This window comes from Stenotrophomonas sp. KH_052 (genome assembly GCF_057838755.1).
Window position 1 is genome coordinate 4,827,501 of the sequence record NZ_CM174475.1, and the last position, 56,326, is coordinate 4,883,826.

Genomic DNA, 56,326 nt, shown 5'->3' on the forward strand with positions numbered 1-56,326 from the left:
TGCTTGATCAAACGTCTGCAAGATGGACAATCATCCTTCCTGCAGGCGCCTTCACAAGATACCTGCGCATACTTTCAAAGATCCGGGGAAGTGGCCTCAGCGCCATTCCCGTGTGCTGCGAAGTTTCCTTCGTAGCGAGCCGCCCATTATAGCCGGCTTTTCCGCTTCGTCAACACCTTTTTCAAGGCCGTCTCACCGGGGTGGACGTTGTTGCCGATGCTGCTTCGTCGTTGGACCCGAGGGTCTTTCGTCGTTGCGAGCCGCCTATTATGCCGGACTTTTCGAGTCCGTCAACACCTTCGTTCGATCATCTCGTTCGGCGGTGGTGGCGTTGCTGTCTGCGTGCCGTTTCCGAAGAAGCGGTGCGCTGCAGCAAGGGAGCGAATTCTAGAGATCCTGCGGATTTCGTCAAGCATTTTTTTGCAGGGTGATGACAGAACCAACGCAACATCACGCATGACATACGCTCGAAGATCACTGTGGCGTTGACCGCGCGTTGCGCAGTCAACGCCACAAGGGCTATCAATGCACGGATGCACAGTGGAGAGACGGCAATGAACATGCAGGTGCGGCAAGCGTGGTGGCGCGACCTTTCAGTACCGGCCCTCGTTGCCGGCTTCATTACTGTGCTGGTCGGCTTCGCCAGTTCGGCCGTCATCGTGTTCCAGGCTGCACAAGCCGTCGGTGCCAACCAGGCACAGATCGCCTCATGGATGTGGGCACTGGGACTGGGCATGGGTGTCACCTGCATCGGGCTGTCGCTGCGCTATCGCGTGCCGGTGGTGACCGCGTGGTCAACCCCGGGCGCGGCGATGCTGGTGGTCGGTGCAGGCGGTGCCTCGCTCGCTGAAGCCACAGGTGCATTCCTGCTCGCTGCGGTGCTTGGCATGCTGGCAGGCTTCTCCGGCATCTTCGCCCGCCTGATGCAGCGGGTGCCGATGGCGCTGGCCGCCGGCATGCTGGCCGGGGTGCTGCTGCGCTTCGGCCTGGACGTGTTCGTGGCCATGAACACCCAACTGGTGCTGGCACTCGCAATGTTCGCCACCTGGCTGGCCGGGCGCCGCCTGTTCCCACGCTATGCAGTGATCGCCACCCTGGCGGTCGGTATCGCTGTGGCGGCCAGCCGCGGTCTGCTGCACGCACAACAGGTACAACTGCAACTGGCAGTACCTCAGTGGATCACGCCGTCACTATCGTGGACGGCCGTGGCAGGCATCGCCCTGCCCCTGTTCGTGGTCACCATGGCCTCGCAGAACATTCCCGGCGTCGCGGTGATGCGCGCATCCGGCTACGAAGCACCGGTGTCGCCACTGATCGGCTGGATCGGTGTGGTCAACACGCTGCTGGCTCCCTTCGGCGCCTATGCGCTCAACCTCGCCGCAATCACCGCCGCGATCTGCATGGGCCGCGATGCCCATGAAGATCCGGCGCGACGCTATACCGCGGCCATGGCGGCGGGCGCCTTCTACATCGTGATCGGACTGTTCGGTGCCACCGTGGCGGCACTGTTCGCCGCGTTCCCGAAGGAACTGGTGGCCTGCGTGGCCGGTATCGCGCTGTTCGGCACCATCGGCAACAGCCTGGCCAGCGCGCTGGCGGTGGAACGTGACCGCGAGGCGGCACTGGTTACCTTCCTGGTCACCGCCTCCGGGGTCAGCCTGGCCGGCATCGGCTCGGCGTTCTGGGGGCTGGTGGCCGGAGCCCTGTGCCTGCTGGTACTGCGGCCACGCCAAGCCGGCTGATCCGGCCTACCCCGCCAACGCAGCGCCGACCGTACTCAGCACCACCGCGATGACGATGGCGATCAGTGTGGCTACCACGCTGGTGCCGCCGCGTGCAGTCAGCTCGCTGCGCAGCCGTGTGTCATCACCGCCGGTCACGGTACGGGCCTGGGCGATCAGGCGCTGGCAGTGTGCCAGGTACCAGCTGTTGCCAAAGATGCCGGTGGTGATGCTGAGCGCGAAGGTGATGACCAGCGACAGGCCATCCGGCACATCCAGCAAGGTCTCGACCACGCTGATCAGCAGCAGCAGGCCAGCCCACATCGCCGCCAGGCGGTACATCCTGCGGTACATCATCCACACCAGGCCGAGCAGGAAGGCCGGCCAGTGCCAGGTGCCAGTGCCCGTGGCGATGCCTTGATCCAGCCGCCAGCGCTGGCGATAGATCGGGAAGTTGCCTCCCACCACGCTGGCGTACAGCGCCAATTCGCCCTCCAGCCCAGCCGCCGCTGCCGTATCCGGTGCAGTGGCCGGCGCACGATACGGATCGGAGGGATCGCCGACGCTCGGCGCGATGCCCTCAACGACAGGGGCCGCGTCGATATCCGGGGCCGGAACCACTTCGATGGGCGTTGAAACCTGATCCAGCTCGGCCAATGGACGCCACGACGGCATCCCTTCGCACCACAGCAGCGTGCGTGCCGTTACCGTCCCGTCCTGCTGCAGCTTGCGAAGACCGGCCAGGTCGACCGGCCCACTGCTCTGCCTGCCATTGGCATACCACCACTGTGCTTCCTGCATGTTCTCCATCCTTCCTGCGTACATCATCAAACTGGAACTGCTGCCACCACCTATAGCGGGGCACTGGCCAGGGTCTGTGCCAACCGGTGGCGCTCCCCCGGTGCGAGGGTGATCTGCTCGGGGCCGGCATTGGCCACCTCCAGGCAGACATAATCGTGCCAGCCGTCGCCAACGTCCGCCATCTTCGCCGCCGCGTCCGCACCCGGGTTCCATGCCACCAGGGTCTGGCTGCCTTCGCTGCGGATCTCGATCCGCCGCTGCAGTACGGGATCACGCAGCGCGTAATGGCCGCCAGCACCGGTATAGATGCGATCGCTGCGGCCGGGATCACGCGGATCGCGCAATGACCACGGTCCCTGCTGCAGGCGCGCCTGCGCGTAATCCTCGTACTTGTCGAGATACTGCAGTCCATCGAGGCCATCGACCTCGACGCGACCGGCATCGCCAACACGGAAATAGCTGTGCAGGGCCTGGGTGAAAGTGACCGGGGCGCTGCCGATGTTCTCACTGGTCAACTGCTGATGCAGCTGGTGGCCGATACGCAGCTGCATCTGCAGACGCAGGCCGAGGTCTGCAGGCAATGGCGGCGCCAGCTGCAGCTCCAGCTCTCCCGTGTCGTTCTGGCGCACCTGCTGCAGTTCCCAGCGCACGGTACGCACCAACCCGTGTGCGGGAACATCAGTGTCCTGGCCCTGGCGTCCGAACCACGGCCAGCACACCGGCACACCTCCGCGGATCGGCGTGGGCAGTTCGGCGCGCGTGGGCGACAGCCACAACAGGTCGTGCTGCCCTTCCGGAATGAACGACAGCAGCTGTCCACCGAACACGCTGATGACCGCCGTGGCATTGGCGGTTCGCACCTGCCAGGCCTCCAGCCCGTGATACAGGCCGCTGCTGATGTCCGGATTCGACTGCATGCGATGACGCTCCTTGAAGACCGCGGCGATGATGTCGCGGTCAGCGTGCCTGGGGCAAGGCCTTCTGCACGCCGGGCGCTGCCGCTGCGGCCTCTTCCTGCAGCGTGCGCAGGATGCGCTGCCCAGCACGCCCATCGGCATTGGTCCAGCCGAGGCGCTGCTGCTCGGACTGGATCGCGCGACGCGTGGCCGTACCGATCATGCCATCGGCGCTGCCGATATCGTGGCCGCGGGCCAGCAGCAGGGTCTGCAGTTGGCGGCGCTCATCGCGGCCCAGGCCCGGGTCGTCGGTCGGCCAGGCGGTGGCCAACCCGTTGCCGCCACGCAATTGGTCAGCCAGCGTCGCGATCGCCAGCGCATAGCTTTCGGCGGCGTTGTAGCTGTAGATCGCGTCGTAGTTGCGGAACACCAGCAATGCCGGGCCCTTGTTGCCGGCCGGCAGCAGCAGGGCGGCGCGCGCGTCGGCCGGGAGGTTGGCCGGTGCCAGCGCGCTGCCATCCAGCGCGGTCACGCCCTGCGCGCGCCAGTCGGCCAGCGCGCGGCGTTGGGTACGACCGGCCTGGCTGGCGTTGAAGCCGGCCGGGATACGGACCTCCATGCCCCATGGCTCGCCACTGCGCCAGCCGGCACGCTTGAGGTAGTTGGCGGTGGACGCCAGCGCGTCGGGAATGCTGCCGACCAGATCACGACGACCGTCGCCGTCACCGTCGACCGCGATGCGTGCATAGGTGCTGGGCATGAACTGGGTATGGCCGAACGCGCCGGCCCAGGAACCAGTCAGCCCCTGCGCCTGCAGGTCACCCCGGTCGATCAGCTTGAGCAGGGCCAGCAGTTCGCCACGGAAGAAGGCCTGGCGACGGCCGGCGCAGGACAGCGTGGCCAGGGACTGCAGCAGCGGGCGCTTGCCGAACACGCGGCCATAGTCGCTCTCCACGCCCCATACGGCGACGATGGTGGTCGGATCGACGCCGTACTGTGCGGACACGCGATCGAGCAGGTCACGATGCTGCTGCAGCATCGCGCGCCCATCATCAACGCGCTGGCGATCGACCAGGGCTGCCAGGTAATCCCAGATCGGCGTGGTGAATTCCGGCTGCGCATCGAGCAGGCCGAGCACGCTGGGGTCCGGGGTGAGATCGGCGGTGATTTCGTTGAAGCGGTCGGCACTGATGCCCTGGCTGGCGACCGCGGCCTGCAGGCCCGCCAGGCAGCGGCTGAAGGCCGGATCGAGGCCGGGATCGGGTGCCGTCGGCTGCGCCGGCGTCGAGGCGAGGGCGGCGGCCAGGCCGAGCGTGATCAGAATGGGCATGGCGTCCTCCGTGTTGCCGGTGCAGGGCCATCTTAGGGGTAGCGGTGCTGCAGAACCTGAAGGGGTACCGGCTGGCCGGCCACCCTAGATGGCACGCAGCAGGCGCAGGCCGTAGGCGGGACTGTCGGCATTCCAGCGCTGCGTGGCCTGCAGGCCCGCCTGCTGCAGCAGCGCCTCGAAGCTGTCGTCGGTGTACTTGTGGCTGTACTCCACACGGATCGGTTCGTCGGCGGCGAAGTGGAAGGCGCGGCCGTCCAGATGCACATCCTGCGCCCAGCGGCTGACCAGATCGGTTTCGATGCGCAACCGCGCGGTGCTGTAGCAGGCACGGTGGTGGAAGCCGTCGAGGTCGAAGTCGCTGCCGATCTCGCGATTGAGCCGGGCCAGCAGGTTGAGAGTGAACGCGGCGGTGACGCCCTGCGCGTCGTTGTAGGCCGCTTCGATCAGAGCCGGGTCCTTGTGCAGATCGATGCCGACCAGGGCCAGGCCGTCGCGGCCCATCGTCTGGCGCATCGCCCGCAGCAGTGCGACCGCGTCTTCGCCTTCAAAGTTGCCCAGCGTGGAACCGGGGAAGAACAGCAGCCGTCGCGCGGGTTCGCGCTCGGGCATGGGAACGGCGACGGGGCGGGTGAAGTCGGCACAGACCGGCAGCATCTCCACCTCCGGCAACGCCGGCGCCAGATGATCGATGCTGGACAGCAGCGCGGCCCGCGAGATTTCAATCGGCGTATAGGCCACCGGGTCGTGAAGTGCGGCCAGCAGCAGCGCGGTCTTGCGTCCGCTGCCGCTGCCCAGCTCCACCACATGCAGGCGTGGGCCGACGGTTCGGGCGACGTCCGGCAGCACACGCTTCAGCAGGGCCAGCTCGGTGCGCGTGGGGTAATACTCGGGGGTCTGCGTGATCTGCTCGAACAGGCGCGAGCCACGCGCATCGTAGAAGTACTTGGACGGCAGCTGGCGCGGCGTACGTGAGAGTCCGGCCACTACGTCGGAGAGGATCTGCTGCCGCCCGGGGGTGAGATCGGTCAATGCCTGCAGCGCGTCATGCACGGTGCTCATGTGAGGTCCCTGGCCAGGCGCAGCCCGGAGAACTGCCAGCGCGCCGGCGGCATGAAGAAGTTTCGGTAGCTGGCGCGCACATGTCCGCGCGGCGTGGCGCAGCTGCCGCCGCGCAGCACCCACTGCCCGCACATGAACTTGCCGTTGTACTCACCCAGGTTGCCGGCGAACGGGCGGAAACCGGGATAAGCGCCGTAGGCCGATTGGGTCCATTCCCAGACATCGCCGAACAGCTGGCGCAGTCCACTGCCCTGCCCCGCCAACGGGTGCAGGTGGTCATCCTCGGCGAAGTGGCCGCTGACCGGTTGCGACGTCGCAGCCGCTTCCCATTCGAACTCGCTGGGCAGGCGTGCACCGGCCCAGCGGGCGCAGGCGTCAGCCTCGTAGTAGCTGAGATGGCAGACCGGCGCGTGCGGATCCAGCGCACGCCAACCGCCGAGGGTGTACTCGCGCTGCAGGTCGTCATCCCAGTACAGCGGGTGCTGCCAGCCCTCGGCTTCGCGCAGCGCCCAGCCTTCGCTGAGCCACCAGCGCGGCTCCCGGTAACCACCGGCCTCGATGAAGGCGTGGTACTCGGCATTGCTGACGGGACGCTCGGCCAGTGCGTGCGCGGGGAGCACCACGCGGTGCGCTGGCGATTCGTTGTCATAGGCGAACGCGGCCTGCTGCGGCCATGCCGCGGCGCCGACGGTGACGATGCGCTCGGGTGATTCGATCCAGCCCTGAGCGCTGGCGTTGCCTGCGACGGGTTGCAGGTCTTCGCGATATGGCGGCTGCAGCGGATTGCACCAGAACGCATGCTTGATGTCGGTGAGCAGCAGTTCCTGGTGCTGCTGCTCGTGCTGCAGGCCCAGCTGCAGATGCTGCAGTGCCTGTTCATCGAGATCGCCCGCCGCCAACCGCGATTGCACCTGCGCATCGACCTGCTTGCGGTAGTCGCGCACCTGCTGCAGCGAGGGCCGCGACAGCAACCCGCGCTGTGGCCGCGCATGCGCCGGGCCGATGCTCTTGTAGTAGCTGTTGAACAGGTAGTCCCAGGCCGGGTCATGCGCTGGCGCGGTGCCGAAACCCGCCAGCACGAAGCGTTCGAAGAACCAGGTGGTGTGGGCCAGGTGCCATTTGCTCGGGCTGGCGTCAGCCATGCTCTGCAGCATGGCGTCCTCGGCACTGAGCGGCGCGGCCAGCTGCAGGCTGCGCGTCCGTACATGGGCGAACTGGCGGGCGAGATCGTGCTGCGGGGCAGCGACGGCGGCGGGTACGCTGTCCATGTGGGTAGCATCGGCGCTGGACGGTGAGTGCGACGTCATGGTTCGGCGTCACTTCGTTCACATGGATGAGCCTGCCGCATTCAAGAAGCCGCCACGAACGCCGCTAACGGCAATGCTGCGGCCGCGTCGTCACCGCGCTGGAATTCCTGCTTGCCCCTGCATCCGCTCCGCCAGCCTGCGCATTACCTGTTCGTGCTGCCCGCCATGCTGGTTGCCGTGGTGCTGTGCACCGCATTGGATACCGCAGACGTGGCCAGCCCGGCGCAGCGCATCCTGCCCTGGCTGCTGGCCTGCCTCGGCGCGGGGCTGGCCCTGCTCTACCACCAGATACGTTCGCTCTGCCTGCTGCTGGTGGTGGCGGTCATGTTCGCGCTGCTGCACCAGGATGTCGGCGGCTACCTGCGCAGCGGCCATGTCGGCGCGCTGACACCGCTGCGCTTCCATGCCATCTCGGCGTGGCTGCCATTGCTGTTCACCGGCCTGTCGTTGTGGCCGGAGCGCGGGCGCCGACGCCAGGACCTGCTGCTGCGCGGCGTGGTATGCAGCGTGGCGCTGCTGATCTTCCTGCTGCTGGCCACGCAGCAGCCGCGCGGCATGCACGATCTGCTGTCGAACCGTCACTGGGCGTGGATCCCGGCCGACTGGAACGCGCTGGCGCAGCTACCGGCGCTGCTGTTCCTGCTGGCGACCGCCGCGCTGGGCTGGCAGGCCTGGCGGCACCCGCGCCCGTTGCACACGGCAATGCTGCTGGCGCTGCTGTGCCTGTGGTGGATGCTGCCACGGATGTTCCTGCAGCCGGTGCTGCTGCCGGCGCTGAGCTGCGCCGCCCTGCTGCTGGTGCTGGGTGCGATGCTGCAGGAGTCCTTCCACATGGCCTTCCGCGATGAGCTGACCGGCCTGCCGGGGCGCCGCGCGTTCAACGAGACCCTGCAGCGGGCACGCGGCACCTACAGCATCGCGATGGTGGACGTGGACCACTTCAAGTCATTCAACGATACCCATGGCCACGACACCGGCGACGACGTGCTGCGACTGGTGGCCTCGCGGCTGGCGCGGGTGGGTGATGGCGGTCGCGCGTTCCGATACGGCGGCGAGGAATTCGCGGTGGTGTTCCTGGACCGTCCGGCGACGGCCTGCGTCGATGCAGTCGAAGCCCTGCGGCAGAGCATCGAGGACACCCGTATGCAGCTGCGCGACCGCAGCACCCGCAGCCGCGACGACGAGGCCGGTCGACAGCAACGCGGACGCGGTGGCAGCGGCCAGGTCGTGCAGGTGACGGTGAGCATCGGCCTGGCCGACAGTCGTGTGGACCAGCGGCCGACGGCGGTGGTCAAGGCCGCCGACCAGGCGCTGTACGCGGCCAAGGACGGGGGCCGCAACCAGGTGCATGCGCAGGCCGGCCAGCGCGTGCTGGCCATGCGTGGCGGCTGAGGCTCAGACCGCGTCGAGGTAGTACCAGCGGCCTTCGATGCGCTGGAAGCGGCTGTGTTCGGTCATCTTCACCGCGCTGCCGCCGCCGATGCGGTAGCGCGCGGTGAAGCGGACGTCGGCGCTGTCGGCACCGGTAATGGTGTGCTCGTGCACGGTCAGGCCCAGCCAATGCGTGCGCTGGCCCGGCGCATCGTCCAGCGTCAGCTCGGCCGGACGCGTGTCCGGGTGCCAGGTCTGGCGCAGGTAGTCGGCCAAACCGCGCACGTAGGCGCTGTAACGCGAACGCATCAGGCGCTCGGCATCAGGCGCCGCGTCGCCAGCATGGAAACGGCCGCAGCAGGCGGCGTAGTCGGCGGGCAGGCCGCAGGGACAGGGATCGGCGGGTTTTCGGCTCATGCCGGCATTGTCGCCGGGTTGCACGGATTGATCCACGCGCGGCACGGGTCAGCTGATGCAGGACAGGCGTATGCTGTCGCGCCCCCCACCTTGATTGATCGCCGTGCTGGAACTGGTTCCCCCTGAGTTGTGGTGGCTGGTGGTGATCGCCTTCATCGCCGGCCTTGTGGATGCCGCCGTCGGTGGCGGTGGCCTGGTGCAGCTGCCCGGCCTGTTCACGGTGCTGCCGCAGCAGACGCCGGCGATGCTGTTCGGTACCAACAAGTTCAGCTCGATGTTCGGCACGGGTGCAGCGGCCTGGCGCTATGCACGCAATGTGCGCTTCCCGTGGAAGCCGGTGCTGTTCGCGGCTGGCACGGCCTTCATCTTCTCCTTCGCCGGGGCCACCGCGGTGAGCCTGCTGCCCAAGGATGCGGTGCGCCCGCTGGTACTGGTGCTGCTGATCGCGATGCTGGCTTACACGCTATGGAAGAAGGATTTCGGTGCACTGCACCGGCCGCAGGAGATCGGCCGCCGCGAGCTGGCCATCGCACTGGCCATTGGTGCGGCGATCGGCTTCTACGATGGCTTCTTCGGGCCGGGTACGGGCAGCTTCCTGATCTTCCTGTTCGTGCGCTTCTTCGGACTGGATTTCCTGCGCGCATCGGCCGCGTCGAAGGTGGTGAACCTGGCGACCAATGTGGCGGCGATCTCGTTCTTCGTGCCGACCGGCAACATCCTGTGGCTGTTCGCGCTGCCGATGGCGGCGGCCAACATCATCGGTTCGGTGGTGGGCACGCGGTTGGCGCTGAAGGGCGGTACGCCGTTCATCCGCAAGCTGTTCGTGGGGCTGGTGGTGGTGCTGATCGCGCGGATGGCGTGGGATACGTTGCGCGGAGCGTGAGTGCGGTTGCCGGCCAGCGGCCGGCACTACCGGGTCATGAACCCCGCCCATGGGTAGTGCCGGCCGCTGGCCGGCATTCCCATTCAATCGGCCGGGTCAGGCCTCCGCTTCTTCCGGTTCGTTGGCCTGCTGGCGGCTGCGCTCGGGCAGCTTCAGGCGCTTGCCTTCTTCGTCGTACTCGATCAGCAGCACGCCGGAGTCGTGGCGGCCGCTGATTTCGACGAAGCAGGCGCCACCGATGAACGGTTCCAGCGTCATCACCGACTTCAGCGGGGTGGCCACCACCATCTGGAAGCCGAAGTTGTCGAAGATGTTCATCGCCAGCGCGGTGAACTCGTTGTCGGCCTTGTCGAAGGCTTCGTCGAGCACGACCGCGGCATAGCTGGGCAGCTGGCTGTCGGCGCCGCCGAGCTGGTAGCGCAGGGCCGCCGCCAGGCAGGTGGTGGCCAGCTTCTGGCGCTGGCCACCGGACTTGCCGGCGCCGCTGCGGTAGATCTCGACCTGCTGGCGCGTCTCCGCATCCAGCTCGACGCCGATGAACTCCACGTGCATGCGCACGTCCAGCACCAGCTCGCGCCAGCGTTTGTCTTCGCCTTCCTGTGAACCCAGGCGGTTGACCAGCTGGCGCAGCACAGTGAACTGCGATTCGGCCAGCTCGCGCTGCTCGGTCTGCTGCTGCGACAACACTTCGCGCAGCTGCAGGTGGAACTCGCCGACTTCCGGCAGGCGGCGGTCGCTCAGTTCGATGGTCAGCAGCGTGCCGCGGTTGAACGGCACCTGTTCGAGGCTGGCGTTCACTTCGTCCAGGCGCTGGCCGATCGACTTGCGGGCCTCGGCGCTGTGGCGCTGCAGCGCCAGCAGGTTGTTCTTGCTCTGGTTCTGCAGCAGGTCGAAGAAACGCTCTTCGTGCTGCGGCAGGCCATCGCGCTCCAGGCGTTCGAGGCGTGCGAGGAAGTCCTCGGCCGAGGCCACCGACACGGTGAAGTCGCCCGATTCCTCCGGCCACTGCTGGATGAAGCGGCGGAAGCAGCCGATCAGCTGGTTCTCGATGCGGTTGAGGTCCTGCTGCGAAGACGACAGCTGCTCGTTCAGCGTGTTGCTGACCTGGCGCATGTGCGCTTCCAGCGTTTCCAGGCTGAGCGGGCCCTGCTCCTGCAGGCGCTCGGCAAGTCCAGCCTCGTGCTCCTGGGCCAGGCTCGGCAGCACCAGTGCACGGCTCTGCTGGCGTGCACGGTCCAGGCGATCTCGTTCCTTGACCAGCTGCCCACGTTCGACGCGGACGTCTTCGTAGGTACGGCGCGCCTGCTCGATGTCGGCACGCACGGCGTCGATCTGCTTGGCCAGCTTGGCGAGATCGGCGTTGCCTTCGCGCAGGTCGCGCAGGGTGGCCTCGATATCGCTCAGGCGCTGCTGTGGGGCGGCGATGTCGATCTCGTTCCAGCTGATGCTGACCAGCTCATGGCAGGCCAGGCGACGTTCGTTGTCGCGGTCACGCTGGCCGCGCAGGCGCGCGATATCGGTCTCGCAGCTGGCGATACGCTTGGCCAGTTCCTGTGCTTCGCGCTCGAAGGCGCCCACCTTGTCGTGGTTGTTGAAGCCGAGGATCCAGCGACGGCGGTCGCCCACCGCACTGCGGTCGTCCTTCTCGAAGCGGTCGCCCGGATGCTTGACCTGGCCTTCGCGGGTGATGCCGCGGTCGACGTTGCGCAGCTGCTTGGCATCCACGCACTCGTAGTCGAAGCGCTTGCCGAGCTCGCGGCGCAGCCAGCTTTCGAAGACGTGCTCGCGCAGCTCCAGCTTGTGCAGCAGCGATTTCGCCGACGGCTCACGCGCGAACGCATCGTCGTTGCGGCGCACACGGTAATAGGTGAAGCGCATGCCCAGGTGGGTACGGTTCACCCACTCGGCGACGTCGTTGTAGTGCTTGTCATCGACCAGCAGTGACAGCGCGAAGCCGCCCAGCACGCGCTCGATGGCGCCCTGCCAGCCCTGCTCTTCCGAGCGGACCTGGATCAGCTCGCCGACGAACGGCAGCGCCGCTTCAGCGATGCCGGTTTCCTCGGCCAGGCGCGCGCGCAGCTTCTGCATCGGCGCCGGGATGTTGGAGGGCGTGCGCTGCATCGCTTCGAGTTCGCTGCGCACTTCACCGAAGCGGCGCTCGTCATCGCGCTTGCCGCCGAGGCGATCGCTGATCGCATCGTCCAGTGCTGCCGAGGCACGCTGGCGGTCCTGCAGTTCATTCTGCGCACGCTCGACCAGCTCGGCGAAGCCATGGGCATCGTCGGGAAGTTCGGCCTGCAGCTGCTGTGCGGCCTCCTGGGCCTGGTCACGCTTGGCCTTGCGGCGGTCGCGCTCGGCTTCGGCGCGGCCCTGTTCGCGTTCCAGTTCCTCGATGCGCTCACCGCCCTGCTGGCGGCGCTGCAGTTCCAGTTCGGCCAGACGCTCGGTGTGGTTGTCCAGCGCGGCACGGCGCTGGGCTTCTTCGCCGAGCAGGCCACGGTCACGCACATCCATCTCGCGCAGGCGCGCTTCGATCAGCGCCTGGCGGCGGCTTTCGCGGAAGCTGTCGACGCCAAGCTTCAGTGCTTCGTCGTCGCCGCGCTGACGGTGCATTTCCTTCAGGTCGTTGTAGTAGGCGCGTGCCGGCAGCAGGGTTTCCACCTGGCGGCGGGCGGTGACCACGGCCTGGTGCGCGCCATCAAGCTCGGCGAAGTCGCTGACCAGGCGCTCGGCAGCGTCGAAGGTCTTCGGCGTGTCGAGCATGAAGTCGCGCAGGAAGACGTTGAGGTCACCCAGGTTCTTCGCCGACTGCGTCTTGTGCAGCAGGCGCAGTGCCATCTCGTTGTCGATGCCGAGCAGGTCGCGGAAGCGCTCGGCGTAGCCGGAGAACGTGTCGAAGTGGTGCAGGTCGGACAGCTTCTGCTTGAGCTTGCGCAGGTCCAGGTCGAAGCCGCCGAGATCCTTGGCGATGTCGAACGGACGCTCGGCGATCATGTAGTGCTTGCGCACGTCACCGGCCGAGGTGCCGTTTCCGGAGATCCACAGCAGGCGCACCAGGCTGACCACGCGGCCGTCGCCAGCGCGGTATTCCAGCACCAGTGCAGTCCAGGTCGCACCCTTGCGCAGGTACTGCGTAGCGATTTCACCGGTGCCGCTGTCCTGCTGGTCGGCCCACGCGCCACGCACATAGGACACCAGGTTGCGGTCGCGCCCACTGCGCTCGGCTTCACGCGCGGCGGCGTTGAAGTCGACGATGGCCGGTGGCGTCAGCAGCGCGGACATGGCATCGAGCAGGGTCGACTTTCCCGAGCCGGAACGGCCGACGAACAGGAAGCCGCGCTCGGCGATCGGCACTTCGGTCAGGCCATTGAAGGTGCCCCAGTTGTGCACCTGCAGGCGGCGCATGCGGAACTGCTGCAGGCGCGGGTCCGGCAGGCCTTCGTTGAACAGGGCGGGAGTGTGCTTGGAGATAGCCATGCGATGTTAGGGTCTCTCAGGCCTCGGCGGCCGGGGTTTCGCGCAGCTGGCGGTACACCGCCGAAAGCTGGGACACGTCTTCGGCGGAGAACAGCAGCTTCAGCGCCGGCGAGACTTCGTGGCGGTCTTCCTGGCCGCTGAGGCGGGTCAGGATGTGGTTGTCCTTCATCTTCTGCACCGCCGAGGCGACGCGGCGGTTGAAGCCGGCGCGGTCGGTGGACAGGTTCTTTTCGTAGATGGCCAGCGCTTCGGCCATCTCGGCGTCGGCCACCACTGCGCGGTTGCCGCGCGCATCGGCCTCGGCCAGCTGCTGGCGCAGGTACAGCAGCAGCACCGAATCGATGAAGGTCAGCGGTGAGGTACGCAGCAGCACCGGCGCATCAACGTCTTCGGTATCGGCCTGGCGTGTGAAGGCCACACCGCTGTCACGGTCGAGCACCAGTTCCAGGAACAGGTCGGCCAGCGACGAACGGATGGCCGCCTCGCTGCGGATCAGCGCCGGCCACAGCTTGGCGTGGCGCAGCTGGTCGATGCTGGGGCCGATCAGCAGCTGGCACAGCGCGCGGCGCGCATCCAGCGGCAGGCGTCCGGTATCGCCCAGGTAGTACACGTCGTTGCCACGGCGGGGCTGTGCCACGGCCGCCACCGGCTCGGCTTCGTAGGCGTCTTCCGCCACGTCGGCCTGCGCTGCGTCGATGGGATCTTCATGCCAGCTCATGGCGTCTCTCCTGGGTGAACCAAACCAGCGGGATGCGGGCGCGACGGATCTGGCCGTCGCCACCACGCCATTCGGCAAGCTCCTGCTCGCCGGCGATCACGTTGCCGAAGCGCGTGCCCAGCGACAGATAGCCGATGACGCTGCCAAGACCCTGCGGCGCCTCGCGCTGCGACAGGGCCTGGGCGATGCTGAGCCGCGGCTGTGCATCGAGCAGGTCGTGCAGGTCGCGGCGCAGGGTGCGGAAGTCGATTTCGGATGAAGCGACCAGATCGCCAACGCTTTCCAGGCTGATCGCGGCCGCGTCGTTGTATTCGACGTTGCCATCGACCTGGGCACTGCGCGGATCATGCAGCTTCCACTGCGACCACGAACGCAGGCGGCTGGTGGTCAGCTGCAGGTCGCGGCCGATGCCACGCTGTGCGGGGAACTCGTCGCGCAGCGCCAGCGCTTCGGACTGCGCCTGTTTCAGCAACTGGTTGAGACGGCGCTGTTCCAGGTAGCCACGGCTCTGCACGAAGCCGCGCAGGCTGCGCGCAAAGTTCTGCAGCACGTCGTGCACCTGGCCACCACGCTCGAGCATGGTGCTGGTGAAGCCACGCAGGAAGTTGCGTTCGTTGCGGTCAAGGCGGCGCGCAAAGCCACGCGCCAGCACCGCTTCCAGCGCGGCATCGAGCTGGGCGCTCTGCTCGGCGTCGTTGAGCAGGCGCCAGAAGGCCTGGAAGCTGCGCCCGGCATCACTCTCGCCGATCACGTCCACGCCTTCGAACAGCTGCGACAGCACGTCGCCGCGCTCGCCCTCGTCGTCGATGATGCGTTCGCGGAAATCGCGGTTGAGCTGTTCGAAGTCGTCGCGCACGCGGCGGAAGTCCTCGGTCAGCTCGTCGGCGAGGCCGATGATCTGGCGCGCACGTTCCAGCGCGCGCTTGCCGTCCAGCGCGATCACACGGCCGGCACCGACACGGGCGATCTCAGCGTCGATGCGGTCACGCTCGTCGCGCAGCGCGGACAGGCGCGCGTCCGGATCGGATTCGGTCTGTGCGGCCAGCTGCGAGAGCTGTTCGATGACCAGCGCCAGGCGGCTTTCGGTGGCGGCCACGCGGGCCTGCTCAAGGCCGTCGGCGAAGCGGATGGCCTGCAGCGCCGCGGTCGACAGTTCGTACTGCTCCTGGTCGGCGCCTTCGGGCAAACGGCGTTCCAGCCAACCCTGGGCCAGCCAGTGCGCGATGTAGGCCTGCGCGGTGCGCGGCAGGTCGCGCGACAGTTCGTCGCCGTTGAGCTGGTCCAGCGCACGTTGCAGGCGCTCGTTGAGCACCGACGACGACAGCGTGCGCTCGCCGTCCATCAGCAGCCCTTGCAGCAGGCCAATGATTTCCGGGGCATGGTCGGCGGCGAGCAGCTTCCACTGGGGCTGTTCGCGCAGATGGCGGTAACGGGAGATGCGTTCGCGGTGCTTCATGCAGCGAAAGGAGTCATGAGGGCTGGCGGGGACGAGCCGCCACGCACGGCCGCCGCAAGGGCAGCCGTGGGCATGCCGGCCACGCAGGGTCGGCGCTGTGCAGGCAAGCGGCTCAGCGCTTGCCGCCCACTTCGATGAAACGCAGGAACTCGGCGCGGGTACGCGCGTCGTCGCGGAAGCTGCCCAGCATCTTGGAGGTAACCATGCTGACGCCGCGCTTGTGGATGCCGCGGGTGGTCATGCATTCGTGGGCGCCTTCGACGACCACGCCGACACCGATCGGCTGCAGCACATCCTGGATGCACTGGGCGATCTGCGCGGTCATCTTCTCCTGCACCTGGAAACGGCGGGCGTAGGCTTCGACGACGCGGGCCAGCTTGCTGATGCCCACCACCTTGCCGGCCGGCAGGTAGCCGACATGCACGCGGCCGATGATCGGCGCCATGTGGTGCTCGCAGTGGCTTTCGTACTCGATGTCGCGCAGGACGATCAGTTCGTCGTAGCCGGCCACTTCCTCGAAGGTCCGCTCCATGTAGGCGCGCGGGTCGTCGCGGTAACCGCTGAACCAGTCGCCATAGGCTTCGGCGACACGGCGGGGGGTATCCAGCAGGCCTTCACGGGACGGGTCCTCACCGGCCCAGCGCAGCAGGGTGCGCACGGCATCCTCGGCCTGGTCCTGGGTCACGTCGCCCTGCGGGGCGGCCTTTTCGTTGTTCTTGCTCATTGCGTACAGCGTCCCGAACGGGGGGCGAGCATCGTACCCGACCGGGGGGTGGGTCGTCCTGTTGGGACGGTTCATCGGGGGGTCTTTGGGGCGCCTTGTCTGGTACTGGGCTGGAGGGGGAGAGGGGGCTGCGCAGGACACGCCGTGAACCCATCCATGGGGCTCGATGGCGCCATCCATGGCGCCAACGGTCCTGCGCAGCCCCCTCTCCCCCTCCTGGACAGTTTCCTGCGGGCGCGACGAGGCCACCCGAAAGCGGGGGCAAAAGCTGGGGGTCATGGCTTCGGGGGCACTGCGCGCCGCTGCCTTGGTAGGTGCGGACCGTTGGTCCGCACTGCTTCGGCTCCCGCCCTTGCCTTTAAAGAGCCAACCCACCGCGCCCGCCGGGTGATGGGAGGGCAGCGGGGGCCGGGCGGGGCAGGACCGTCCGCGGCATGGATGCCGCGGCCGAGCCTTATCTGATCGGAATCTGGCAGCGTAGGCGTCGAGAGCCGGCGTGGGCCGCCGTGCGAGCCTAGATCTCGACGATCCGTAACCAGGATCGCGACGATCGCCATGTAGCTTGGCGCCCACGCCGGAATCTCCCTTGATCCGCCCGAACAGTTGCTGGAGCGACCACTCGAAGCGATAAGACTGGGCAAGCGGGGGAGCTCTCGACCCTTCCAGACTATACGGAGTCAGGTGATGAACGGGATCGGGATTGATGTCAGCAAGCGTCAGCTGGATATCGGTACGACGGACGGAGAAACCCTGCAGGTCGGCAACAACCGCTCCGGGTTTTCTGAACTGGATGTTTGGCTGAAGAAGCGTCCGACCAGCCAGATCGTGCTTGAAGCCACAGGTGGCTATGAGCAGCCTGTGCTGGATTTCCTGCACAAGGCCGGTCATCCGGTGGTCCGTGCCAATGCCTTGCGCGCCCGGAAACTGGCTCAGGGTCTGGGTCAGATTGCCAAAACCGACCGTTTGGATGCCTACGCGTTGGCGCAGATGGCCGCCCTGGTGAAGCTGCCTCCCTATCAGCCGCTGCAGTCTTGGCAGCAGAAGATGCGGGAGTTCGTTCGGGCACGTCGGCAGGCGATGGACGCCCTGACCATCGCGCGGCAGCAGCAGGAAATGGTGCTTGATCGTGAACTGCGCCGACTACTGCAAGGCAACATCACCCGCCTACAAACGTTGGTTGAGCGTCTGGGCAAGCAGATCGTCGAGCAGGTTGGTCAGCAGCCTCAACTGAAGATGCTGAAGTCGATGAAGGGCGTAGGGCCTGTGCTGCAGGCAGTTCTAGCCAGCTATCTGCCAGAGCTTGGCAGGATCACTGGCAAGCGCATCGCCAGCCTGGTCGGGGTAGCCCCGATGTCCCACGACAGCGGCACGATGAGAGGAAAACGAAGCATCCACGGTGGAAGAGCCGAAATCCGGCAAGTGCTCTACATGGCGGCAATGTCGGCCATGCGGCATGAACCTCGGCTGCGCGATTTTTACCAGTCGCTACGAGCCCGCGGCAAGGAAGGCAAGGTGGCCATCGTGGCAGTGATGCGGAAGATGCTGGTCATCCTCAACGCCCGTGTGCGCGACGCTGAAAGCGGGCTAGTCCCCGCCTGAGGCGAGCCAGGGCGAAAGACCAAAGGCTGCCGGCCAGCGGCCGGCACTACCGTGCCCGTTTACCTGACGGGCCTGAGACTCTCCAGCAACACAGTTGCTACAGGGACGTACTTGCGGCGTGTCCTGCACCGTCCGGCCCCCGCAGCCCCACCCGACACCAGGCAGGCGCAGCGCTTTCCTCAACACACCCGCCCATTCAGAAAAATCTATTGATAGGAATGAAATTAGTAGTATCCTATCTATCTCTTATGGACCGACCCCTCGACGAGCGCACCGTGCTGCAGATGCAGCTCAGCTCCGGCCTGCTTTACGCAGGGCGGCAGTGGCAGCGCCTGGCCGACAGCCGGCTCGGCAGCTACGGCATCTCCACCGCCTGCACCATGCCGCTGCTGATGATCGGCCGCTCCGGTGGCGGCATCCGCCAGGTGGCGCTGGCCCAGCAGCTGGGCATGGAGGGTCCTTCCCTGGTCCGCCTGCTGGACAAGCTGTGCGCCAGCGACCTGGTCCGCCGCGAGAGCGACGCCAGCGACCGCCGCGCCAACCTGCTGTGGCTGACCGACGCGGGACACGCGCTGGTCAGCGAGCTGGAAGACCAGTTGATCGGCCTGCGCCAGGACGTGTTCGGCGAGCTGTCCATCGATGAACTGCATGCCGTGCTGAAGGCATGGCGCCTGCTGGCCGAGGCCGCCGACCGCATCACGTAAGACCGCTGCCCCCGAATACCGCCGCTGCCGTGCACACGCCAGCGGCTTTTACCCGTTGCTGCTGTTTCGTTGTTCCTCCCCTCCCCCACCTCGCCCCCGCCCCTACCGATGCCCGGTGAATTCAGTCTCCACGGAGTGTTCGTCCCGACCCTGCTCGGGTTGATGTTGTTGGCCTATCTGGTCAACAGCGGCCTGCACGCGCTGCTGCAGCGTGCCGGCGCCTATCGCCATGTATGGCACCCGGCGCTGTTCAACCTGGCCCTGTACGGGATCGTGCTTGGCCTGCTGTTCCACCTCCTGCGTTGGATGCAATCGTGAACAAGATCGTGAAGAAGACCCTGCCGGTGCTGCTCACCAGCGCAGCCGTGATCGTCGCCCTGCTGGTGCTGCGCCAGCTGTGGGTCTATTACATGGATGAGCCGTGGACCCGCGATGCCCATGTCGGCGCCGACGTGGTGCAGGTGGCGCCGGACGTGTCCGGGCTGGTGGAAACGGTGCAGGTGGCCGACAACCAAGCGGTGAAGAAGGGTCACCTGCTGTTCGTGGTCGACCGAGCCCGTTACCGCATCGCGCTGGAGCAGGCCAAGGCCAGCCTGGGCGAGCGCCAGGCCTCGGTGGCACAGCTGCGCCGCGAGATCGGCCGTGACCGCAGCCTGCAGGACCTGGTCGCCGCCGAGGACGCCGAAGTGCGCCGCGCCAAGCTGCAGGCCGCACAGGCTGCACTGGCCACCGCACAGGCCGCGGTCGACCTGGCCGAGCTCAACCTGGGCCGCACCGAGGTGCGCGCACCGGCCGATGGCCGGGTCAACGACCGCACCATGCGCGTGGGTGACTACGTGGTGGCCGGCAAGCCAGTGCTGGCGCTGCTGGATACCGGCTCGTTCCGCATCGATGGCTACTTCGAGGAAACCCGACTGCGTGGCGTCGCGCCGGGGCAGCGCGTGGACATCCGCCTGATGGGTGAATCGACCCCGCTGCGCGGCCATGTCGAGAGCATCGCCGCCGGCATCGAGGACCGCTACCGCAGCAATGGCAGCACCCTGCTGCCGAACGTGACCCCGGCCTTCGACTGGGTGCGCCTGGCCCAGCGCATCCCGGTGCGCATCGCCATCGACGAGGTGCCCAAGGGCGTCGAACTGATCGCCGGCCGCACCGCCACGGTGACCGTGGACACCGGCCGCCACCCGCACAACGACAAGGCCGGCACCGCGCCGACACAGGCGGGCCTGTGAACGCCGCCCTGCCCCGTCTCGGCCTGATCGTCGCGCTGGCCAGCCTGGCCGCGTGCAGGACCGTCGGCCCCGACTACGCATTGCCGGAAGGTTCGGCGTTCAAGCGTCCGCAGGCCAATGCCGCCTTCATCGATACGCAGAACCCGCAGATTGCCGCCAACCAGGCGCTGCCCGACCGCTGGTGGTCGCTGTACAACGACCCGGTGCTGGATGGCCTGATCACCCAGGCGCTGCGTGACAACGTGGAACTGAAGGCCGCCGATGCGCACCTGCGCCGTGCCGCGGCGGTATACGAACAGGCGCTGGACGCCGGTGGCTTCGAGTATGAGGCCGAGGCCGGGATCAGCCGCGCACAGCTGTCGGCCGAATCGTTCCTGCAGGGGCACGAGCTGCCGGTGATCAACCTGGCCGATGGCAAGTTCGCGGTCAGTTACCAGTTCGATCTGTTCGGCAAGCTCAAGCGCGGCGCCGAAGCGGCCCGTGCCGACGAGCAGTCGGTCGCTGCGGCACGCGATCTGGCCCAGGTCAGCGTGGTCGCGCAGGTGGCCGACAGCTATCTGGAAATCTGCCACGCCAACCACGAACTGCACGTGGCCGAGCATTCCCTGCAGCTGCAGCAGCGCAGCCGCAGCGTTACCGAGCGCCTGATCGCGGCCGGCCGCGGCACGCCGCCGGAACTGGCCCGCGCCAATGCCCAGGTGGCGCTGCTGGAAGCTGCACTCCCGCCGCTGCAGGCGCAGCGCTCGGCCGCCGCCTATTCGCTGGCCGCGCTGCTGGGGCAGACCCCGGGCCAGCTGCCGGCCGGTGTGATCGACTGTGCACATGCCCCCAGCCTGGCGCAGCCGCTGCCGGTCGGTGATGGCCGTGCACTGCTGCAGCGTCGCCCGGACGTGCGCCAGGCCGAGCGCAAGCTGGCCTCGGCCACGGCGCGGATTGGTGTCGCCACCGCCGAGCTGTACCCGGACATCCGCCTGGGTGCCTCGCTCGGTGCCGCCGGCCTGCTGGAAGACTTCGGCACGCCGATGACCCAGCAGTGGTCGATCGGCCCGCTGATCTCGTGGACGCTGCCGTCCTCGGGCACCCACGCGCGCATCCACGCCGCCGAAGCCGGTGCTGATGCCGCGCTGGCCGAGTTTGACCACACCGTGCTGCAGGCGCTGCGCGAGACCCAGACCGCGCTGGACCGCTATGCGCAGGACCTGCGCCGGCTGCAGTCGCTGCGCATCGCGCAGGAGCAGGCCGCACTGGCCGCCGAGCAGAACCGTCGGCTGTACCAGGGCGGCCGCACGCCGTACCTGTCCAGCCTGGATGCCGACCGCAGCCTGGCCACCAGCGATGCCACCCTGGCCGCCGCCGAAGCGCAGGTCTCGCGCGACCAGATCCACCTGTTCCTGGTGCTGGGTGGTGGCTGGCAGGCCAGCGCCGCCGCGCCCAACGCCTCGACAGCAGCGAAGTAAGCCATGAACGCGCTGACCGACCGCCAGGCCTGGCTGTTCTCGATCAAGACCTACCTGGCCGCGGTGGCCGCGCTGTACATCGCCATGGCCGGCAACCTGTCGCGCCCGTACTGGGCGATGGGCACGGTGTACATCGTCAGCCAGCCGCTGCTGGGCCCAACCCGGGCCAAGGGCGTATACCGCATCGTCGGCACCCTGGTGGCCGGCCTGGCCACCCTGCTGGTGCTGCCGGCGCTGGTGGAAACGCCGCTGGTGCTCAGCGCGGCGATGTCGATCTGGCTGGCCGGCTGCCTGTTCATGGCCCTGCTCAACCGCGGCCCGCGCGGCTACGCGTTCCTGCTGGCCGGTTACACGACGGCCTTCATCGGCTTCCCGGCGGTGACCTCGCCGGAAACCATCTTCGACACGGTGGTGGCACGCAGCGAGGAGATCATCCTTGGCACGGTGGTGGCGGTGCTGTTCGCGTCGCTGCTGTTCCCGGCCTCGGTACGTCCGATGCTGCGCGCGCGCATCGGCAACTGGATGGAGGACGCCGCGCAGTGGTGCCGGCAGATCCTTGAACGTGGCCGCGCGCATGCGCCGCGCAACCGGCTGGCCGCCGACCTGGTGCAGTTCGAGGCGCTGATCGAGTTCCTGCGCCGTGATGATCCACGCCATGCCGGTTCGGCGGTGTCGATGGAGCGCCTGCGCGAGCGCATGCTGCTGCTGTTGCCGGTGCTGTCCTCGATTGCCGACCGCCTGAGCGCGTTGCGCAGCGATGGCCAGGCCCTGCCGGAAGGGCTGCCGGCACTGGTCGATGACATCCACGACTGGCTGGACGGGCCGACCAACGCCAGCGAGTACGCCCGCCTGCGCGCGCGCATCAGCGCACTGAAGCCGCAGGTGGACCGCGACCTGCAGCACCTGCAGCTGGCCAGCCTGCTGCTGCGCCTGGAGGAACTGGTGGACCTGTGGCAGGACTGCCGCACGTTGCAGCATGCAATCGACCACGGCACCGCGCCGCTGGACCGCGCGCACTACCGCATCCGCACCGAACGCGTGGCCGCCGACAAGCACGTCGACTACGGCATGGCGCTGTTCTCCGCGCTCAGCGCCGGCGTGGCGCTGATGAGCTACTGCGTGCTGTGGATCGCTCTGGGCTGGGAAGGTGGTGGCAACGGCGCGATGATGGCGGCGGTGACCGCCGCGTTCTTCGCCGCACAGGACGACCCGGCACCGAGCATGGTGTCGTTCCTGGTGTGGGCGATGGTCGCCTCGGTGGTGGCCGGTGTGTACCTGTTCGGCGTGTTCCCGGCGGTGCACGACTTCGGCCTGCTGGCGCTGGTGCTGGCGGTGGCGTTCCTGCCGCTGGGGCTGATGCTGCACCATCCGAAGAGCGCGCTGTTCGCACTGCCGCTGACGGTGAACCTGGCCGCGCTGCTGAGCCTGCAGAACACCTACAGCGCCAACATCCAGACCTTCCTCAACTCGTCCATCGCGATGTTCATCGGCATTGGCTTTGCGGTGGTGATGACCCGCCTGTTCCGTTCGGTGGGTGCCGAGTGGACCGCACGCCGCCTGGTGCGGCAGGGCTGGACCACGCTGGCCGAGGCCGCCGAAGGCCGTGGCCAGCAGGACCGCCAGCGCTTCGCCGCACGCATGCTCGACCTGCTGGGCCTGCTCGCACCGCGCCTGGCGGCGACGCCAGAGGGCAGCGACATCGCCTCGGTGGACATGCTCAACGAAGCGCGCATCGGCCTGAACATCCTGCAGCTGCGTCGCGCACGGCTGGAACTACCCGAGCGCAGCCGCGAAGCGGTCGAGCACATCCTGGAAGAGATCGCCGTGCATTACCGCCGTCAGATCGCCGCGCGCAAACCGATTGTGGCGGCCGAGGCGCTGCGGGAGCGGTTGGATACCTCGCTGGGCCGGGTCGGCAGCGTGGCTGCCTGCAAGGCCCGCGATGAAGCCCTGATGGGCCTGATCGGCCTGCGCTTCGCGCTGTTCCCTGAGGCCAAGGCATTGGCGCCGGGGCTGGCGGATGTCGGCGCGCCGTCCATGTAATGCGATCCGCCGGGCATGGCCCGGCGCTACCATCGTCATCCGGTAGCGCCGGGCCATGCCCGGCGTCCTTACGCCACGGCAACAGGACGGTTCAATGAGTTACGACATGATGGTGTTCGAGGCCAGTGCGGCCCCGCGCGAGGCTGCGGCTTTCATCGCCTGGTTCGAAAAGCAGACGCAGTGGAACGAGCGCCACGAGTACGACGACCCGGCGGTCAGCAGCCCGGCACTGCAGGCGTGGTTCGCGGAGATGGCACAGGAATTTCCGCCAATGAACGGGCCGCTGAGCAACGACGAGGACGACCGTGCCGAGGTGACCGAGTACAGCATCGGTAGTCAGGTGATCTACGGCGCGTTCGCCTATTCGGTGGCCGAACGTGCGCATGGCCGCGTGCAGGACCTGGCCGAGAAGCACGGCGTGGGCTTCTTCGACGTGAGTGCCGACGAAGCGGCGATCGTGTTCCCGGATGGCCTGGTATTGATCGCGGAGTAACTGGGGTCGGAGCCCGTTCCCGTTGGGGACGGGATCCGACCCCGCGTCAGAACAGCTGGCCCTGCACGGTGGGCTGTTCGATGCGCGCCGGTGCTTCAGCCACCTCTTCCGCACCCAGCCGCCAGGCCAGACCACCCAATCGGCTGGCGTGGCGCTTCAATGCGGCCTGCAGCACATCCGCGCTGCCGGCCACATGCAGCACCTGGCGGGCGCGGGTCAGGCCGGTATAGACCAGTTCGCGCGACAGCACGCGGCTGTCCTGGCGCGGCAGCTGCAACCACACTTCATCGAACTCCGAGCCCTGTGCCTTGTGCACGGTCATTGCGAAGGCGCTTTCATGCGCGGGCAGTGCGGCCGGGTGGAAGGCGCGCGGCTGGTCGACGCTGTCGCCGGGGAACCAGGCCACCATCGCGCCGCTGCCATCGCGCAGGCAGATACCGATATCGCCGTTGAACAGGCGATGACGGTAGCTGTTCTCGGTGACCAGCAGCAGGCGACCCTGGAAGTAGCCGGGGGTGTTGCCGGCCAGCAGCTGTTCGATGCGGCTGTTGAGCCCGCGCGCGCCCTGCGGGCCTTCGCGCAACGCGGTCAGCACGCGCAGGCGCCCGGCCTGCTGCAGGGCAAACACTGGATCGGCCGCGTCGGCCAGTGCACGCCAGTGGCCCAGCAGGTGCTCGCGCTGGCCGCGCAACGGGTCGGCTTCGCCTTCGTGGAAGTGCACGCCCGCCAGTTCACCGCTGCGCAGCAGCTGCAAGGCGGCACTGCTGTCGCCTTCGCGCACGGCATGCGCCAGCGGTGCCAGGTCCAGTGCATCGCTCTGCCGGTAACCGCGCTGCAGCTGCACGCGGCGGCCGGCGAAGGCGCGTGGTGCGGCCTGTGGCTGCAAGGTGGCCGGCGCCAGCAGGCCGTGCAGCGCTTGGGCGTCATCGGCGCGGGTGCCGATGCCATCACCGCTGGCACGCAGGATCGCGCTGAGCACGTCGCCGGCCTCGACCGAGGGCAACTGATCGGGATCGCCGAGCAGGATCAACCGGGTGCCGCTGGCGATCGCGTCGACCAGCTTGGCCATCATCGGCAGATCGATCATCGAGGCTTCGTCGACCACGACCACATCCACCGGCAGCGGATTGTCGGCGTGGTGGCGGAAGCGCGGTGAATCGGGAATCACGCCGAGCAGGCGATGCAGGGTGGTGCCGGTACTGGGCAGCGCCGCGCACAGCGCCGGGTCCAGTCCTTGTTCCTGCAGGCGTTGCACAGCCACACGCAGGCTCTCGGCCATGCGCTCGGCGGCGCGCCCGGTAGGCGCGGCCAACGCCACCTCGGGCAGCGGCTGGCCGGCGTGCCGGGCCTGTGCGGCCAGCAGCAGCAACAGGCGCGCGATGGTGGTGGTTTTGCCGGTGCCGGGGCCGCCGGTGACCAGCGCCAGCGGATGGCGCAGGGTCACGCCGGCGGCGCGTGCCTGATGATCTTCGCCGCCCAGTGCCTGCGGGAACAGCTGCGCGAACAAAGGCGCCAACGCTGCCATGTCCGGCGCCGGCAGCGGATGCCGGCCGATGCGCTGCAGCCCAGCCGCCAGCTGACGCTCGTACTCGCGATAGCGGCGCAGGTAGAGCAGGCCGTTCTCCAACACCAGCGGCGCATCCTCGGCGATGGCGTCGGCCTGCTCCGGCGTCGCGACCCACGGCGATGCGCACAGCTGCTCCAGCCAGTCCTGCGCGGCAGGCCACTCGGGTACGCCTTCCAGCAACCGCTGCGGTTGCGCCGGATCGAACGCAGCATGGCCTTGCGATATCGCCAGCGACGCAAGCGCAGCCGCCAGCGCCACGCTCTCGGGCGTGTCGTCGCGCAGCCGCTGCAGGCTGGTCGCCAGTGCATGGTCGAGGGTGCGCAGCAGGCCCTTCTGGTGCAGTTCCTTCAGCAGGCTCATGCACTGGCTCCACGGGCACGCGCAGCCAGTTCGGCCTGGGCCTGTTCGCCACCGGCGAACAACGCATCCAGGGCATCCACCAGCGCCAACGGGAAGCGGTCCACATGCACACCGTTGCCGGCGGCATCCAGGCCGCGGCAGAACAGATAGCGGATGCCGCCCATGTCGCGCTCGTAGTCGTAGGCCGCACCCAGGCGGAAACGCAGCCAGCGATGCAGGGCCACGGTGTAGATCAGCGCCTGCAGGTCGTACTCGCTGTGGCGCATGGCAATGGCCAGCAGGTCCGGGCTGTAACCAGGCAGCCGGTTGGACTTGTAGTCGAGCACGTACCAGCGCCCGTCGCGCACATAGGTCAGGTCGATCATGCCGGTCATCAGCCCTTCCAACCGGCGGCGCTGGCCGAAGCCGCGTCGCGTGCTGGAAACACCGTGCACATGCAGCACCTGCAGCAGCGCCGGCACCGTGGTCGGCTCGATGGCGAAATGGAAGTCGATTTCCGCGCGACGCTCGCCTTCACCCAGGCTGTGCAGCGCACCGCCTTCGGGCAGCGGCACGGTCAACGTGTGCCCGACCAGCGGCACCAGCACCGCCACGCCATCGTCCAGGTCGGCATCGGCATAGCCTTCGTCGTGCAGCGCCTTGCGCAGCACCTCGGCTTGGCCCTCTGGGGCTTGCAGGCCCGGCTGCCAGTCACCCCAGGCAGCGAAGTCGACGTTCTCCATCGCTTCGTGCAGCACGTTGCCGAAGCGACTGCCCATGAAGCGCGGGTCGACCGGTGTGCTGTCCTCGGCCGCCGCAGCGGGTTCCGGCAGCGCCGGTTCCAGCGGCAGTTCCGGGCCGGCCGGTTCGTCGGCGGCGGGCGCCGGCAGCTCGGTGGCGGCGGCCTCGATATCACCCCCAGCGCCCGCATCGGCATGCGCCAGCTGGGTGAAGCTGTACACCCACCAGTCGTGCGGCACGCGCCGGGTCAGGGCACGCACCGCCGGAAGGTCGCCTTCCACTTCGGCCGCCAGCTGCGGCAGCGCGGCCGCTGCCTCACCGTCATCGATGTGCACATCGGCGTGCGCGCGCAGCGCCTGCAGGTCACCCAGCAGCGGCGCCAGCCGCGTCTTGCCGAGCCCGGCCAGATCACCCACGGCGATCCACAGCGCATGCTCGGCACGGGTCAGTCCCACATACAGCAGGCGCGCATCCTCGGCCCGCTGCTCGCGCTCACGTTGGCTGCTGGCCGCTTCCCAGGCCTCGTCCTTGTCCAGCTTCCAATGCAGCTGGCGCTGGCCGCCCACATGCACCGTGCAGTGCGAGGCGGTGTTCGGTGCGCCGCCGTCGATGCCGACAAAGGGCAGGAACACCAGCGGATACTCCAGGCCCTTGCTCTTGTGGAGGGTGATGATCTGCACGCGGCGCGCATCCGATTCCAGGCGCAGCAGCTGCTGCTCGTCATCCTGATCGGCGCTGGCCATCTGCCCCTGCAGCCAATCCAGCAGGCCGTGCATGCCCAGCGCCTGCGCCGAGGCTTCCTGCAGCAGTTCGCCCAGCTGCAGGTAATTGGTCAGGCGGCGCTCGCCATCGATCAGCGCCAGCAGGCGTTCGCCCTGTGCGGCACAGACGTCGGCGATCACTGCGAACGGTCCGCCGCGCTGCCAGCGCTCACGCCAGTGCAGCAGTTGTGCCTGGAACTCGCGTTGCAGGTCGCCCTCGCGTTCCATCGCCGCTATCGCACTGGCCCGCTGGCCAAGCAGCACGGTGGCCAGCACCGCACGCAGGCGGCCTTCGTCGGCCGGTTGCAGCAGTGCCAGCAGCAGCGCGCGGAGATCACGCGCTTCAGGGGTGGAAAACAGGCTCTGCTTGCCGGCCGCCACGGCAGGGATGCCGACCGCTGCCAGCGCGCGCTGCACCAGCGTGGCCTCGCGATGCGAGCGCACCAGCACCGCGATATCACCGGGTTGAACCGGGCGTCCACGCAACACGGCATTGCCCGCACGCGCCTCGACCAGGATCTGGTGAATCGCAGCCACGCAGGCCTGGGTCGCGGCATCACGCGAGGCGTCCGCACTCATCGCCTTGTCACCGCCACTGCGCAGCACGCGCAGGGTGAGTGCCGTGGCGGCATGGCCATCACGCTGGTAGTCCTCGTCGATGCGCACGCCACCGGGGCGCACCGGCTCGAACTGGATGTCGCGTTCGAGGAAGGCGTCTTCGCCACCGTTGTCGTACAGCGCCTGCAGCGCGCGCAGCACCGCCGGGCGTGAGCGGAAGTTCTGGTCCAGCACCGGCGCCTGCTGCGCCACCTGCTTGGCCTTCAGGTAGGTGTGGATATCACCGCCGCGGAAGCCGTAGATCGCCTGCTTGGGGTCGCCGATCAGGAACAGCGCCGGCGCCAGGCCGAGTTCACGCACCTCCGGCGAATCGCCGAACACGGTGTGGAAGATGCCCCACTGGCGATCGTCGGTGTCCTGGAACTCATCGACCAGCGCGATGCGGTACTGCGCACGCAGTTGTTTCACCAGCGTCAACCGTTGCGGGCCTTCCAGTGCCAACGCCACGCCATCGATCAGGTCGTCGTAGGTCTGTACCCGGCGCGTGCGCTTCAGCGCCTGCAGGCGCTGCGTGGCTTCGGCGCGAAGCGCGTGCAGGAAATTCAATGCAGTGGCACGCAACCAGGCATCGCGTTCGGCCAGCAGCGCTACATAGCGCGCCAACGGTTCCTGCAATAGCGACGACGGCGTGCGGTCGAGGAATTTCTTGTTGGTCTTGTCGGCCAGCCCATCCGGCAGCAGCGCCGGCAGGCGCTCGCTGGCCAGCAGCTCGCGCGGGTCGCCGCGCTCAGCCCAGGCCAGCAGCTGTCGGCCCAGCGGGTGCAGCCAGCCCAGCTTGTAGGACACGCCGTTGATCCACTTGTTGTCGACGGCATCGCAGAGGTCGATGAAGAACTGCTCGCCATGTTCGCGCACGCTTGCGGACAGTGCCTCGGCCGCGCTCTGCAGCGCCGGGTGTGGATCAGCCAGCGTCACCGGCTGTGGCAACGGGTGCAGTGGCGGCGTGCCCAGCAGCGCGCGCAGATCGGCCGCCAGCGCGTCCGGGTTGGACCACAGCCAGGTCAGCGGCTCCAGCGTGGCCGGGTCATTGGCATGCACGCGCCACAGATCAGCGGCCAGCTCCTCCAGCAGTTCACGATCGCTGGCCAGCAGTTCCGGCGGATCAAAGGTGTGGCCGCTTTCCAGCGCATGCTCGCGCAGCACGCGGGTGCAGAAGCCGTGGATGGTGAAGATGGATGCCAGGTCGATTTCGTCGGCAGCCACCTGCAGGCGGCGCTTCAATGCAGAGGCGCTCTCGGAGCCGCCCTGCAGATGACGCTGCAGCACGTCGCGGGTCAATCTCGCGTCGGGTGCTTCACCCTCGGCCGGTTCCAGATCGACCAGGCGCGCGGCCAGCGCCAGGCGCTCACGGATGCGCTTGCGCAGTTCCTGGGTGGCCGCATCGGTGAAGGTCACCGCCAGGATCTGGCCGATGCGAAGGCCCTGCTCCACCACAAGGCGGGTGAACAACGTGGCCAGGGTGAAGGTCTTGCCGGTGCCTGCGCTGGCTTCGATGAGGCGGATGCCGTCCAGCGGCAGGGCCAGGTAGGGATCGCCCGCCATGCGCTGGGTTTCCTTGTCTGCGATGGCGGTGTTCATGCGTTGCCCTCCTGGCGTGCTTCGGTGCCGAGAGTGCGGCCTTCGCGCACCGCGCTGAAGACCACCTGGCTGTTGCGCAGCAGCTCGGCATAGCTGGCATCGGTGGCGAACGGGTCGGCACCGCGCAGCAGCAGCTGCCAGGCGTCGCTGCTGGATTCGCCCCAACTGCGGTCGCTGCCATGCCACTGCTTCCAGCCTTCGCTGCGCTGTTTTTCTGCCGGTGCGTTGTACAGCACCCAGCCGGTATACGGGGCAAAGCGCAGCGGCTCACGCAGGCCGCGCTGGCGCAATTGCAGCAGCGCACGCAGCGCGGCGCGTGCAGCGGGGGCGCTCAGTGCTGGCAGCACATGCGGGCCGGGACCGGCGTCACCGCCATCGTGGAACTGCACCAGCGGCAACGCATCGCCGGCGGCGTTGGCCAGCAGCCAGTCCAGGCCCTGGCGGATCACTGCATTGCCATTGAGCGTGCCGGCCCGCAGGCGCACCAGCCCTTCGGGATGCCGATCAGCCACGCGGCCGTGCAGGCGCACGCCGTCGATGTCCACTTCGTAGCGACGGCTTTCCAGCGGTTCGCCCTGCATCCAGCCCAGCAGCGCACTGGCATACGGGCGCGTCTTCAACTGCTCCACCTCGAACTGGCGCTCGCCCAATGGACCCGACGGCAGCAGTCCACGCGCGCGCAGTCGCGGATACAGCGGCTCGGAATCGCCGCTGAGCGTGGCGCGCACCACGGCCGCCTGCACGCTGCGCTTTTCCGGGCCGCGCGATGACAGCACCAGCGGTTCCAGGTCATCGACCTCCTCGACATCGTCGGCCAGGCGCAGGCCCAGCGACTGCGCGAGGAACTGCCCGGCCGGGTCGCACAGGAAACGGCGCAGGGTATCGAGCGCGACCTCGTCTTCCACTGCATCGTCGAGCGGCGGCGGCAACGGTGCGTCGAACCACGGCTGCAGGCCGCCGCGCTGGCCGGTGAGGCGGCCGGCAGCCGGATGCCACTGGCGGCGATAGCTGAAGCGACGCGGGTCGCCATCACCGAATGCGGCGGGCGAGAACGGCTGCAAGGCATGGCGCACGGTGAAGTCGCGGACCGCCGCAGGCGGATCGAGGTGATACGCAGCGGCGGCATCGATCAGTTCACTGACCAGCACCGACGGCTCGCGCACGCTGCCATCGCGCGGATCGGCGCCGAGATAGCTGAGATAGAACACCTCCTGCGCGGCGGCGAACAGCTGCAGGAACAGGAAACGGTCGTCCTCGCGGGTGGAGCGGTCGCCCGGTCGGCGGCGCGGCGTGTCCAGTTCGGCGGTGAGCTGGTTGAGACCGGCCGCCGGGTCACGGCGCGGGAAATCGCCATCATTGAGGCCCAGCACGCAGATCACCCGGAATGGCAGCAGGCGCATCGGCACCATGCGGCCGAAACTGATGCCACCGGTCAGCAGCGGTGCGCGCGTATCGGCCTCGGACAGTGCACCGGCAAAATGCGAACGCACCACCTCCGGCGGCACGCCGTCTTCGAAACCGGCCTTGGCGGCATCGTCGGCAAACTGGTTCAGCAGCTTGCGCAGGCGCTCCAGCGCGCGCTGGCTGTTGGGCGAACTCGGCGCGGTCGGCAGCAGCGCATCGAGCAGCGACAGCAGGCGCTGCCGCCACTGCGCCGGGGTCAGCAGCTCACCGAGGCGACGCTGATAGACCGCCAGCACGCGCAACAGGCGCAGCAGCCGGTCCAGCGCGTCCAGCGCGCCGCCTTCCAGTTCGATCCACGGTGCGACACCCGCCAGGTCGGCCTCGCTGCCGGTGGCATGGCCGAGCACCAGGCGATCCAGTGCGAACTGCCAGGTGTAGGCGTCGTCGGCCGGCGCCTGGTGCTGGTGGCGGTGCTTCGCATCCAGGCCCCAGCGTGCACCGGCCTGCTGCAGCCAGCCATGCAGGCGGTCGAAGTCCACCGCTTCCAGCCCGGCCGCTTCGGCCAGCGGCGCGCTGGCCAGCAGGTCCAGCACTTCATTCAGGCCAAAGCGCGAGACCGGCAGGCCCAGCAGGTGCACGAACACATCAGCCAGCGGTTCACCGGCCAGCGGGCTGCTGTCGGCCAGCGCATAGGGGATGTGCTCCTCCTCGCCACCACGGCCGCCGAACACCGCTTCCAGGTACGGCACGTAGGGATCGATGTCCGGCGCCAGCACCGCGATCTCGCGCGCCTGCAGCGGCGGGTCGAAGCGCGGGTCCTGCAGCAGGCTGCGCAGCTGGTCGTGCAGCACCTGCAGTTCGCGCAGGCGGGTGTGGCAGGCGTGCACCTGCAGGCTGGGGTCGTCGCTGCGCAGGCCGTCGCGCAGCTCGCCCGAGGGCAGCGCGCGGCGGTGGAACAGATCGCGTTGCAGGCGATGCAGCAGGCTGTCGGACAGGCCGCCTTCGTCCAGGGTCGGCCGGGTGTCCTCCTCCGGATCGGAATAGGCCGCAATCTCGCCGGCCGGGTGCACCACCTCGTAGCTGCCCAGCACCGCCATGAAGTCGCGGCCCGCCGCGCCCCAGGCTTCCAGCAGGCGGTTCTCGCCGGCCGCTTCACCGAAGGGATCGGGCGCGCCGCTGCGCAGGCGCTCGGCCAGTGTCTGTAGGTCACCCCAGTACGACTGCACCGGGGTGGGCATATAGAAATGCAGCTCGCCCACCCGCGCCTGGGTGGCCATCACCCGCAGCACGTCGGGCGAGATGTTGAGCGTCGCGAACGCAGACATGCGCGGCGGCAAGCCCTTCGGCAAGGGTTGGCCGGCCCCTTCGAAACGGTCCAGGTATTCCTGGATGCGGCGCGCGCGATAGTCGTGGCCGTGGGTGATGGTGCGCCACAGGATCGCCTGCGGGTCGGCCGGATCGGCACCGGCGGCCCAGCGCAGCAGCCAGTCACGGCGCCAGGCCTGGTACTTCTCGAACACCGAGGCCAGCTCGCCGGCCAGCGCCCACGGCTTCAACGCGTCGCCACCGGCAAGATAGGACTGCAGCGCGCGCATCGGTGGCTGCGCCAGCAGTGCCGGGTCACGCAGTGCCTGGTACAGCTTCCAGTGCAGGCCGGCTGCATCCAGGTCGTCCTGCTCGCCGCTGATGTTGGCCTTCAGCGCGCGGGCCACGAATTCGCCCGGGGTGAGGAATTCGAGGTTGGCGGCAACGCCGAATTCCGCGGCCAGTGTCGCTTGCAGCCAGCGCCGCATCGCCACCTGCGGGATCAGCACCACCTCCGGCGCCAGCAGCGGCTGGCCAGGAACGGGCGCACGCACATTGCGCGCCAGCAGCGCGGCCAGCACGTCCAGGGAGTTGGAATGGTAGAGGCGGAAATCGCTGCCCGGGTCACTCATCGTGCACAGTGTGCAGCACGGCACGCAGTATTCAATGATCCGGGCCATCGCCGGTACGGATTGTTCCGGGACCCCTGCCGATTGTCCCGGCCTGCGCGAGGCCTTGCCGTGCAACAATACTGGACCGTCCAGTCTGCTTATGTTCAGCAGACGGGCCCGATCCTTCGATGTCTAAAAAACGTTAATGGTGCCCATGTCGGCTTCCGCCTCCAGTCTGGTGCAGTTATCCAACGTCCGCATCGACCGGAGCGGGCGCACGATCCTGCGCGACGTGTCGCTGCAGGTGCCCAAGGGCAGCATCACGGCGGTGCTCGGTCCGTCCGGCAGTGGCAAGTCGACCCTGCTGGCGGCGCTGACCGGCGAACTGCGCCCGGTCGCCGGCGAGGTCACCCTGTTCGGCAAGCCGATTCCGCACGACAGCGGCGCGCTGCTGGAAATGCGCAAGAGCGTGGGCGTGCTGCTGCAGGGCAATGGCCTGCTGACCGACCTCACCGTGGCCGAGAACGTGGCGCTGCCGCTGCGCACCCACACCCGCCTGCCCACTGCGGTACTGCGCCGGCTGGTGCAGATGAAACTGCATGCGGTGGGCCTGCTGGCCGCCGCCGATGCCTGGCCGCGTGAGCTGTCCGGCGGCATGGCGCGCCGCGTGGCGCTGGCCCGCGCGCTGGCACTGGACCCACCACTGATGATCTACGACGAGCCGCTGACCGGGCTGGACCCGATCGCCTCGGGGGTGATCATGAGCCTGATCCAGCGCCTCAACCACAGCCTTGGCCTGACCAGCATCATCGTCAGCCACCACGTGCACGAGACCCTGCCGATCTGCGACCAGGTGATCGCGATCGCCAATGGCGGTGTCGTGTTCCAGGGGTCTCCCGAAGCGCTGCAGTCCAGCCAGGATCCGCTGCTGCGGCAGTTTCTGCATGGCCAGCCCGATGGCCCCATCCCGTTCGATGCCGCACCGCGTGCGAGGGTTGCCTGATGCCGTTCGTGCAAGCCACCCGTTCACTGGGCCGCGCCGGCCTGTTCTCGCTGACCGTGCTGCGCGGTTCGCTGCCGACCCGTGATTTCCTGGCCGAGCTGACCCGCGAGATCTACAAGATCGGTGCGCGCTCGCTGCCGATCATCGCCGTCGGCGGTGCCTTCGTCGGCCTGGTACTGACCCTGCAGGGCTACCGCACGCTGACCACGTTCGGTGCGGCCGACGCACTATCGACCCTGCTTGGCCTGTCGCTGTACCGCGAACTGGCACCGGTGCTGACCGCGCTGCTGTTCATCGGCCGCGCCGGAAGCTCGATCGCCGCCGAACTGGGCCTGATGCGCGCCACCGACCAGATCAAGGCGCTGGAGCTGATGGCCATCGACCCGGTGGCCAAGGCCGTCGCGCCACGCTTCTGGGCGGCGGTGCTGACCGTGCCGCTGCTGACCGGCATCTTCTGCTCGCTGGCAATCAGCGCCAGCTACTTCGAAGCCGTGCACGTGCTCGGCCTGGACAATGGCGTGTTCTGGTCGGCGCTGCGTGGCAGCGTGGACTTCTGGGACGACTTCGGCGTGGCGATGCTGAAGTCGGCGATCTTCGGCGGCACTGCCGCGCTGGTGGCCGCCTATGTCGGCTTCCACGCCGAACCGACCATTGAAGGCACCTCGGTCGCCACCACCCGCGCGGTGGTCAACGCCTCGCTGCTGGTGCTGATGTTCAACTTCGTGCTGTCGGCAATGTTGTTCACCTAACCCCTCCATCGGCGGCGCGCATCGGCGCGCGGCCACCACGACTGATCAGGTACTCCACATGGCCATCCGCGGTCCCAGACTCGAATTTTCCGTCGGCGCCTTCCTGCTGCTGGCCCTGGCCTCGCTGATGGTGCTGGCCGTGGCCTCGACCAACCAGCGCTGGAGCTGGGGTGGCGAAGGCTATGAACTCAAGGCCCGTTTCTCCCAGGTCGGCCAGCTGCGCAAGCAGGCGCCGGTGAAGATCGGCGGCGTCACCGTTGGCCAGGTCGCCGCGATCGACCTGGACCCGGTGAAGTTCGAATCGATCGTGACCCTGCGCATGGACAGCAAGGTCAAGGATCTGCCGGCCGACACTTCCGCCGGCATCTTCACCAGTGGTTTGCTGGGCGAGAGCTATATCGGTCTTCAGCCCGGCGGCGATCCGGACGTGCTCAAGCCCGGTGAGGAGATCGTCTTCACCCAGCCGGCGGTGGACCTGATCCAGCTGGTCGGCAAATACATGTTCAGTGGCGGCGCCGGTGGCGGCGCTGCTCCGAAGCCCAACGATGGCGCGCAGGCGCCTGCAACGGAACCGCAACCATGAAGATGAAACTGATCCCGGCCCTGCTCGCCTCGTCGCTGCTGCTGGCCACCCCGTTCCTGGCCCAGGCGCAGGCCAGCGCTCCCGCCGCTGCCGCGACGCAGGGCCAGGCCGGCAAGGTGGTGATCGATGCCAGCAGCCGCATCCTGGCGACGCTGCAGCAGCGCAAGAGCGAGTTCACCAGCAACCCGGCCAGCCTGCGCAGCTACATCGACAGCGAACTCAACCGCACCTTCGACCGCGACTATGCCGCGCGCCTGGTGCTGGGTACCCACGCACGCGGTGCCGCCGATGCGGACATCAAGCTGTTCGCCAATGCCATGGCCGATAACCTGATGCAGCGCTACGGTTCGACCCTGCTCAACATCCAGGGCAAGCCGAGCTTCCGCTTGAAGAGCGAGAGCCCGCTGCCGGGCAACCGTGGCGTGCGCGTGCTCACCGAGCTGGTGCGCGCCGGCAGCGAACCGACCCCGGTGGAGTACTGGATGCGCAATGAAGGCGGCCAGTGGAAGATCTTCGATGTGAACATCGAAGGCATCTCCTACGTGCAGACCTTCCGCAACCAGTTCGATGCTCCGCTGCGCCAGAAGGGCATCAAGCAGGTGGCCACCGAGCTGCAGAGCGGCAGCATGCAGGCCGGGCCCGCGGGCAATGGCAAGTAACGCGCTGGCGCTGCTGGAAGGCGACACCCTGCGCCTGCGCGGGGTGCTGGACCGTGCCGCGGTGATCGCGCTGTGGCCGCAACTGCAGGCACTGCCGGCGAAACTGGCACGGCTGGAGCTGGGCGAGGTCGAGCGCGTGGACAGCGCCGGCCTGGCCCTGCTGGCCGAGCTGGCCGCGCGTGCACGCACGAGCGGCCATCCGCTGACGATCTCCGGCGCGCCGGCCGGCTACAACGAATTGAGCGCGGCCTACCGGCTGTCGCCCGACCTGGATTTCAACGCTACTTCTGCTGCGAGCTGACATGAACGTCGTACGCACTCTCCCCCTGATCGTCCTGGCCACCGCCCTCACCGCCTGCGCCGGCAAGCCCGCGCGCAGCGATGCACCGGTTGCCAGCACCGTGGTCCCGGCCAGCACCACCGCCGAGGCGCCAGCCGTCGATACTGCAACGGCCGAAGCCGGCTCGGCAGCGCCCGTTGCCAGCCCGCCGGCTGCGGCCAGTCTGCCTCCGGCCGCGGCCGCTTCCAGCGCCGACACCGACGCTGCGAAGACCGCAGCCGCCACCGCACCGGGCGGTGACGACGACTTCGACGCCCTCTACGGCGGTGCCGGCAACACCGGCAGTGCAGCGGCCTACGACCCGTGGGAACCGTTCAACCGCAAGGTGCACAAGTTCAACAACGCAGTCGACCGCGGCGTCGCCCGTCCGCTGGCCACCGCCTATACCCACGTGGTGCCGCGCTTTGCGCGTACCGGCGTCAGCAACTTCTTCAGCAACCTGCGTGCGCCGGTGACCATCACCAACCAGCTGCTGCAGGGCCGCGGTGGCGATGCCTGGGACAGCCTGGGCCGCTTCCTGATGAACAGCACGCTGGGTATCGGCGGCCTGTTCGATCCGGCCAGCAAGGCGATGGTGCCGCGTCGCAATGAGGACTTCGGGCAGACCCTGGGTGCCTGGGGCTGGCGTCGTTCGCGTTACGTGGAACTGCCGTTCTTCGGCCCGCGCACCGTGCGCGATGTGTTCGGCCTGGCCGGTGACATTCCGCTGTCGCCGATCCGCCGCATCGAAGAGGACAAGCTGCGCATCGGCCTGCAGGGCCTGCAGCTGGTCGATACCCGCGCCCAGCTGCTGGCGATCGACGACCTGCGCGACACCGCCGTGGACGAGTACTCGCTGGTCCGCGACGCGTGGATGCAGCGCCGCAACTACCAGATCGAGAACGATCTGCGCAGCAAGCGCGACCGTGGCCACGACGATGCCAATTCGCCGATCCCGGTCGATGCGATGCCGATGCCGCAGTGGACGCACTGAGTCCTTCCATCGGCGCATGAAAAACCCCGCCTCGGCGGGGTTTTTCTTTTGCGGCCCTGGATGGGGTCGGAGCCCTTTCCCATGGAAAGGGATCCGACCCCGACCGATCAGGCGGCCAGCGCGGCTTCGATCGCCTCGCGCACGCGCGCATCGTCAGCGGCCACGTCCGGGGCGAAACGGGCGATGACCTTGCCATCACGGCCGACCAGGAACTTCTCGAAGTTCCACAGCACCGCCGGTGCCGGATGGATCGGAATCTCCTTGCTGGCCAGGCGCTCGCGCAGCGGGCCTTCACCGATCGACTGCGGCTGGGCGGCGGTCAGCTGCTGGTACAGCGGGTGGGTGTCGTCACCGGCCACGCTGATCTTGGAGAACATGGGGAAGCTGACGTCGTAGGTGAGCTGGCAGAACTGCTGGATTTCCGCCTCGCTGCCCGGCTCCTGGCCGAGGAAGTTGTTGGCGGGGAAGCCCAGCACTTCCAGGCCCTGTGCGTGCTTTTCCGCATACAGCGCCTGCAGGCCTTCGTATTGCGGGGTCAGGCCGCACTTGGAGGCGACGTTGACCAGCAGCAGTACCTTGCCCTGGTAGTCGGCAAGCGAGGACGGCTGGCCGTCGATGGTGGTGAGGGAAATGTCCTGGATCGGGGTGCTCACGCGGGGCTCCGGCAACAGCGGGGAATGGCCCACCAGCATAGCGCCGCGCGATGCCGGTAGTGCCGGCCGCTGGCCGGCAATCATGCGACCGTTCGCAAGGGTTCATGAGGTTGCCGGCCAGCGGCCGGCACTACGATCAATCCACGCAGATCGTGCCCAGCGCCTTTCCATCCTCGATGCGCTGGCGGCAACCGAAGTTCTGGCTGGCGTCGCGCTGGCAGGTACCGGTGGCCGCACTGCCGGCGGCCACTTCGCCCGTGGCCAGGCACTGGCCGGTGCAGTCGCTCTTGCGGCTGCAGGCCTTGCCGGCATCAGCATGGGGAATCACGCATTGCTCGCGCTGCAGCCGGCCGAGCCGCTGCAGGGTGCCACCCGCTGCCTGGCAGTCGACGTCACGCGCTTCGCGGTACGCCTCGGCTGCTTCAGGGCTGGTGGCTGCGGCAGGTGTCGCCGCCGTATCGGCAGCCGGCGGTGCGCTGCTGCAGGCGGCAAGCAACGCGGTCAGGACGAGGCTGGTACAGAGGCACAGGCGCATGGCGGTACCTGATCGAGACGGACAGGCCGCCAGCATACGCATCGACGATGCAGGCGGCGTGTCCGCGTGACTCAGGTCTCGTCGGTGTCGCCGTCGCTGCCTTCGTCCTCGCCCGCCGCATCACTCTCGGCCAGATCGCCCAGCAGCGACTGCGCCTGTTCGGATGCCAGCGACTCCACGCCACGCAGGCGCCGTTCGATCGTACGCGTCTTGCGGCTGGCCTCGCCGATGCTGCGACCAACCGTGGTGATCTGCTTCTCGGCCTTTTCCAGGATACCGGCGAACTTGCCGAACTCGCTCTTCACCGCACCCAGCAGGCTCCACACCTCGCTGGAACGCTGCTCGATGGCCAGCGTGCGGAAGCCCATCTGCAGACTGTTGAGCAGGGCGGTGACCGTGGTTGGCCCGGCCACCACCACGCGGTGCTCGCGCTGAAGCAGATCAACCAGGCCCGGGCGCCGGATCACTTCGGCATACAGGCCTTCGGTGGGCAGGAACATCACCGCGAAGTCGGTGGTGTGCGGCGGCGCGATGTACTTGTCGCAGATCGACTTCGCCTGCACGCGTACCGCGCGCTCCAGCTGGATGCCTTGCAGGCGCACACCCTCGGCGTCGCCCTGCTCCTGCGCGTCCAGCAACCGCTCGTAGTCCTCACGCGGGAACTTGGAGTCGATCGGCAACCACACCGGCGTGTCGTCGCCGCTGCGACCTGGCAGGCGCACCGCGATATCAACCATCTCGCCGCTGTCCGGGCGCACCTTCACCGCACGTGCGTACTGCTCCTGGGTCAGCGTCTGCTCGAGAATGTTCTCCAGCTGCACTTCGCCCCAGCTGCCGCGGTTTTTGACGTTGGTCAGCACGCGCTTGAGGTCGCCGACGCCGGTGGCCAGCTGCTGCATCTCGCCGAGGCCGCGCTGCACCTGCTCCAGGCGTTCGGAGACCAGCTTGAAGGAATTGCCCAGGCGGGTTTCCAACGTCGACTGCAGCTTCTCGTCCACGGTGTGGCGCATCTGCTCCAGCTTCTGCGCATTGTCGTTCTGCAGCGCGCGCAGCTGTTCTTCCAGGGTCGTGCGCATTTCAGCGATGCGTTGCTCGTTGCGCTGGGTCAGTTCCTGCAGGCGCAGGCCCAGGCTTTCGGTCAGGCGCTGCTGCGACTGCGCACCTTCCTCGCGACCCTTGCGCGCATCGTCCACCAGGGTCTGGCGCAGCGCGCCGAGCTGGGTATCGGTGCGCCCGGTGAGTTCCTGCAGCTGCTGGCCGAAGGCATGGATGCGTGCCTCCTGCTGCTGGCCGAACACTTCCAGCTGCGCGCGCAGTTCCTGCAGGCGTTGGCCCATCAGCGCACCACTGCGCTGCTGGCTCTCGGCCGCTTCGGCACGCGCCTTGCGCGCGTCTTCGCCGAGCGCTTCGCGCAGCAGGTCCAGGCGCTGGTCGGTGCGGGTGGACAGATCGGTCAGCGCACGGGCGAAGCCATCGAGCTGTTCGCGCAGTTCGCTGCGCCCGGAGCGCGCTTCCTCACGCACGGCCTGTTCCAGGCGGTCGTGCGGCGGGCGGCGCAGCAGGGCGACCAGCTGCAGGATGAGCACGGCCAATAGAAGGCCGCCAATAAGCAGATATTCGGTTTGCATGGGGCAAGTGTAGGCTGGCCGAGTCTCAACTGCTGCGTCAGGACCATGCTCACCCTGTACGGAAAGGCGACCTCGATCAACGTGCGCAAGGTGCTGTGGCTGGGCGCCGGGCTGGATCTCCCGCTCCACCACGAACCGGCGCCATCGCCGGCGCTGCTGGCCACGCTGAATCCGAACCTGCAGGTACCGGTGCTGCGCGATGGCGACTTCGTGCTTTGGGAATCCAACAGCATCTGCCGCTATCTGGCCGTGCGTGGCGGCCGCGACGACCTGCTGCCCGCCGCCCCCCAGGCCCGCGCCCGGGTGGAGCAATGGATGGACTGGCAGGCCAGCGACCTCAACAGTGCCTGGCGGCAGGTGTTCATGGCCCGTGTCCGCCGGCATCCGGATCATCCGGATGACGCCCGCGCCGAGGCCAGCCTGGTGCAGTGGAACCGGCTGATGGGCGTCCTTGATGCACAGCTGGCCACTACCGACGGCTACGTGGCGGGCAACACCTTCACGCTCGCCGACATCGTGCTCGGGCTGTCGACCCAGCGCTGGCGCAGCACGCCGGGCAACAAGCCGGCACTGGCACAGGTAGAGGCCTGGTTCGAGCGCCTGCGCCAGCAGCCCGGTTTCGCCGAGTACGTCGACAACGGTGTGGCCTGAGGCAGGGGTCAGATCCCTTCGGCGCGGAAACAACCTGCCTTACCAGCCTTCCAGCACGATCTTGCCCTTTGCGCGATGGCTCTCCAGCAGCGCATGCGCGCGCCGCAGGTTGCCCGCGTCGATGCGGCCGAAGTGCTCGCCCAGGGTGGTCTGCAGCACACCGCCATCGATCAGCTCGGCCACCCGGTTCAACAGATCGTGCTGGCGTTGCATGTCGGCGGTGCGGTACAGCGGCCGGGTGAACATCGATTCCCAGTGCAGGGACAGTGCCTTGCGCTTGAGTGCCATCACATCCAGCTGGCCCGGATCATCGATCAGCCCCAGCTGGCCCTGCGGCGCCAGCAGTTCCACGATCTGCGCGTAGTGCTGGCCGGTATGGGTCAGGCTGGCCACGTGCTGTACCTCGCTGATGCCAAGCCGTGCCAGGCCTTCGGCCAACGGCAGGCTGTGGTCGATCACATGATGCGCGCCCATCGCATAGACCCAATCCTGGGTATCCGGACGCGAGGCGGTGCCGATCACGGTCAGCTTGGTCAGCTTCCGCGCCAGCTGCACCAGGATCGAACCAACGCCACCGGCAGCACCGATCACCAACAGGGCCTGCCCTTCGCCACCGCCCTCGGGAATGCGCAGGCGGTCGAACAGCAGCTCCCAGGCGGTGATCGCAGTCAGTGGCAACGCGGCGGCGGCGGCATCACCCAGACTGGCCGGCTTGCGGCCGACGCTGCGTTCGTCCACCAGCTGGTACTCGGCATTGCTGCCCGGGCGGTCGATGACGCCGGCGTAGTAGACCGCGTCACCGGGCCGGAACAGGGTCACCTCGCTGCCCACCGCGTCGACGATGCCGACCGCGTCCCAGCCCAGCACGCGCGGGCCGTCGGTGGCCACGCCGCGGCGGACCTTGGTGTCGACCGGGTTCACCGCCACCGCGCGCACCGCCACCCGCAGGTCACGCGGGCCGGGCTGCGGCAGCTCCAGTTCGATGTCGATCAGGGCCTGGGCATCATCGATCGGCAGGCCGGCATGGGTATAGGCAATGGCGCGCATGGCAGCGGTCCAGTGGGGAAGGAGGCGACAGGTTGCGCCGCGCATGGCCCCGCAGAAAGGCGCAGAATCAGTCAGCACTTTCACTCTGGCAATGAAGATGATCCGCTTCGACGACCTGCAGCTGTTCGTCCGCACCGCCGCACTGGGCAGCTTCTCGCAGGCGGCACGCGAGGCCGATCTGCTGCCTGGCCAGGTTGCTGCGGCAGTGGCACGGCTGGAGCGCGAACTGGACCTGCGGCTGTTCGTGCGCACCACCCGCAGCCTGCGCCTGACCGGCGAGGGCGCCCTGTACCTGCCCTATGCACAGGAAGTGCTGGCTACCCTGCGTGAGGGCCAGGCGCGCGTGCAGGGCGAGGATGCCGAACTGCATGGCACCCTGCAGCTGTCGGCGCCGTCGGACTTCGGCCGCAACCTGCTGCTGCCGTGGCTGAGCGCCTTCCGCGCCGCGCACCCGCGGCTGCGCCTGCACCTGCGCCTGTCCGACGAAGTGGCCGACGTGTTCCGCGATCCGGTCGACGTGGCGATCCGCATCGGCCACTTCGACGACGCCAGCTACGTGGCGTTGCCCCTGCTGGAAGGCAACCGGCGCGTGCTGGCAGCCGCACCCGATTACCTGCAGCGGAACGGCATGCCCACGCGCCTGGAGGATCTGCGCGAGCACGATTGCCTGGTCTATCAACTCAATGGCCGCGCCTACGATCGCTGGTCGTTCGACGTGGATGGACGCCGCGTGGTGATGCCGGTGCGCGGCCCATTGGTCTGCGACGATGCCGACGTGGTGCGGCGCTGGGCGGTGGCCGGCGAAGGCATCACCTACAAATCCTGGCTGGACCTGCGCGAGGACGTGCTGGCCGGGCGCCTGCAGCTGCTGCTGGATGGTGTTGGCAGCAGCATTCCGCTGCAATTGGTGTGCCCGCACCGCAAGCAGTTCTCGCCGGCGGTACGGCAACTGCACGCGCAGCTGCGGCAGCACCTGCAACCGCTGCTGTCTGGCATGCCCAGTGGCCTCACCCGCCCCCTGTCGCCAACTGCGGCGCTGGCCGACAATGGCGGCCCCCCGTAACAAGAGGACGCCGCCATGCCGTGGATGGGCATCCAGGACCTGTGGACGTTTCTGGTCGCCGTGCTGGTGTTTCTCGCCCTGCCCGGCCCCGGCACCTTCACCCTGCTGACCGCCACCGGCCGTGGCGGCGTGCGTGGCGGCTACACCGCGCTGGCCGGCCTGCTGGTCGGTGACCAGATCCTGATGTGGCTTGCGCTGGCCGGCGTGGCCGCGCTGCTCAAGGCCAACCCACTGGTGTTCCACGCGGTGCAGTACCTCGGCGCGGCCTACCTGGTGTGGGTGGGCATCAGCCTGCTGCGCACGCCCAAGCATGAGGGCGGTGACGCCGGCCCGATCCGCATGCAGCCGGGTCGCTACTTCCAGCAGGCGATCCTGGTCAGCCTGCTCAACCCGAAGGCGATCCTTTTTTACATGGCCTTCCTGCCGTTGTTCATCGATCCGAAGGCGCACCAGGGCATTGCTACCTTTGCGGCGCTGGCCGGCATCATCCTGGTGGTCAGCATCGCCTACTGCTCGATGTTGATCGGGGTCGGCAATCTGGCCCGCCGCCGGCTGATCCAGCACCCGCGGATCAGCGATGCGCTGCGCCGCGTGGCCGGCCTGTTCCTGGTGGGGTTCGGCATCCGGCTGGGGCTGAACGGATGAAACCCTGGCCGACGGCGATGGGCGCCCTGCTGCTTCTGGCCAACACGACCGCCCCGGCGGCCACCGCGCAGGATCATCGCTGCCTGAGCGGCGGCCGCAATGACGGTATCCATCTGGAATGGCGTTGGCTGGATGACGGCCAGGCCGACGTTCGCTATGCCGGACAGCGCGAACGCCTGCTGCTGCGCCGGGTTTCGATGGAGACCACGGTGCTGGCCGAAGACCGTCCCTACCAGTTCGACAGCGTCTGGGAAGAGCACGTCGACGGCCGCCTCAACGGTCGCTACACGATCAGCACGCAGGGTGCGCTGGTGCTGGATCTGCGCTACGAACGCGCCCGCGATGGCCGTCGCACCTCCTTCCACGATGACATCGAGGCCTGGCAGGAAGACGGCTGCCACTGGCCCGGCAAGGCGGCCGAATGAACACCATGGACGACGACATCCTGCTGGAGCGCAGCTGGGAATATCGGGAGGAGATGCTGTACCGGCAGTTGTTCGGCGATACCGGGCCGGGGATCTACCCGATCGATATGGATCTGCTGCGCAACGTCTTCAAGCAGGAGCAGATCGACCCGCGCTGGCTGCATGTCGGCGTCAATGCCTGTCCTCCGCACGGTGATCGAAGGCACTGGATCTATGTCAGCTCCGGCCTGTCCAACCCCTGGGAAGGGCGGCACGAAGATGGCGATTCGGGGTTGGGCATCGAACTGATGCTTGAGACGCAGGAAGAAGCAACGTGGGCACTGACCACTTTGCGCTGGTTCACTGCGTACCACCTGCTGCTGTGCCACTCACGCATGCCCGGCAATCCCTTGGCGCCATGGGACCGGCTGAAGCTGGGAGGTCCGGTGGATCACGCAGGGAGCATGCTGCAGGCGGCCGTCTTCGTTCCGTCACTGCATTTTCCTGGCCCCCATCAATTGCCATCGGGACGATTCGACTTCCTGCAGCTGCTGCCATTGACCCTGGACGAGCACGCGTTCGGCCGCGCCCAGGGCTTCGAAGTGCTGGTGGCCCAGTTGAAAACCCAAGGTGCGGCGCCGGTGGTCGATCCGCAGCGGGTCAGCATCGATCTGGCCCCTGCTCTCACGCTTCAAGCGCCTCCGGGCCCACCTTGAGGGATCGAATCATTTCGAATCCTGCCAGCGTTTGTGCCGATTCCGGCAGCATGCTCGGAGTACAGCCGCGTCGGTGACGCATCTGACCCACGTATGACCCCCGTCAGTGGTAATGCTGCGCTGCGTTCGGTCACACTCGGGAACTTGTCGTTCTCAGTCACCCCTTCCGAGGCCTGCATGTCCCTGTTCCGGCGCAAGTCCCTAGATTCCGTCACCGTCCACGAAGCCGGCAGGCGCCTGGTCCCGACGCTCAGCTGGCCGCACCTGATCGCGCTGGGCATCGGCGCCATCGTCGGTACCGGCATCTACACGCTGATCGGCGTCGGCGCCAACCTGGCCGGCCCGGCGGTACTGATCTCCTTCGCCATCGCCGGCGCGGTGTGCGCCTGCGCGGCGCTGTCCTACGCCGAACTGTCGACGATGATGCCGGCTGCGGGCAGCGCCTACACCTACAGCTACAGCGCGCTGGGCGAAGTGTTCGCCTGGGTGGTGGGCTGGAGCCTGATCCTGGAGTACTCGCTGGTGGTGAGTACGGTGGCGGTCGGCTGGTCGGGTTACTTCGTCGGTTTCCTCGAATGGGTCCACACCCAGTTCGGCTGGAACGTGCAGCTGCCTGCCTGGCTGGCTGCCGGTCCGCACGTGGAAGGCGGCATGATCAACCTGCCGGCGATCGTCATCACCTGGCTGGTGGCACTGATGCTGATGGCCGGCACCAAGGAAAGCGCCACCCTCAACGCCATCCTGGTGGTGTTCAAGCTGATCGCGCTGGCCATCTTCGTGGCCGTGGCCCTTCCCGCCTTCGACAGCAACAACCTGCAGCCGTTCATGCCCTATGGCTTTGCCAAGTCGATGGGCCCTGACGGCGTCGAGCACGGCGTGATGGCGGCGGCGGCGATCATCTTCTTTGCCTTCTACGGCTTCGATGCGATCTCCACCGCAGCCGAGGAAACCAAGAACCCCAGCCGCGACCTGTCGATCGGCATCATCGGTTCGATGATCGGCTGCACCATCGTCTACGTGCTGGTGGCGCTGGCGGCCGTGGGTGCGATGAGCTACGCCGTGTTCGGCCACAGCGCCGAGCCGCTGGCGCTGATCATGCGCCAGCTCGGCCACCCGACCGCAGCAATGGTGATCGGTGTGATCGCGATCATCGCCCTGCCGACCGTGCTGTTGGCCTTCCTGTACGGCCAGAGCCGCATCTTCTTCGTGATGAGCCGCGATGGCCTGCTGCCGCGCGGCCTGTCCAAGGTCAACGCACGCACCGGCACGCCGGTAGCGACCACGCTGTTCACCGCCGTGGTGGTGTCGGCGCTGGCCGGCGTGGCGCGCCTGGACGAGATCGCCGCACTGGCCAACGCCGGCACCCTGGCCGCGTTCACTGCGGTAGGTATCTGCCTGGTGGTGCTGCGCCTGCGCGAACCGAACCGTGAGCGCAGCTTCCGCACGCCGTTGGCCTTCGTAGTCGGTCCGCTGGCCGCGCTGGGCTGCATCTACCTGTTCATCAGCCTGCCACACCGCACCCAGCTGTACTTCCTGCTGTGGAACGTGGCCGGCCTGGTGCTGTACTTCCTGTACAGCCGCCGCCACGCGTTGATCGCGAAATAACCGGTTCACCGGTAGTGCCGGCCGCTGGCCGGCAACTCGGATCCTGTTGATACGGGCAATGCCGGCCAGCGGCCGGCACTACCGCAGGGCGGTCAACCGCCCTGCTTTGCAGCGTAATCCTGCGCCTGGCGCATCACCCGCAGCAGGTTGCCGCCCCAGATGCCGGCAATCTGCTTCTCGGTATAGCCCTTGCGCAGCAGCCACGCGGTGATCTTCGGCAGCTGGCTGACATCGGGCAGGTCACTCAGGCCACCGCCGCCGTCCCAGTCCAGGCCGATGCCCACGTGCTCGGGACCGACCACCTTGAGGATGTGCTCGAAGTGGGCGAAGAAATCGTCCAGGCTGGCATGCCGCACCGGATGCTCGTGGTCCAGCGCCTGCTCGGCCTTCAACAGCGCAACGCCCTGTTCGATGCCCATGCCTTCCCAGCCGCCGAGCTGCTTGCTCAGCGCTTCTTCGGCCTGCTTGCGCTCGGGCGTCTTTGCCGTGTCGATCAGGTAGCCGCCATAGGCATTCACCTGGATCACGCCGCCGGCCTTGGCCAGCGAGCGCAACCGCGCATCATCAAGGTTGCGTGGATGGTTGTAGACCGCCTTGGCCGAACTGTGCGACAGCACGAACGGCACCGGCATCATCGCCAGCAGGTCGTCGAACACTGCATCGGACGCATGCGACTGGTCGATCACGATGCCCAGCTTCACTGCCTGCCGTACCAAATCCTTGCCGGCCGGGCTCAGGCCCTTCCACTCCGCGCCTTTGGGGTCGGTGGCCGAATCGGCGAACTCGTTGTTGGCAAAGTGCACGGTGCTGAGCAGGCGCAGGCCGGCGCGATGGTAGAAGGACAGCAGGCTGGGATCGGCCACCAGCGGGCTGGCATTTTCCATGCTGATGTAGACCACGCGCTTGCCCGCGGCCTTGATCCGCGCCGCATCATCGGCGGTCAGCGCCAGCGCGAAGCGATCGGGATTGGCCGCCAGCATCTCGCGGATCTGCAGCAGCCGCTGCAGGCCGTGGTCACGCTCGGCCAAGTGCGCGGCGGCACTGCGATCGCCCTGGTCGGTGTAGATCGCCCAGAAGCCACCATCCAGCGCACCTTCGACCATGCGCGGGTAGTCCACCTGCGAAAGCGCGTTGCGGTCGTGGCGCTGCTCGATGTCAAAGCCGCTGCGACCGAAGTTGGCCGGTGTATCCAGGTGGCTGTCGAGAGTGACCAGGCGCTGCTGCAGTGCCTTGGCACGGGCCAGCTCCTGCGCGCTGAACTCAATGGCGTTGGCGGACAGCGGCGCGCAAAGCGCCAGGGCAAGCACTACGGACAAGCGACGCAACGAAGGCATGGGCATCCACCGATGTTGGGAGACGCCGACCATAGCGCCGTGAGGGTGACCCGGGGTAGTGCCGGACGACAGCGCGCGTGCTCCATTACACTCGGTGGCAGCCGCTAACGGCACTGGCAGCCTCGCGCTGCATTGCTCCTGGAACGGAACCTTGATGTCGCATCCTGTCCCTCCACCACTTCCCAGCGAACACCCGGTACCCGCCGGGCCCAACGTCGAACAACTCAAGCGCGATGTGCTGCCGGTCCTGTTCGCCGGGCGCATCGACATCGGTCGCTATGGCCCGGCCGAACTGGCCAGCGCCAGTGCGGAGCCCGCATGGCAGGACGGTAGTGCCAACGCGTTGGCCAAGGCGCTGGCCGAACTGGTCAACCGCCTTTCCGAGCATGACCCCAATGCACTGCTGGAACGCGCTGGCTGGTGGGACCGGTTCACCGGTGCCGACATCGAGCAGCGCCTGCGTCGACGCATCGCGCTGGGGGGAAACGGTGACGTGCTGGCCGAGATCGAGCGCCAGGCGATCGCGGTGCGCGGCAGCGTCGATCGGTTGAACGCACAGCTGGAGCTGCATGACGTGCAGGGCGCCCACTTGCAGATCTACATCGATGCGGGCGTGCAGTTCCTGCAGGAACTGCCTCCGGGCAGTGGTGCCAGTGACGATCCGATGGTGCTGGATCGACCGGTGGAACGCCTGCAGCGCCGCATCGCCAACCTGACCGCGCTGCTGGCCAGCCATTCGATGAGCCGGATCCAGGTGCAGCTGGCGCGCAACCACGCCATCGAACTGCTGGACCGCTACAGCGAGACGGTGCAGATCCTGCTGCCGATCTGGCGCCAGACCATCCTCGCCCTGCACAACAACGACAACGCCAGCCCGCAGATGGTCGCCCGCGCCTCGCAGGCACAGGACCAGTTGAAACAGGCCCTGCAGCAGCTGCTGCGCACTTCCGGAGAACCGGCATGATCACGTCCCGGCCCGACCCACTGAGGGTACCGGCGGAACTGCAGCCGCGGGTCGAAGCCGTTCCCGGACTGCGCGCGCTGTATCGCCGGGGTTCGTTCGCACGCACCCTGGGTCTGGCGTGTCTGGCGGTGCTGCCGGCCACTGCGCTGCTGTCCATGATATTCCTGCAGGGGCTGACTGGCAGTCCGCCCTCGGCACACGTGCCGGCCGGCTACGGTACTGATCCCGGCACGTCTGCCATGCTGCTGCTTGCCAGCCTGATCCTCTTTGGCGGGTTGCTGTTCTGGATGGGATTCGGCCTGCGCAGGGTGCTGCTCAACCGCGGCGTACGCCACTTCACCTTCTCGTTCGTGATTGGTGGCTCGTTGCTGGTCGGCTTGCTGTTCGGCAACGGAATCGTCAGTCCCGACTTCAGCCGGGCTGACGCCGGCGATGGCACGAAGCTCGACAGCAGCCAGCTCGGCAAGCTCATCGACAGCCCGGGTTTCACGACGCTCAGCCCGCAATGGCAGGGCTACCTGCAGGCGCAGCGCTCGCTGGCAAGACCCAGCATCCCCTTGAACGATATCGGCCAGGCCATCGCCCGCGGCGAGGACATCGGTATCACGGTGCCTGATGTCATCCGTGCGCGCTTTGAAGCCAAAGCCAAGGTCCCCTATTCGGTGCGCAGCCAAGCGTGGCTGCGTGACCATTGGCTGCGCATGGGCGCGCTGCACTTCATCGGCACAGCGATCGCCTGGTCACTGCTGCTGCTGGTCATCGCTGGCATCGGCCTGACCACCTTGGGCTATCACGTGCGCGGCCGGGCCCGGGTGATCAACGGCCTGCTGCAGCAGTTGCAGGCGCCACCGGCGCAGGCGGGCGCGCAGCCCTGAGGCGCACGCCGCCGGTGATCAACCGGGCAGGAAATGCTGCATCAGCTGCAGCTCATCAATGGCAGCCATGTACGGTGCAAAACGCGCATCACCACCGGCGAAGGCCTGTGCCACTGCCTGTGCGCTGGCCAGGTCCTGCCAGTGGGCGATGTCGACGAAACGGTCGTCGCCGTCCATCGGCGAGAACGGCTGGTAGTCGATCAGGCCGGGAAACTGCGCAATGGCCGTGCGCAACTGCTCGCGCAGCATCGGCATGTCGGCGCGCGCGTGCGGTTTGACGGTGAACACGGCCAGTTCGAGGACGGAAGAAGCAGGGTGCATGGTGAAGCCCGTTGGGGGAGGAGCGCGCAGTCTGTGCTCCCCCTGCTGCCACCGGGGTGTCAGTGGCCGCGCAGCGTCCAGGCTCGCTGCTGGTGGCGCAGATAGGCCTCCAGGCCGACCTGCGCAGGCAGGGCCAGGCCATCCGCTTCGGCCAGGGCTTCGATCTGGTCCAGGCGGAAATCGCGGTAGTCCTGGCGAAGCCCGCACCAGCTGCCCAGCGTCCAGTGCTGGCCCCAATGGAACAGGCCCAACGGGTACACGATGCGATCACTCGGCGCGCCCTGCAGCGTGCGATAGCGCAGATGCACGCTGCGGCCGGCGGCGATGGCGATATGCAAGGGCTGCCAGTACGGCAGCGAAACCGGCACCGCGCGCAGCGCGCGAGCGGTGCGCGGGCTGGCAGCACGCTCGGGCATCGCCGCCTGCAGCTTGTGCAGCAGCGAACGCGCCGCCGGTTGCAGGTGGCCAGCGCCACTGCACGCCAGCATTTCCACGGCCAGCTGCAGTGCCTCGGCCTCGGCCGCATCCAGGCTCAGCGGGGGCAGTTCGAAACCCGGGTCGAGCCGGTAGCCGATGCCCGTCTCGCCGTAGACCGGAATACCGGCCACGGACAGGTCATCGATGTAGCGGTAGATGCTGCGCACCGACAGGCCCAGCTCCGCCGCCAGCACGGCGGCGGTCACCGGCTGGCGTACGCGGATCAGGTTGACCAGCTGGAACAGGCGGTCGGCTTTGCGCATGGGCCTTTCCTGGCGATGCAGGCACGGCGGCCTCGGTCTTGTGGAGCCGAGCCATGCTCGGCTGATCTGATCTGGCCAAGCACCGCGCGAGTCGAGCAGGGCTCGGCTCTACAGGTTGGAATCAGTCCACCACGCGGCAGAACACGGCCTTCAGGTAACGCGATTCCTGCACGTGAGCCATGAACGGATGGTCCGGGCCAGCGCCGGCCACCTTCAGGATCTGGATCGTGCGACCGGAGAAGTACGCCGCACGACGCAACATGTCGAGGAACTGATCCTCAGCCACCAGGCCGGTGCAGGAGAACGTGGCGAACAGGCCACCGGGCTTGACCACGCCCAGCGCCAGCTTGTTCATGTCCAGGTACTTCTTCAGCGCGGTGATGACCTGGTCGCGGTCGCGGGTCATCTTGGCCGGGTCCAGGATCACCACGTCGTACTGCTCGCCGCGGTTGGCGGCATCGCGCAGCCACGGGAAGATGTCGGACTGGATGAACTTCGGGCGCACGTTGTTCAGGCGCGAATTGCCCTTGGCGATCTGGATGACGTCTTCATCGATATCGATGCCGACCACTTCCGAGGCGCCACGCGCCGCCGCATACACGGCGAAACCGCCGGTGTTGCAGCACAGGTCCAGCACGCTCTTGCCTTCCACCTGCTGGCTCAGCCACTCGCGGTTCTCGCGCTGGTCGGCAAAGAAGCCGGTCTTGTGCGCACCGGCCGGGTCGGCGCGGAACTTGATGCCGTACTCGGTGATCACCGACGCTTCGGTGGTGGTGTTGCCATGGAAGTCGAAGCTCTCCTGCTTCTGCACGTGCTCGTCGGCGAAGCTGTGGAAGCGGCAACCCGGGAACTGCTCGCGCAGCGCTTCGTAGATCCATTCGCGGTGGCGGAACATGCCGGCGGCGAAGAACTCGACCACCACCAGATCGTTGTATCGGTCCACCACCAGGCCGGACAGGCCGTCGCCTTCGCTGTGCACCACGCGCCAGGCGTCGGACACCGCATCGAGCTTCAGCACCTCACGGCGCAGCGACACGGCCTGGGCGATCTTGCGCGAGAACCAGCCGGCATCCACCGGCACGTTCTGATCGGTTTCGAGAATGCGCACGGCGATGCGCGAGTGCCCGTTGTAGAACCCGCGGCCGATGAACTCCCCGTCCACGCCGACCACGTCGACGATGGAACCGGGCTTGGGCCGGACGGTCGGCTTCTCGACCAGTTTCTGGAAGATCCACGGGTGGCTGGAACGCCACGCATTCTTGAGGCGGACAATCGGAAGGGGGGTATTCATCCACCTATTGTAAACCGGGCGCCGGGGTCAGATCCCCGCAGGGGCTCTGACCCCGGCCGGCATGCCAACCAAGGTTGGCATCTACCAGAGCGGGGACCCCGGCCACCGGGCATTTGACGGCAGCCCGGCCAGGCCGCAGAATCGGCGCCAGAAGGGGAGTAGCTCCCAGACGTTGTCGCCGTCATTTCGAGCCCGCAGGCTCCGGTGCAACGGCAGTTCCAGCCGACTGGAACTGCGAGCGAGACCTTCGCCGTACTGGCGAAGCTCTGTCCCTGGATCCCCCTCCCGATCCTCCGTTGCAGATCCTCGCCGTCCGGCCTGGCATTCATCTTTCCAACGGACATTCCCAATGCAGACGATCGGTAACGTGTGGTTGTGGGGCGGCTTCGGAGCAGTGGTGATCATCGCCCTGCTGGTCGACCTCGTATTGATGCGCCATGGTGGACCACACAAGGTCACCTTCAAGGAGGCCTTGTGGTGGTCCATTGGCTGGGTCGCGCTGGCCCTGCTGTTCAACGCCGGCCTCTGGTACTACCTCAATGAGACCGCCGGCCAGGTCGTGGCCAACAAGGTCGGCCTCGAGTTCCTGACCGGCTACCTGGTCGAGAAGGCGCTGGCCGTCGACAACATTTTCGTCTTCCTGATGATCATGAGCTACTTCGCGGTGCCGGAGGAGCAGCGCCAGAAGGTGCTGATCATCGGCATCCTGGGCGCGATCGTGCTGCGTACGGTCATGATCTTCGCCGGCAGCGTGCTGATCACCCAGTTCCATTGGCTGCTCTACGTGTTCGGTGCCTTCCTGCTGTTCACCGGCTGGAAGATGTGGTTCGCCGCCGGCCAGGAGCCGGATCTGGAGGCAAACCCCGCCCTGCGCTGGATGCGCAAGCACCTGCGCCTGCTCCCGGATTACGCCGGCAACGCAATGAGCGTGAAGCGCGACGGCGTGCGTTGGTTCACCCCGCTGTTCGCGGTGCTGATCCTGATCGCGGTGACCGACGTGATCTTCGCGGTGGACAGCATCCCGGCGATCTTCGCCATCACCACCGACCCGTTCATCGTGCTCACCTCCAACGTGTTCGCGGTGCTGGGCCTGCGCGCGATGTTCTTCCTGCTGGCTGGCATGGCCGACCGCTTCCACCTGCTGCCGTACGGTCTGGCACTGGTGCTGGGCTTCATCGGCATCAAGATGATGATCATCGACCTGTTCAAGATCCCGACCCCGGTGTCGCTGGGCGTGGTGGCGGTGATCATCGCCGCGACCGTGGTGCTGAGCCTGAAGTACCCGCCGAAGGAAGGCTCCGGCCACGCCTGATCACGGCCGGCCGGCGGGATTGTCCCGCCGGCCGCACCCCACTCTCCCGCCGCGGTGGCCTTGGTTTCGCGCCAGTCACCGCCATTGCTGAGGTATGAACAGCAACGCGCCCCTGCCCGCTGGCGACGCGCCAGCCCCCCGCAATGACCGCATGCGTATCCTGCGGGCGTTCAACGTCAGCCTGGCCGCGGTGCTGGTACTGATCGCCGTGTTCGCGCTGCAGGGCACGTTCGACTGGCGGCCATGGGCGGTTGCGCCACTGGAAGCGAAGGGCCTGCTTGGCCTGATCGGCGGCCCGCTGCTGCATGCCTCGGTCGAGCACATCGCCGCCAACAGCATCGCCATCCTGATCCTCGGCACCCTGGCCGGCAGCGTCTATCCCAAGGCCACCCTGCGCGCACTGCCGCTGTTGTGGCTGGGCTCGGGGATCGGCGCGTGGATGCTCGGCAATCCGGGCAGCGTGCACCTGGGTGCCAGCGGCGTGACCCATGGCCTGATGTTCCTGCTGGCCAGCCTCGGCCTGCTGCGCCGCGACCGTGCGGCAATCGCCACTGGACTGATCGGCATGCTGTTCTACGGCGGCATGCTGATGACCATCCTGCCGCACGCCGATGGCGTCTCCTGGCAGTCGCACATGGGCGGCGCCTTCGCTGGCATCATCGCTGCGCTGCTGTTCCGCAACGCCGATCCGCTGCAGCCCCGCCAGCGCTACAGCTGGGAAGACGAAGAGGACACGGTCGAGCCGCTGGCCGACGACGAGCTGGAACCGCCGTCGCCGCAACGCGTGCCGGTGCTGTGGCAGCCGCGAGAGGGCCAGGACTACGTGGTGATCCCGTTCCGCCGGCCGGACGAGCCGCGCGGTTGATCTGGTGGACCCGCCGGGCATGGCCCGGCGCTACCGTTTGTGGATCTCTCGGGTAGCGCCGGGCCATGCCCGGCGTCATTGACGGGTCAGTCCGTCGCGTTGCCCGCCGCGCCCATCCCATCCACCGCCTGCCGGCCCAGTGCCGGGTCGTCGGTGAAGAAGGCATCGATGCCGGTGGCCAGATAGGCGCGCATCTCGGCAACCGACCCCTCTGCATTGCGCGCCTTGTCGGCGCCCTTGCGCAGGTTGCTGGCCTGAAAATGGTTCTCCGGGCGGAAGGTATACGGAATCACCATCAGGCCCACTGCATGTGCGTCCTGTACCAGCGTGGTCGGTGTCCCCAGTGCGCCCTTGGCGTCCAGCGGAATGATCGAGCGCAGCTCCGGGCCGATGCTGTCGGCGTAGCTGGCGATGTCCTTCAGTCCAGCCGGCGTCATCATCTGCGCGTAGGTCAGCTTGCCACCGGCCTTGGCGACGTCGGCCGGCTGGGTATCGCCCTTCCACAGCAGCTGCAGCAGGCGGATGTTGCTGTCCCGCCCGATCTTGCCGCGCAGGTAGCGCAGGTTGGCGGTCTCGAACGACTGGATGGTGACCGGCCCGACGTTGGTATAGGCGTTGCCGCGCAGCGCGGCGAGCAGCTTGTCTTCCATCGGCAGGCCGATCGACTGGAAGTAGGTCGGATGCTTGATCTCCGGCACCAGACCGATGCCGCGGTTGGCACGACCGGCCTGCTGCACCAGGAAGGCCAGGATCTCGTCGAGGCTGGCAATGCGGAACTGGCCATCGTAGGCGGTGCTGCGCAGCTCCGGCAGGCGCTCGCGCGCGTACAGGGTCTTCAGCTCGGCCAGGGTGAAGTCTTCGGTGAACCAGCCCTCGACCTTCTGCCCGTCGATGACCTTGCTGGTCCGGCGGCTGGCAAATTCCGGATGCGAGGCGACATCGGTGGTGCCGCTGATCTCGTTCTCGTGGCGGGCCACCATCACCCCGTCCTTGGTCATCACCAGGTCCGGTTCGATGTAGTCGGCGCCGTCGGCGATGGCCTGCGCATAGGCGGCCAGGGTGTGCTCGGGCAGCAGCGCGCTTGCGCCGCGATGGCCATAGACCGACACCTTGTGCGCGGCCGGGGTGGAGGATTCAGCACTCATGGCCACCGATGGTGCCACGGCCAGCGATAACAGCAACGCACAACCCCACGACTTCACTGCGACTTCCCCAAGCGGTATGTGATGGGCGTCAGTATGCGGCGGGAATGTGACAGGTTGGGGGAAGCGGGCGTGGCGGCCAGGCTTCACGGCTGGCCGCGTTTCGCATCCATCCAATTCTTCAATCTTTCTGATTGAATCGCCAAGATCATCCGCCATAGCCTCGATTCACCAACACCGATGTTGGCGGAGGAGTGTTCATGCAGAAGTCGATATATGTGCCGATTCTGAAATGGCGACAAGGTGAGTACCTCGCGGTAGGTCGCACAAGCGAGACCATCAAGGACTGGATGTATCCCCTGTTCGAGATTCCCGTCGAGCAGTGGGATTTCGAAAACGAGATGCCCGCCAAGTCCCTCGACGATCATCTGAAGAACGTTGGCAAGCGCCTGGCGACCAACTGGAAGAAACGCCCTTGCCTGTTCGATTCGCCGTATCTTGGCGGAGACGACACCGTAGCAAACGGTGACCATCACCTCACACACATATTCGACCTTGCCCGATCGGCCGGCTGCCAGGTCATTCCGGTCACAGGCATCGGTAGGCATCTGCAGTATCAGCAGGCGGTTGCCAGCATCGTCGCCCAGGATGGCCGGGGCTGCGGCCTGCGTCTGCTGCCCGACGACGTTGAGGGAGATCCTGCTGCAAGGATCGACGGTTTGTTGCGCCTGCTCAGCGTGACCCCCGACCAGGTCGACCTCGTACTGGATAGCAGCAGCGATGTCGCAGCGGCCCCTGCGCTGCAGGCGGGTCTCTGGCAGACATGGATCGCGGCAGTGCCGCACGCTGGCCAATGGAGGTCGTTCACCGTGGCCGGCGGCAGTTTCCCATCCAGCCTGAGCCCTTCAGCGAACTATCGGCCCCATGGTGATGTTCCCCGCCGGGAATGGCGCGCGTACACCCGGCTGGTCGCCGCTGGGCAACAGCCTTGGTTCGGTGACTACGGATGTGCGTCGCCGCAGACCGAGATGATGGACCCGCGGCTCTTTGATCCAAACGCCAAGATCAAGTACACGATCGATGATCATTGGAGGGTGGTCGTTGGAACCCAGGTCAAGCGCAACGGCCGCGACCAGTATCGCGACCTGTGCAGGCATCTGGTCACCGACGTCCCGGTGGTCTTCATGGGACGCGGTTATAGCACGGGTGATGCCTACATCGAGGATTGCGCCACCAGCGCGGCCAGTACCGGCGGCAGCTCGACCTGGCCGACGGTGGCCACCAGCCATCACCTGACTAAAGTTGTTCGCGACCTCGCCAGGCTGTACGGCGCTTCAACTGTTCCCTGACCTGCGCGCGGATTTCCGCAAGACTGTAGAGCTCCGACAGACGTTCGCATAGCGCTGCGCGGTTACCGCGCAGCGCTGCTTTTTCAAGCGTCCGCCCGCCGATCAGAGCAGAAAGTTCATCGCGCCAGAGGAGTGCAGCGACAGCCGTCGCGCTCACCGATGGATTGAGCCTTGCAGGCCGCAGCAGTTCCAGTCTCACTGCGTTACGCACTCCACGTGATGCCAGCCTGACCCCCCACCAGGCAGGCAGCGTTTCCAGCGCGTGAT

The 56,326-nt window shown here is 67.5% G+C and carries 50 protein-coding genes (1 of these 50 running past the window's edge); 27 read left to right on the plus strand and 23 right to left on the minus strand.

The features are described from left to right. The first annotated feature begins 554 nt into the window (after positions 1-554). The gene (locus AC3ITW_RS22015; RefSeq protein ID WP_100435672.1) at positions 555-1,742 is read left to right on the plus strand and encodes a benzoate/H(+) symporter BenE family transporter; all 1,188 of its coding nucleotides are present in this window, start codon (positions 555-557) and stop codon (positions 1,740-1,742) included. A 6-nt stretch (positions 1,743-1,748) separates the two neighbouring features. Here the strand turns inward: AC3ITW_RS22015 and AC3ITW_RS22020 are convergent, their stop codons facing one another. The 5 genes from AC3ITW_RS22020 to egtB form a co-directional block, all read right to left on the minus strand. Further along, positions 1,749-2,522 (minus strand): DUF2628 domain-containing protein, encoded by a 774-nt coding sequence (locus AC3ITW_RS22020; protein ID WP_100435687.1) that lies wholly within the window; start codon positions 2,520-2,522, stop codon positions 1,749-1,751. Positions 2,523-2,572: 50 nt separating this feature from the next. Beyond that, positions 2,573-3,439 carry a D-hexose-6-phosphate mutarotase gene (locus AC3ITW_RS22025; RefSeq protein ID WP_100435671.1) on the minus strand — a complete coding sequence of 289 codons (867 nt, stop codon included), beginning with the start codon at positions 3,437-3,439 and terminating at the stop codon, positions 2,573-2,575. 40 nt (positions 3,440-3,479) lie between these two features. Then, positions 3,480-4,748 carry a lytic murein transglycosylase gene (locus AC3ITW_RS22030; protein ID WP_100435670.1) on the minus strand — a complete coding sequence of 423 codons (1,269 nt, stop codon included), beginning with the start codon at positions 4,746-4,748 and terminating at the stop codon, positions 3,480-3,482. An 84-nt stretch (positions 4,749-4,832) separates the two neighbouring features. After that, positions 4,833-5,807, minus strand: a complete 975-nt coding sequence (egtD, locus tag AC3ITW_RS22035; protein WP_100435669.1) for an L-histidine N(alpha)-methyltransferase — start codon at positions 5,805-5,807, stop codon at positions 4,833-4,835. Further along, complete coding sequence (gene egtB / locus AC3ITW_RS22040) at positions 5,804-7,075, minus strand: ergothioneine biosynthesis protein EgtB (protein ID WP_012512531.1); 1,272 nt, start codon at positions 7,073-7,075, stop codon at positions 5,804-5,806. Before egtB ends, egtD begins: the two co-directional genes overlap by 4 nt. 150 nt (positions 7,076-7,225) lie before the next feature. Here egtB and AC3ITW_RS22045 point away from each other — a divergent pair, with 150 nt between their 5' ends. Further along, entirely contained in the window at positions 7,226-8,506 is a 1,281-nt protein-coding gene (locus AC3ITW_RS22045) for a GGDEF domain-containing protein (protein ID WP_100435668.1), read from the plus strand. A 3-nt stretch (positions 8,507-8,509) separates the two neighbouring features. Here the strand turns inward: AC3ITW_RS22045 and AC3ITW_RS22050 are convergent, their stop codons facing one another. After that, complete coding sequence (locus AC3ITW_RS22050; RefSeq protein ID WP_004141396.1) at positions 8,510-8,902, minus strand: YchJ family protein; 393 nt, start codon at positions 8,900-8,902, stop codon at positions 8,510-8,512. A gap of 103 nt (positions 8,903-9,005) precedes the next feature. On the opposite strand from AC3ITW_RS22050, the gene AC3ITW_RS22055 reads away from it, so the two are divergent. Continuing rightward, on the plus strand, positions 9,006-9,785 hold the full coding sequence (locus AC3ITW_RS22055) for a sulfite exporter TauE/SafE family protein (RefSeq protein WP_012512533.1): 780 nt from the start codon (positions 9,006-9,008) through the stop codon (positions 9,783-9,785). Positions 9,786-9,881: 96 nt separating this feature from the next. Here AC3ITW_RS22055 and AC3ITW_RS22060 read toward each other — a convergent pair whose 3' ends face one another. From AC3ITW_RS22060 to folE, 4 genes are all read right to left on the minus strand, one after another. Next, positions 9,882-13,262 (minus strand): ATP-binding protein, encoded by a 3,381-nt coding sequence (locus tag AC3ITW_RS22060; protein WP_100435667.1) that lies wholly within the window; start codon positions 13,260-13,262, stop codon positions 9,882-9,884. A gap of 16 nt (positions 13,263-13,278) precedes the next feature. Beyond that, positions 13,279-13,980 (minus strand): DUF4194 domain-containing protein, encoded by a 702-nt coding sequence (locus AC3ITW_RS22065; protein ID WP_005411692.1) that lies wholly within the window; start codon positions 13,978-13,980, stop codon positions 13,279-13,281. After that, a complete protein-coding gene (locus AC3ITW_RS22070) occupies positions 13,967-15,436 on the minus strand; it encodes a DUF3375 domain-containing protein (protein WP_046985163.1) in 1,470 nt (489 codons plus the stop codon). The genes AC3ITW_RS22065 and AC3ITW_RS22070 overlap by 14 nt, the downstream gene beginning before the upstream one ends. A 112-nt stretch (positions 15,437-15,548) precedes the next feature. After that, complete coding sequence (gene folE, locus AC3ITW_RS22075) at positions 15,549-16,160, minus strand: GTP cyclohydrolase I FolE (protein ID WP_004141296.1); 612 nt, start codon at positions 16,158-16,160, stop codon at positions 15,549-15,551. A 684-nt stretch (positions 16,161-16,844) separates the two neighbouring features. Here folE and AC3ITW_RS22080 point away from each other — a divergent pair. The 7 genes from AC3ITW_RS22080 (at position 16,845) to AC3ITW_RS22110 (ending at position 23,688) form a co-directional block, all read left to right on the plus strand. After that, on the plus strand, positions 16,845-17,759 hold the full coding sequence (locus tag AC3ITW_RS22080; RefSeq protein ID WP_489389826.1) for an IS110 family RNA-guided transposase: 915 nt from the start codon (positions 16,845-16,847) through the stop codon (positions 17,757-17,759). A gap of 248 nt (positions 17,760-18,007) precedes the next feature. After that, a complete protein-coding gene (locus AC3ITW_RS22085; protein ID WP_065723985.1) occupies positions 18,008-18,463 on the plus strand; it encodes a MarR family winged helix-turn-helix transcriptional regulator in 456 nt (151 codons plus the stop codon). Positions 18,464-18,571: 108 nt separating this feature from the next. Continuing rightward, complete coding sequence (locus tag AC3ITW_RS22090) at positions 18,572-18,781, plus strand: DUF1656 domain-containing protein (protein WP_010487502.1); 210 nt, start codon at positions 18,572-18,574, stop codon at positions 18,779-18,781. Beyond that, positions 18,778-19,695, plus strand: a complete 918-nt coding sequence (locus AC3ITW_RS22095) for an efflux RND transporter periplasmic adaptor subunit (RefSeq protein ID WP_161994221.1) — start codon at positions 18,778-18,780, stop codon at positions 19,693-19,695. The genes AC3ITW_RS22090 and AC3ITW_RS22095 overlap by 4 nt, the downstream gene beginning before the upstream one ends. Then, positions 19,692-21,152, plus strand: a complete 1,461-nt coding sequence (locus AC3ITW_RS22100) for an efflux transporter outer membrane subunit (protein WP_100435665.1) — start codon at positions 19,692-19,694, stop codon at positions 21,150-21,152. Before AC3ITW_RS22095 ends, AC3ITW_RS22100 begins: the two co-directional genes overlap by 4 nt. Positions 21,153-21,155: 3 nt before the next feature. After that, a complete protein-coding gene (locus tag AC3ITW_RS22105; RefSeq protein WP_100435664.1) occupies positions 21,156-23,195 on the plus strand; it encodes an FUSC family protein in 2,040 nt (679 codons plus the stop codon). Positions 23,196-23,289: 94 nt separating this feature from the next. After that, a complete protein-coding gene (locus AC3ITW_RS22110) occupies positions 23,290-23,688 on the plus strand; it encodes a hypothetical protein (RefSeq protein WP_012512539.1) in 399 nt (132 codons plus the stop codon). A 46-nt stretch (positions 23,689-23,734) separates the two neighbouring features. Here AC3ITW_RS22110 and recD read toward each other — a convergent pair whose 3' ends face one another. From recD to recC, 3 genes are read right to left on the minus strand one after another with little or no spacing between them, the layout of a single operon-like run. Then, positions 23,735-25,615 (minus strand): exodeoxyribonuclease V subunit alpha, encoded by a 1,881-nt coding sequence (gene recD / locus AC3ITW_RS22115; protein WP_100435663.1) that lies wholly within the window; start codon positions 25,613-25,615, stop codon positions 23,735-23,737. After that, positions 25,612-29,292 (minus strand): exodeoxyribonuclease V subunit beta, encoded by a 3,681-nt coding sequence (gene recB, locus AC3ITW_RS22120; RefSeq protein WP_100435662.1) that lies wholly within the window; start codon positions 29,290-29,292, stop codon positions 25,612-25,614. The genes recD and recB overlap by 4 nt, the downstream gene beginning before the upstream one ends. Next, entirely contained in the window at positions 29,289-32,633 is a 3,345-nt protein-coding gene (gene recC / locus AC3ITW_RS22125; protein ID WP_100435661.1) for an exodeoxyribonuclease V subunit gamma, read from the minus strand. Before recC ends, recB begins: the two co-directional genes overlap by 4 nt. 193 nt (positions 32,634-32,826) lie before the next feature. Here recC and AC3ITW_RS22130 point away from each other — a divergent pair, with 193 nt between their 5' ends. Genes AC3ITW_RS22130 through AC3ITW_RS22155 form a run of 6 tightly spaced genes read left to right on the plus strand, consistent with a single transcriptional unit; the run spans position 32,827 to position 36,919 of the window. Beyond that, entirely contained in the window at positions 32,827-33,615 is a 789-nt protein-coding gene (locus AC3ITW_RS22130; protein ID WP_032973917.1) for an ABC transporter ATP-binding protein, read from the plus strand. Then, positions 33,615-34,364: an MlaE family lipid ABC transporter permease subunit gene (locus tag AC3ITW_RS22135; RefSeq protein WP_006404088.1), complete on the plus strand. Its 750-nt coding sequence runs from the start codon at positions 33,615-33,617 to the stop codon at positions 34,362-34,364. Before AC3ITW_RS22130 ends, AC3ITW_RS22135 begins: the two co-directional genes overlap by 1 nt. A gap of 58 nt (positions 34,365-34,422) precedes the next feature. Then, complete coding sequence (gene mlaD / locus AC3ITW_RS22140) at positions 34,423-34,947, plus strand: outer membrane lipid asymmetry maintenance protein MlaD (protein ID WP_006404090.1); 525 nt, start codon at positions 34,423-34,425, stop codon at positions 34,945-34,947. Continuing rightward, a complete protein-coding gene (locus tag AC3ITW_RS22145; RefSeq protein ID WP_006404092.1) occupies positions 34,944-35,606 on the plus strand; it encodes an MlaC/ttg2D family ABC transporter substrate-binding protein in 663 nt (220 codons plus the stop codon). Before mlaD ends, AC3ITW_RS22145 begins: the two co-directional genes overlap by 4 nt. After that, positions 35,596-35,907 (plus strand): STAS domain-containing protein, encoded by a 312-nt coding sequence (locus AC3ITW_RS22150; protein WP_065723991.1) that lies wholly within the window; start codon positions 35,596-35,598, stop codon positions 35,905-35,907. Before AC3ITW_RS22145 ends, AC3ITW_RS22150 begins: the two co-directional genes overlap by 11 nt. A 1-nt stretch (position 35,908) precedes the next feature. After that, complete coding sequence (locus AC3ITW_RS22155; RefSeq protein WP_100435660.1) at positions 35,909-36,919, plus strand: MlaA family lipoprotein; 1,011 nt, start codon at positions 35,909-35,911, stop codon at positions 36,917-36,919. A gap of 107 nt (positions 36,920-37,026) precedes the next feature. Here AC3ITW_RS22155 and AC3ITW_RS22160 read toward each other — a convergent pair whose 3' ends face one another. The 3 genes from AC3ITW_RS22160 to AC3ITW_RS22170 all read right to left on the minus strand — a co-directional run bounded on the left by AC3ITW_RS22160 (position 37,027) and on the right by AC3ITW_RS22170 (position 39,735). Next, positions 37,027-37,572, minus strand: coding sequence for a glutathione peroxidase (locus AC3ITW_RS22160; RefSeq protein ID WP_012512546.1), 546 nt, complete (start codon positions 37,570-37,572; stop codon positions 37,027-37,029). 136 nt (positions 37,573-37,708) lie between these two features. After that, positions 37,709-38,107, minus strand: a complete 399-nt coding sequence (locus AC3ITW_RS22165) for a hypothetical protein (RefSeq protein ID WP_046983826.1) — start codon at positions 38,105-38,107, stop codon at positions 37,709-37,711. A gap of 71 nt (positions 38,108-38,178) precedes the next feature. Then, positions 38,179-39,735 carry a DNA recombination protein RmuC gene (locus AC3ITW_RS22170; protein ID WP_012512548.1) on the minus strand — a complete coding sequence of 519 codons (1,557 nt, stop codon included), beginning with the start codon at positions 39,733-39,735 and terminating at the stop codon, positions 38,179-38,181. A 45-nt stretch (positions 39,736-39,780) separates the two neighbouring features. Here AC3ITW_RS22170 and AC3ITW_RS22175 point away from each other — a divergent pair, with 45 nt between their 5' ends. Then, positions 39,781-40,386 carry a glutathione S-transferase family protein gene (locus AC3ITW_RS22175; RefSeq protein WP_100435659.1) on the plus strand — a complete coding sequence of 202 codons (606 nt, stop codon included), beginning with the start codon at positions 39,781-39,783 and terminating at the stop codon, positions 40,384-40,386. A gap of 39 nt (positions 40,387-40,425) precedes the next feature. Here the strand turns inward: AC3ITW_RS22175 and AC3ITW_RS22180 are convergent, their stop codons facing one another. Then, entirely contained in the window at positions 40,426-41,433 is a 1,008-nt protein-coding gene (locus AC3ITW_RS22180) for a zinc-binding alcohol dehydrogenase family protein (RefSeq protein WP_065723995.1), read from the minus strand. A gap of 91 nt (positions 41,434-41,524) precedes the next feature. Between AC3ITW_RS22180 and AC3ITW_RS22185 the strand changes: the two genes are divergently transcribed. The 5 genes from AC3ITW_RS22185 (at position 41,525) to AC3ITW_RS22205 (ending at position 45,866) form a co-directional block, all read left to right on the plus strand. Beyond that, entirely contained in the window at positions 41,525-42,496 is a 972-nt protein-coding gene (locus tag AC3ITW_RS22185) for a LysR family transcriptional regulator (RefSeq protein WP_041864606.1), read from the plus strand. A gap of 15 nt (positions 42,497-42,511) precedes the next feature. Beyond that, on the plus strand, positions 42,512-43,141 hold the full coding sequence (gene leuE, locus AC3ITW_RS22190) for a leucine efflux protein LeuE (RefSeq protein ID WP_005411716.1): 630 nt from the start codon (positions 42,512-42,514) through the stop codon (positions 43,139-43,141). After that, the gene (locus AC3ITW_RS22195) at positions 43,138-43,566 is read left to right on the plus strand and encodes a hypothetical protein (protein ID WP_006404287.1); all 429 of its coding nucleotides are present in this window, start codon (positions 43,138-43,140) and stop codon (positions 43,564-43,566) included. Before leuE ends, AC3ITW_RS22195 begins: the two co-directional genes overlap by 4 nt. Then, complete coding sequence (locus AC3ITW_RS22200) at positions 43,563-44,261, plus strand: suppressor of fused domain protein (RefSeq protein ID WP_006404291.1); 699 nt, start codon at positions 43,563-43,565, stop codon at positions 44,259-44,261. Before AC3ITW_RS22195 ends, AC3ITW_RS22200 begins: the two co-directional genes overlap by 4 nt. 177 nt (positions 44,262-44,438) lie before the next feature. Beyond that, positions 44,439-45,866 carry an amino acid permease gene (locus AC3ITW_RS22205; protein WP_006404294.1) on the plus strand — a complete coding sequence of 476 codons (1,428 nt, stop codon included), beginning with the start codon at positions 44,439-44,441 and terminating at the stop codon, positions 45,864-45,866. Between the two features lie 92 nt (positions 45,867-45,958). Here the strand turns inward: AC3ITW_RS22205 and AC3ITW_RS22210 are convergent, their stop codons facing one another. Beyond that, on the minus strand, positions 45,959-47,200 hold the full coding sequence (locus tag AC3ITW_RS22210; RefSeq protein ID WP_012512552.1) for a dipeptidase: 1,242 nt from the start codon (positions 47,198-47,200) through the stop codon (positions 45,959-45,961). Between the two features lie 154 nt (positions 47,201-47,354). On the opposite strand from AC3ITW_RS22210, the gene AC3ITW_RS22215 reads away from it, so the two are divergent. Together AC3ITW_RS22215 and AC3ITW_RS22220 are read left to right on the plus strand one after the other, a co-directional pair. Then, positions 47,355-48,164 carry a hypothetical protein gene (locus AC3ITW_RS22215; RefSeq protein ID WP_012512553.1) on the plus strand — a complete coding sequence of 270 codons (810 nt, stop codon included), beginning with the start codon at positions 47,355-47,357 and terminating at the stop codon, positions 48,162-48,164. Further along, a complete protein-coding gene (locus tag AC3ITW_RS22220; protein WP_100467677.1) occupies positions 48,161-49,039 on the plus strand; it encodes a hypothetical protein in 879 nt (292 codons plus the stop codon). The genes AC3ITW_RS22215 and AC3ITW_RS22220 overlap by 4 nt, the downstream gene beginning before the upstream one ends. 18 nt (positions 49,040-49,057) lie before the next feature. Here the strand turns inward: AC3ITW_RS22220 and AC3ITW_RS22225 are convergent, their stop codons facing one another. The 3 genes from AC3ITW_RS22225 to AC3ITW_RS22235 form a co-directional block, all read right to left on the minus strand. Then, positions 49,058-49,360: an antibiotic biosynthesis monooxygenase family protein gene (locus tag AC3ITW_RS22225; RefSeq protein WP_100435649.1), complete on the minus strand. Its 303-nt coding sequence runs from the start codon at positions 49,358-49,360 to the stop codon at positions 49,058-49,060. Positions 49,361-49,419: 59 nt separating this feature from the next. Then, on the minus strand, positions 49,420-50,100 hold the full coding sequence (locus AC3ITW_RS22230; RefSeq protein ID WP_100435648.1) for a helix-turn-helix transcriptional regulator: 681 nt from the start codon (positions 50,098-50,100) through the stop codon (positions 49,420-49,422). Between the two features lie 121 nt (positions 50,101-50,221). Next, entirely contained in the window at positions 50,222-51,391 is a 1,170-nt protein-coding gene (locus AC3ITW_RS22235) for a class I SAM-dependent rRNA methyltransferase (RefSeq protein WP_006404349.1), read from the minus strand. 349 nt (positions 51,392-51,740) lie between these two features. Here AC3ITW_RS22235 and AC3ITW_RS22240 point away from each other — a divergent pair, with 349 nt between their 5' ends. Both AC3ITW_RS22240 and AC3ITW_RS22245 read left to right on the plus strand, forming a co-directional pair. After that, the gene (locus tag AC3ITW_RS22240; protein ID WP_012512556.1) at positions 51,741-52,703 is read left to right on the plus strand and encodes a TerC family protein; all 963 of its coding nucleotides are present in this window, start codon (positions 51,741-51,743) and stop codon (positions 52,701-52,703) included. 94 nt (positions 52,704-52,797) lie between these two features. Beyond that, entirely contained in the window at positions 52,798-53,568 is a 771-nt protein-coding gene (locus tag AC3ITW_RS22245) for a rhomboid family intramembrane serine protease (RefSeq protein ID WP_006404397.1), read from the plus strand. A gap of 86 nt (positions 53,569-53,654) precedes the next feature. Here AC3ITW_RS22245 and AC3ITW_RS22250 read toward each other — a convergent pair whose 3' ends face one another. After that, positions 53,655-54,770 carry a glycerophosphodiester phosphodiesterase gene (locus tag AC3ITW_RS22250; RefSeq protein WP_100435647.1) on the minus strand — a complete coding sequence of 372 codons (1,116 nt, stop codon included), beginning with the start codon at positions 54,768-54,770 and terminating at the stop codon, positions 53,655-53,657. A 200-nt stretch (positions 54,771-54,970) separates the two neighbouring features. Between AC3ITW_RS22250 and AC3ITW_RS22255 the strand changes: the two genes are divergently transcribed. Beyond that, positions 54,971-56,059, plus strand: a complete 1,089-nt coding sequence (locus AC3ITW_RS22255) for a beta family protein (protein ID WP_012512559.1) — start codon at positions 54,971-54,973, stop codon at positions 56,057-56,059. Here the strand turns inward: AC3ITW_RS22255 and AC3ITW_RS22260 are convergent. Continuing rightward, positions 56,007-56,326: the 3' portion of a sce7726 family protein gene (locus AC3ITW_RS22260; RefSeq protein WP_012512560.1), read on the minus strand. 268 nt of this gene lie beyond the right edge of the window; 320 of the gene's 588 nt are visible here — the last part of the coding sequence; its start codon lies off the right edge, out of view; the stop codon is at positions 56,007-56,009. The two genes, AC3ITW_RS22255 and AC3ITW_RS22260, sit on opposite strands and share 53 nt — an antisense overlap.

Bases quoted from the DNA above. Each gene is read 5' to 3' on its own strand.
- AC3ITW_RS22015 (WP_100435672.1), top strand. From the start codon at position 555: ATGAACATGCAGGTGCGGCAAGCGTGGTGGCGCGACCTTTCAGTACCG.
- AC3ITW_RS22020 (WP_100435687.1), bottom strand. From the start codon at position 2,522: ATGCAGGAAGCACAGTGGTGGTATGCCAATGGCAGGCAGAGCAGTGGG.
- AC3ITW_RS22025 (WP_100435671.1), bottom strand. From the start codon at position 3,439: ATGCAGTCGAATCCGGACATCAGCAGCGGCCTGTATCACGGGCTGGAG.
- AC3ITW_RS22030 (WP_100435670.1), bottom strand. From the start codon at position 4,748: ATGCCCATTCTGATCACGCTCGGCCTGGCCGCCGCCCTCGCCTCGACG.
- egtD (WP_100435669.1), bottom strand. From the start codon at position 5,807: ATGAGCACCGTGCATGACGCGCTGCAGGCATTGACCGATCTCACCCCC.
- egtB (WP_012512531.1), bottom strand. From the start codon at position 7,075: ATGGACAGCGTACCCGCCGCCGTCGCTGCCCCGCAGCACGATCTCGCC.
- AC3ITW_RS22050 (WP_004141396.1), bottom strand. From the start codon at position 8,902: ATGAGCCGAAAACCCGCCGATCCCTGTCCCTGCGGCCTGCCCGCCGAC.
- AC3ITW_RS22060 (WP_100435667.1), bottom strand. From the start codon at position 13,262: ATGGCTATCTCCAAGCACACTCCCGCCCTGTTCAACGAAGGCCTGCCG.
- AC3ITW_RS22065 (WP_005411692.1), bottom strand. From the start codon at position 13,980: ATGAGCTGGCATGAAGATCCCATCGACGCAGCGCAGGCCGACGTGGCG.
- AC3ITW_RS22070 (WP_046985163.1), bottom strand. From the start codon at position 15,436: ATGAAGCACCGCGAACGCATCTCCCGTTACCGCCATCTGCGCGAACAG.
- folE (WP_004141296.1), bottom strand. From the start codon at position 16,160: ATGAGCAAGAACAACGAAAAGGCCGCCCCGCAGGGCGACGTGACCCAG.
- AC3ITW_RS22080 (WP_489389826.1), top strand. From the start codon at position 16,845: ATGAACGGGATCGGGATTGATGTCAGCAAGCGTCAGCTGGATATCGGT.
- AC3ITW_RS22085 (WP_065723985.1), top strand. From the start codon at position 18,008: ATGGACCGACCCCTCGACGAGCGCACCGTGCTGCAGATGCAGCTCAGC.
- AC3ITW_RS22090 (WP_010487502.1), top strand. From the start codon at position 18,572: ATGCCCGGTGAATTCAGTCTCCACGGAGTGTTCGTCCCGACCCTGCTC.
- AC3ITW_RS22105 (WP_100435664.1), top strand. From the start codon at position 21,156: ATGAACGCGCTGACCGACCGCCAGGCCTGGCTGTTCTCGATCAAGACC.
- AC3ITW_RS22110 (WP_012512539.1), top strand. From the start codon at position 23,290: ATGAGTTACGACATGATGGTGTTCGAGGCCAGTGCGGCCCCGCGCGAG.
- recD (WP_100435663.1), bottom strand. From the start codon at position 25,615: ATGAGCCTGCTGAAGGAACTGCACCAGAAGGGCCTGCTGCGCACCCTC.
- recB (WP_100435662.1), bottom strand. From the start codon at position 29,292: ATGAACACCGCCATCGCAGACAAGGAAACCCAGCGCATGGCGGGCGAT.
- recC (WP_100435661.1), bottom strand. From the start codon at position 32,633: ATGAGTGACCCGGGCAGCGATTTCCGCCTCTACCATTCCAACTCCCTG.
- AC3ITW_RS22130 (WP_032973917.1), top strand. From the start codon at position 32,827: ATGTCGGCTTCCGCCTCCAGTCTGGTGCAGTTATCCAACGTCCGCATC.
- AC3ITW_RS22135 (WP_006404088.1), top strand. From the start codon at position 33,615: ATGCCGTTCGTGCAAGCCACCCGTTCACTGGGCCGCGCCGGCCTGTTC.
- mlaD (WP_006404090.1), top strand. From the start codon at position 34,423: ATGGCCATCCGCGGTCCCAGACTCGAATTTTCCGTCGGCGCCTTCCTG.
- AC3ITW_RS22145 (WP_006404092.1), top strand. From the start codon at position 34,944: ATGAAGATGAAACTGATCCCGGCCCTGCTCGCCTCGTCGCTGCTGCTG.
- AC3ITW_RS22150 (WP_065723991.1), top strand. From the start codon at position 35,596: ATGGCAAGTAACGCGCTGGCGCTGCTGGAAGGCGACACCCTGCGCCTG.
- AC3ITW_RS22155 (WP_100435660.1), top strand. From the start codon at position 35,909: ATGAACGTCGTACGCACTCTCCCCCTGATCGTCCTGGCCACCGCCCTC.
- AC3ITW_RS22165 (WP_046983826.1), bottom strand. From the start codon at position 38,107: ATGCGCCTGTGCCTCTGTACCAGCCTCGTCCTGACCGCGTTGCTTGCC.
- AC3ITW_RS22170 (WP_012512548.1), bottom strand. From the start codon at position 39,735: ATGCAAACCGAATATCTGCTTATTGGCGGCCTTCTATTGGCCGTGCTC.
- AC3ITW_RS22175 (WP_100435659.1), top strand. From the start codon at position 39,781: ATGCTCACCCTGTACGGAAAGGCGACCTCGATCAACGTGCGCAAGGTG.
- AC3ITW_RS22180 (WP_065723995.1), bottom strand. From the start codon at position 41,433: ATGCGCGCCATTGCCTATACCCATGCCGGCCTGCCGATCGATGATGCC.
- AC3ITW_RS22185 (WP_041864606.1), top strand. From the start codon at position 41,525: ATGAAGATGATCCGCTTCGACGACCTGCAGCTGTTCGTCCGCACCGCC.
- leuE (WP_005411716.1), top strand. From the start codon at position 42,512: ATGCCGTGGATGGGCATCCAGGACCTGTGGACGTTTCTGGTCGCCGTG.
- AC3ITW_RS22195 (WP_006404287.1), top strand. From the start codon at position 43,138: ATGAAACCCTGGCCGACGGCGATGGGCGCCCTGCTGCTTCTGGCCAAC.
- AC3ITW_RS22200 (WP_006404291.1), top strand. From the start codon at position 43,563: ATGAACACCATGGACGACGACATCCTGCTGGAGCGCAGCTGGGAATAT.
- AC3ITW_RS22205 (WP_006404294.1), top strand. From the start codon at position 44,439: ATGTCCCTGTTCCGGCGCAAGTCCCTAGATTCCGTCACCGTCCACGAA.
- AC3ITW_RS22210 (WP_012512552.1), bottom strand. From the start codon at position 47,200: ATGCCTTCGTTGCGTCGCTTGTCCGTAGTGCTTGCCCTGGCGCTTTGC.
- AC3ITW_RS22215 (WP_012512553.1), top strand. From the start codon at position 47,355: ATGTCGCATCCTGTCCCTCCACCACTTCCCAGCGAACACCCGGTACCC.
- AC3ITW_RS22220 (WP_100467677.1), top strand. From the start codon at position 48,161: ATGATCACGTCCCGGCCCGACCCACTGAGGGTACCGGCGGAACTGCAG.
- AC3ITW_RS22225 (WP_100435649.1), bottom strand. From the start codon at position 49,360: ATGCACCCTGCTTCTTCCGTCCTCGAACTGGCCGTGTTCACCGTCAAA.
- AC3ITW_RS22230 (WP_100435648.1), bottom strand. From the start codon at position 50,100: ATGCGCAAAGCCGACCGCCTGTTCCAGCTGGTCAACCTGATCCGCGTA.
- AC3ITW_RS22235 (WP_006404349.1), bottom strand. From the start codon at position 51,391: ATGAATACCCCCCTTCCGATTGTCCGCCTCAAGAATGCGTGGCGTTCC.
- AC3ITW_RS22240 (WP_012512556.1), top strand. From the start codon at position 51,741: ATGCAGACGATCGGTAACGTGTGGTTGTGGGGCGGCTTCGGAGCAGTG.
- AC3ITW_RS22245 (WP_006404397.1), top strand. From the start codon at position 52,798: ATGAACAGCAACGCGCCCCTGCCCGCTGGCGACGCGCCAGCCCCCCGC.
- AC3ITW_RS22255 (WP_012512559.1), top strand. From the start codon at position 54,971: ATGCAGAAGTCGATATATGTGCCGATTCTGAAATGGCGACAAGGTGAG.